This is a genomic window from Sphingobacterium sp. UBA6317 (assembly GCF_002440385.1).
In the GTDB taxonomy this organism is placed as follows: domain Bacteria; phylum Bacteroidota; class Bacteroidia; order Sphingobacteriales; family Sphingobacteriaceae; genus Sphingobacterium; species Sphingobacterium multivorum.
The window spans coordinates 1-40760 of the sequence record NZ_DJTD01000055.1; the positions used below are offsets into that span (position 1 = coordinate 1).

The window sequence follows — 40760 nt, forward strand, 5'->3', positions numbered from 1 at the left end:
ATAAATTTGAGACAGCTTCTTTCTTAAGTGCTATTGACTTATTGTTAATTTGTGCGTCCCGGATACACTTGGAGTGCTTTCTCTAAGCAAACTAAAGCGCTTTTAAGATCATCCTGATTCAGTACATAGGCCAGGCGGACTTCATTTACTCCAGCACCCTCTGTACTATAAAAGCCCGTAGCTGGAGCCATCATAACTGTTTCGTTATTGTAAGAGAACTCTTCCAACATCCATTGACAGAATTTATCTGCATTATCAATTGGTAATTTGGCTACGACGTAAAATGCGCCACCCGGGTTAGGAGAGTAAACTCCTTCAATGGCATTGAGCCCTTTTACGAGGGTATCTCTTCTTGCTGTATATTCTTTGGATACCGCCTCGAAGTAACTGTCTGGTGTATCAACAGCAGCTTCACCCGCTATTTGTCCTTCTAAGGATGGGCTTAAGCGCGCTTGTGCAAATTTCAGTGCTGTCTGATATAGTTCTTTATTTTTGGTAATGATACATCCAATACGCGCACCACAAGCGGAATAACGTTTTGATACTGTATCAAAAATAACGACATTATTTTCGAGACCTTCTAAATGCATTGGTGAGATAAACGCTCTGCCATCGTAACAAAATTCACGATAAGCCTCGTCTGAAAAAAGGTAAAGATCATATTTTAGACAAAGTTCACGAAGAGCTTCGAGTTCTTCTCTGGAATAAAGGTAACCCGTAGGGTTATTTGGATTACAGATGCAGATCGCTTTGGTTTTAGCGGTAATTACCTTTTCAAATTCGGCGATGGAAGGTAATGCAAATCCACTTTCAATATAGGACATGATTGGTTTGATTACCACATCGGAGGAACAAGCAAAACCATTGTAATTTGCATAAAATGGCTCTGGAATGATGATCTCTTCGCCTTCATTTAAACAGGCTTGCATAGCGATCATAATCGCTTCCGAACCACCATTTGTCACTAATATATCTGTCGGCTCGATATTATAATTTAGCTTATTATAATATTCTGCTAACTTGTTTCGGTAAGAGGCTGTACCTTCAGAAGGTGTGTAGGCCCACACTTTGAACTGTATATTTTTCAAAGCATTAAGCATCACTTCAGGTGTTTGGATATCAGGTTGTCCGATATTGAGGTGATATATCTTTTTACCTTCTTTTTTTGCTTGATCAGCATATGGCGTCAACTTTCTAATAGGCGACGCAGGCATATTCAGCCCTTTTTCTGATATTACTGGCATTATAGTTTTTTTAAAATTAGTAGTGCAAAGCTAACCAAAATAAAACGAAAAAAGCCACATGATGATGTGGCTTTTTTCGTTTTATCTATGGGAATTGTTATTCTACAATACCCTTAATGTATAGCGTTTTTACAGGAGTCTTGGTATTCGACTGCACCGTGAAGCTCTTTGTGAATGGCGCTTTTGCTGCAGCATTGTAAGTCACTTTAATCGTGCCACTTTCTCCTGGTTTGATTGGCGTTTTTGTAAATTCTGCTACAGAACATCCACAGGTAGGCACCACATTGGAAATGATAATTGGCTCGCTACCGGTGTTAGAAAATTTGAAATTATACGAAACGGGCGTGCCGGCCGGAATTTTACCAAAATCATGTGTTTCTTTTTCGAATTTAAATTCTCCTTGTCCTGTTTGCATCGAAGAAAAACCAATAAAGGAAATGATGACTGCTAAGATTGTTATATACTTTTTCATGCTTCTAAAATATTACTTTACGATTAAAATAGTACAACTGATATGCCAAATTTAATATTTATTGCCAATTTATTGTACATCTAACAACTTTATTACAGTTATATTATCCCTTCTTTCAATAGATCCTGTATGTGGATAACACCAGCGTAATTTCCTTTGTCGGAAACCAATAGTTGTGTGATGTTGTTTTCACGCATAATATGGAGCGCATTGGCGGCCAATTCATCTTTATCGATAATTTTAGGTGATTTTCCCATGATATCGGCGGCAGTAATTGTTGCTAAATCCGTGTGTTTCTCCAGCATACGACGGATATCACCATCTGTGATGATGCCAAGTATGTTTTCATCATCCAACACGGCGACAGCTCCCAGTCTAAACTGTGTTATGGTGATGATGATATCACTTACTGTGGCTTGTTGTGGGACGCTAGGTTTGCCATTCTGATCGGATAGATCGCCGACTCTCAAGTACAGCTTTTTGCCTAATGCTCCTCCTGGATGGTATTTTGCAAAATCTTTATCCGTGAAATCACGGCACTCTTGTAATACCACGGCAAGCGCATCACCCATTGCCAACTGAGCAGTTGTACTTGAAGTTGGTGCAAGGTTGTTGGGACAAGCTTCTTTCTCAACGGTGGTATTTAAAATATAGTCGGCATTTTTAGCGAGGTAGGAATCTGTATTTCCGACCAAAGCAACCAATACATTCTTTGTCTGTTTTAAAAAGGGAACAAGTACTTTAATCTCAGGTGTATTACCACTTTTAGAGATGGCAATAATCAAATCATTTTGTTGGATGATACCAAGATCTCCATGGATAGCATCAGCAGCATGCATAAAAATCGATGGTGTACCTGTCGAATTGAGCGTTGCAACTATCTTTTGAGCGATAATAGCGCTTTTACCAATTCCAGTTACAATAACTCGGCCGTGCAAATTAAGAATACGATCGACAACGGTAACAAAATCATCATCAATATATTGAGCTAAAGCAGCTACTGCCTTGGCTTCTTCTTGAATAGCTTGAATAGCTATATTTTTTATTTCGTAGTTGTTTTTCACAAAAAATACTCTTACTTTTATGTATTAGAATAGATTGCAAAAATAGATTATTTTTCAAGATTATTTCTTCATTTATCTATCTTATTTTTGCCCAAGGCGCAATGGAAATAGAAAAATCACTTTTCGACAATTTACAAGATTTTTTTGGTTTTGATACTTTTAAGGGGGATCAGGAGGCAATTATAACCAGTATTCTTCAACGGAGAGACACGTTTGTAATTATGCCAACCGGAGGAGGGAAATCAATTTGCTATCAACTTCCAGCACTGATGAGTGAGGGAACTGCAATTGTTATTTCTCCGTTGATTGCTTTAATGAAAAACCAAGTAGATCAGCTTCGTGCATTCGGTGGCGAAGATAGTATCGCTCATTTTTTGAATTCTTCATTGAATAAAAGTGAGATTACAAAGGTTAAGGATGATGTAATCGCTGGGAAGACCAAATTGCTGTATGTCGCTCCGGAATCTCTTGCTAAGCAAGACAATTTGGACTTCTTACACCAAATCACCGTGTCATTTGTAGCGGTTGACGAAGCGCATTGTATTTCCGAATGGGGACACGATTTTAGACCAGAATATCGTAAAATACGCCAGGTCATTAATGAAATAGGGGCCAATATTCCTATTATTGCGCTTACAGCGACAGCAACACCTAAAGTACAGTCTGATATTCGTAAAAATTTGCAGATGACTGATGCTGTTTTATTTAAGTCATCATTTAATCGTAGCAACTTATATTACGAGGTAAGACCTAAAAAAGATGTCGTAAAAGAAATTGTACGTTTTATTAAAACCAAATCGGGTAAGACGGGCATTGTCTATTGTTTGAGCCGTAAAAAGGTAGAAGAAATCAGTGAGGTTTTGAACCTAAATGGCATCAAAGCTTTACCTTACCACGCGGGTTTAGACGCCAAAACAAGAGCAGATACACAGGATAAATTTTTGATGGAGGATGTCGAAGTGATTGTGGCTACCATTGCTTTTGGTATGGGAATAGATAAACCTGATGTTCGTTATGTGATTCACCACGATATTCCTAAATCCATGGAGGGATATTATCAGGAAACTGGACGTGCTGGACGTGATGGGGGCGATGGTTATTGCTTGGCTTTTTATTCGGAAAAAGATGTTGAAAAACTGACCAAGTTTATGAAAGATAAACCTGTGGCTGAACGTGAGATTGGCACACAGATCTTAAAAGAGGTTATTGATTATTCGGAGTCTGCAGTATGTCGCCGTAAACAGATTCTTCATTATTTTGGAGAAAATTTTGACGAGCAGGGCTGTAATAATATGTGTGATAATTGTCGTTCGGAAAAAGAATATTTTGAGGCCGAAGACGCTTTAAAAGATGTATTGGGCTTTATTCAAGAACAGGGTGAAAAATTTGATGATCATCACGTGATTAACGTCATGATCGGCCAAAACAACCAACCCGTATCCGCCTATAAACATGATGAACATCGTCTTTTTGGAAAGGGCAAAGATAAAGGTGTTATTTATTGGAAATCCTTACTTAGGCAGGCAGTGCTTGATAACTTTATCGAAAAAGATATTGATCATTATGGCCTTTTAAAATTGACAGCTATTGGTCGTCATTATCTGGATAATCCTTATCAACTAAAATTTGTTTTGAATCGTCCAATTGAAGGGGGGGATAATACAAGTTCGGAAGATACAGGACAGGGTACAGGAGCCTTAGATACCGTCTTGTTGGGAATGCTTAAAGATTTACGTAAGAAAATTGCAAAGGGCAAGTCCCTGCCGCCGTTTGTTATCTTTCAAGATCCTTCGCTGGAAGAGATGTGTACACATTATCCAATTGCTATCGATGAGTTGAAACAGATTCAGGGGGTAGGGAATGGTAAAGCGATTAAATTTGGTGCTCCATTTATTGCCTTGATCAAAGACTATGTTGAGGAGAATGAAATTGATAGACCTGTGGATCTTGTCATTAAGAGTACAGCTAATAAATCGGCATTAAAAGTGTCTATTATTCAAAATATCGATCGTAAAATTGCATTAAATGATATTGCCTCAGCTAAGGGGATAACTTATGAAGAAATATTGAAAGAAATTGAGACGATCGTAAACGCAGGAACGAAAATCAATATCAATTACTTTATTGATGAGGTCATAGATGAGGATCGTCAAGATGAGGTATATGACTATTTTAAGACAGCAGAGACTGATTCAATTAATGATGCGCTTAAAGAATTAGGTGGAGACGATTATAGCTATGAGGATCTCCAATTGATGCGAATCAAATTTTTATCAGAACTCGGCAATTAATTTTTTATAATTATATGATTAACAAATACATTCCCGAAATCAAGAATGGGACATCGCAGAATTTCTTTTTAATGGCGGGGCCATGTGCAATTGAAGGAGAAGAAATCGCTTTGCGTATTGCTGAAAAGATTGTTACAATTACAGATAAACTAAATATTCCGTACATTTTCAAGGGATCCTACCGTAAGGCCAATAGATCGCGGCTAGATTCATTTATGGGAATAGGTGATGAGAAAGCGTTGAAGATTTTAGAGAAAGTTGGGAAAACTTTTGGTGTACCGACGGTGACGGATATCCATGAGAGCCATGAGGCGGAAATGGCAGCCGCATACGTTGACGTTCTTCAAATTCCAGCATTTTTGTGCAGACAGACTGATTTATTAGTTGCAGCAGCAAAAACGAACAAGGTCGTCAATGTAAAGAAAGGTCAGTTTTTGAGTGCTGGATCTATGAAATTTGCAGTGGATAAGATCGTGGAATCTGGAAATGAGAAGGTTTTTTTAACTGATCGCGGTAATACGTTCGGCTATCAGGATCTCATTGTAGATTATCGCGGGATTCCCGAAATGCGTTCTTTTAACGTGCCCACAATAATGGACTGTACACATTCCTTACAACAACCGAATCAAACTTCTGGCGTAACAGGAGGGAAACCAGCATTAATTGAAACAATAGCCAAAGCTGCAATAGCGGTGGGAGCCGACGGCCTGTTTATAGAAACACATCCTGATCCGGCAAATGCGAAGTCTGATGGCGCCAATATGTTACATTTGGATTTACTTGAAGGCTTGATGGAAAAACTGGTCCGAGTTAGACAAGCTATTTTATAGTATAATAAATAAATCGCAATAGAAAGGAGCCAATAGGCTCCTTTTTTATAATCAATTACACCAAACTTAAAGCTAAATTATTGTATGTTCTCAAAAGTTGCATTGACAGCGTTTTTGTTGTTGTCTTTTTCTGCCATCAAAGCGCAGGAGAGTTATAGTTGGTTTTCTCCACTAGAAGATAAGCATGTGGAAGGTAGGCTGGAGAATCAGAAGCTTTCGGCCTTCAATAGACTTCCGGATGAACTGGAAAGCCAGGTACGTAAACCCGTATGGGAATTGGGGAAGAATAGTGCGGGATTCTATATTGACTTTCAAACTACTTCACCTGAGATTACGGTTCAATACCAAGTGGCTGGCGGTTTAAATATGCCCCATATGCCAACAACAGGTGTCAGTGGGCTTGATCTTTATGCTTATGATACTGTAAACAAGGAATGGAAATGGGCTTATGGCAATTATGATTTTTCGGATACCATTTCTTATACATGGAAGAATATAGGGCGCAATGGAAAATTTAATTACCGCTTATATCTTCCGCTATACAATACGGTTAAGTGGTTAAAGATTGGTGTGCCAAATACCGCTAAATTAACGTATACCCATACCACAGCAGCCAAACCTATTGTTGTGTATGGGACCTCGATTGGACAGGGGGCCTGTACCAGTCGCCCAGGCTTAGCTTGGACCAACCAAGTGGGACGTGCGTTTGACCATGAAATGATCAACTTATGCTTTTCTGGTAACGGTCGATTGGAACAACCGATTTTGAATGTGATGAATAGTGTAGATGCTGCCTGTTATGTGTTGGATTGTATTCCTAATCTTGCTATTTCAAAGTCGCTAACAGAAGAGCAATTGGATTCACTGTTGGTCAATGCGGTGACATTTTTAAGAAAAGAACATCCGACGACACCCATTATTTTGACACAGCATAGTTCGGGGAGCATAGCCGAAGTCTTTAATGAAGATAAAAATGCGGAATACCAGCAAAGTAGCCGTGTGCTGAAGGCGACTTTTGAAAAATTACAATCAAAAGGAATCCGTCAGCTTTTCTTATTGTCGAGTCAAGACCTTAATCTGGATCTGAATTCGACCGTTGACTACGCTCATCCAAATGATCAAGGTATGGAAAGAATCGCAAATGCGTATATTAAATTGTTGAAGAAAATTCTCAAGTAAACTACAGTCAACGAGGACTTCACCATAGCAGTATTTCGAATTTACCTCATCGAAGGGAAATTGTGTATGAAAGGGATTTGTTGATAAAATGATAACAGTATGCTGTTATTTAAAAAAGGGAAGTTTAAAACTTCCCTTTTTTATTTCTTTTTCATTTTCATGGTCATTTTTGCCTTTTCGCCACCGCCATAATTAAAAGTCTTGGCATTGCTTTCTTTCTTTTGGTGGAATGCGCCACCTCGGGAAAGATCTTCTTTATCTTCCTCCTTGCTCGACTTTTTCTTTTTGTCGGTGATGGGATTATAGATTACAAGATCCTCAGGCAGTTCCAAAACATCCATTCTTTTACCGACAGCCTGTTCTATTTTTTTAACCATGGGTAATTCCAGATCTGTTGTGAAAGTCAACACGACTGATTCTTCATTTTCGTCATTTTTAACAAGATGATTTAAGAATTCCTCCTTTTCATTTGGTAACTCAAATTGAAAAATGAATGGAACAGCGGAAAGGTCTACATCGTTCGTATTTTCCCGTGCAATTATTAGGACACGAGATTGACTATTTTCCTTGAAATCTTCCATCGTCTCATAGCCAAAATCATCATAGAACAATGGATTGAGGATAGCAATTTCTTCTTTATTGCTACTGAACAAACTGCTGGCCAACTTTTGGGCAGTAAGCTTCGAATTTACAAAGACGACTACTTTTTGAAATACTTCTTTATCCTGCAACAGAAGATTTAATAAATTGATCTTTGTTGTGAAATTAGGAACATGATATAATAATAGATCTAGGGTGTCGACAGTGTCATTCTCAAGTTCATCTATTTCGACCGAGGCACAATTTTCATTCATGAAATTGTCGATCATGTCATAAAGTTTTTGGTGTTCAACAGTACTGAAAACTAAATGTTGTACTTTTCCGCAGCTTTCGGCTAATTCCCTTACCGTATTTTGCATTCCTTGTTTGATAATCTCTTCAGCATCATCGATAATCAGTGTCTGAATACGGTTGAGATTCAAAGCCAATTTAAGATAGATAGCTCTTGCACGATTTGGGGTAGCTACAACAATGTCTTTTCCATCAACCAGTTCTTCGATTTCTTCTTCCATGCTGCCTGAAGCCCGCAATCCAATGATGCGAAGATCTTTATTTTTGCTTAATTGATAGAATCTCTCAACAATTTCGTCGATACGTTCTTCATTAGGCGCCAAGATCAAAAACTTCGGAGCTTCATCTGTTGTGAATTTCAACTTCATCAAGGTAGATAAGACATAAGTTGTGGTTTTGCCTGCACCTTCCGGAGCGATGGCAATCACATCCTGTCCACCAAGAATTCTGGAAATGCATCTACTTTGAATTTCCTTTGGAGCAAGATAACCGAGTTCGGTCATCGTAGCAGTCAATCTTTTGCTAAGTTTTAGTTTCTCTAACGACACGTATCCTTTTATTTATGTAAGTTACAAAAATACAAATTTTGATCTTAGATCAACTAATGTGCGCCCATTTTTGAAAACAGATTGATAATAATGACGCCAACAACAATCAAGACCATACCGATAATGGCTGCTGTACCGGGAATCTGTTTAAATAAGAACATACCAATAAGCGTAATGGCTACAATACCAACGCCAGACCAAATTGCGTAGGATATTCCGACGGGCAGGTATTTAAGTGTGATACTTAAAAAATAGAAGGCAATAATATAGCCTACAATACAGAGAATGGTAGGCTTTATAAGGGTAAAACCCGCAGACTTCTTGAGGAAAGTGGTTGCAAATATCTCTGCGGCTATAGCAAGAAAAAGATAGATGTACTTCATTGTTACAAAGGTACAATTTTTTGCTCAGCAAGGTTCGGTTAATTAGGTCAATAACAGGGGGAAGTTAATTTATTTTCGAGACAACGAATTGCGTATAAGAGCAATTTTATCTATGTTTGGCCAATTCACATAGCTAGACGCTAGATTTGATTTTATGGGGCATGTTCGAACTTTTTGGAAATCTGTACTAATATTCTTTGTTTTATTGTGCTTTTGCGATGCTATTGTTGCGCAAGAACAGCTGCAAGATTTGCAGAAGTCGTATTACAGTCTTCCTTTAGGAAGTAAAGAACGGTTTGTGTTAACGGGTAAATATGCACAAGCCCTATATTTTAGTAATGAAAAAGCGCTGGCCAGTCAATTGCTTAATGATAATATTCAGTTGGCCAGAAATTATCCTGACAAGCAATATTATGCCTATTTGAATTGTATTGCTGCCATGAACAGTTTTAATGATCATGCATTTGAAAAATCACGCTATTATTTAGAACATGCTAAATCTGTACTCCCCATAGTTAACGATAATGGAATAAAGGGGTATGTTCATTATTGTGATGGATGGGTTATGACACGACAGAATAAAGAGGATGAGGCTGTTTCCCAATTCCATAAAGCAATTTCATTTTTAGAGAAGGCGCCACCGACTGAGGCAAATATCGCCCGAAAATTGGCAGTTTATAAGGAGCTTACAGCGATCTATGCAAATCAACGCAATTATGATTTTCAAGAAAAGTATACCACGCTTTTGCTGGAAACGGCTAAGGAAGGAAAGAATGTCAATAGCCTATTTGACGCTTACATGCAGGCTGGTTACCTATTTGAAGAGGAGTATAGATCCAATAATGCAGACCAAAATCTATTAAGGAAAGCTGAACAACACTATGTTGAGGCTTACAATTTGGTAGAAAAGAACGAGAAACATCTTGTTAATCCAACAGATTTAGCTTACGTTTCTGTTAATTTAGCGAATCTGTACCATGAGTTTTATCCAGAAAATGGTGGTAAAAAAGCAATATCATATGCGAAACAGGCCTTAGATATTGCTGCTGAAACGGGACAATATGCCATTACAATACCTGCTTACGGTATCCTCGCTGATGAATCTTTCAAAGCCGGGCATCGAGAGGAAGGAAAAAGATATCTGCAGCAGGCACTGCACAATCTTCAAAGAGAGCCCCATTATGATTACCAAGTCGGGTTAAGCCTGTTTAGCAGACTGGCTGAAGTAAGTGTTGAAGAAGATAAATATGAGGAAGCTTTCAATTATCAAAAAAGCTACATAGATGTATTTGAAAAAGCATTTAATTCGGATAAACTGGATAAGACGAAGCAACTTGAGCTAAAGTATGAACGTGAATTGCAAAACCAAAAGTTAATGCGGCTTCGATTGGAAGGCGAGAAAAAGGAACAGCAGATCAAGCTGATGAAAGTCTTGAACGATAGACAACGTCAACTGGTGGAGAATTTGAAATTAAATGAACTCAATCGAACACAACAGCTCAAGGTACTCCAACTTGAACGGGATAAAAAGGAACAGGATTTGCAATTAAGCCAACTGGAAAATGAACAGCGCTTGCAAGAACTTGACGTGTCAAAAAAGCAAATTGCCTTTAAATCACGAATGAATTCAATTTATATTTGGTTGTTCGTCAGTTGTTTGGTTGTGATTGTTTTGCTGTTTTATGCGTATTGGCAACGTTCAAAGGCCTTGAAGCAGAAGGTTCATTTGCATGAGCTGGAGATGGAAAAGAATAATCAACAACATGCCATTAAAAGCCTGACTGCAATGTTGGCGGGGGAAGAGAAAGAGCGTACCCGTCTTGCTCGCGACCTGCATGATGGATTAGGAGGTTTGCTGTCAAGTACCAAATTGGGATTATCAGCCATAAATAAAAATGTATTGGAGCAGGAGTCCATGAAAGAAGGAATCGATCGAAGTATTGATTTGCTGGACGGGGCTGTAGATGAACTTCGCCGGCTTGCACATAATCTTATGCCAGATTTAATTGTAAAATATGGTTTGAAAGAAACTTTAAGAGACTATGCAAACCGAATGAGTCAATCGACATGTCAAGTAGAATGTGAATTTTTACAATTTGAATCAACCTTAAGCACGGAACAGGAAATTTCTTTGTACAGAATTATTCAAGAATTGGTGAATAACGCGTTGAAACATGCTAATGCGGCCAACATTTTAATACAGCTTTCTTCACATAATAAACGTTTACATATTACTATTGAAGATGATGGCAAGGGTTTTGATATGGAAAGTGTCGATTTGCAGCACTCTGCGGGAATGCATAATGTGCGATCAAGACTTTCGTTTCTACACGGGGAAATGAAGGTTATGTCGGAGAATGGAGCGGGTACAACCATAGAATTGGAATTACCTATGATTTAACTTTTTGGAAAAATGATAAAAATAGCGATTACAGACGATCACCCTTTGCTACTTGAGGGATTGAAAAACATTATAAATGCGCATGAAGATTTTGAAGTTGTGGGCATGTATTCCAGCGCGACTGAACTGTTCCATCGTATTCCTGCTGATATGCCATTGGTATTGCTGCTCGATATCAATCTGCCGGATGCTAACGGTATCGATTTGGTTAAAGGTCTAAAGGAAAGCAATAAGGATTTGAAAATTATTGCGTTCAGTGTACATAATGAATTTGCAGTGATTAACAGCATTTTAAATGAGGGTGCCAATGCCTATCTACAGAAAAATGCAAATGGTGATGAAATAATTGCTGCCATTTCCGCTGTTCTTGTCGGCAAAAGGTATCTCTGTGAGAAAACGCAGGCGATCCTGAACAAGAAGGTGGAAATGGGGCTTAAGCAGGTGCCAAAATTGACACGTCGCGAGAAAGAGGTGCTTACTTTCGTGGCGCAAGGAATGACAACAAATCAAATTGCCGATTCATTGTTTATCAGTTCACATACGGTAGAGAGCCATCGCAAAAATCTAATGGAAAAATTTCAAACCAAAAGTGTTACTGCGGCAGTAAAATCGGCTATAGAATACGGATTAATTCGGGAAGCCTAATTAGACTCCCCAATTCCCTGATTTCAGGGATGAAAAGATCCCCAGGCATTTGATACTTTTGCTATTATTGATTTAAAATAGAAGGTATCAAGTGCATTGCTGAAACCTAGTTTTTACGCTATTTTCAGAGAAGGTATTGTTTCAGCCTTTGATTCATTGATCTATTTTAAATCGAATAGGTTTCAGAACAAAATTTCAAATCTAGGATTTTCTTAAGGAGCTCAATACTGCGGAATCTAATTTCTTAGTTGAGGGGTCTGTCAGATAGTTCTTTACGAGATAAACTACCAAAAATTACTGATTCAATTGTTATGATTAAAAAAATAATGCTTTGGACGATAGCTGTCCTCGTACTGTTGGCGATTGTCGCCTGGGGCGGATATATACTACGACAGCAAGAATCCTATAAATCATTGGTCCATAAAAAAAGTAAGGCTTTGTTGACCATATCATTGGATGATATCCTGCTGAATCAGTTTTTTAATAAATGGCAGTCAGCGCCGAAAGAGGGACAGGATTTTGGCAAAAAACTAAGTAAACTCAAAGATAATGGTATTGATATCAAAGCGAATGTATTTCTTTTTGCTTTGGAACCGCATCCAAAAAACTTTTATGCTTTTTTTCAGCTAAAAAATAAACAACAATTTTTGACCTTTCTAAAGGATGTGTTACAGGTTGGTGCGGTGGAAAGTAATCTCGCCCCTGATGTGAGCTATGCCTATCATCAACCGAGTAAAATCGCCTTTATCTGGAAAGGGGATGATCTGCTGCTAGGTCTAGGCTTTGATCTTGATACAAAGAAGGAAGAAATGCTTCAGCTAATTCAATCAAAAGAGGACCGGGTTACCATAGAACAATTTATCAACCGTCCAAGCACGTTGACCGGAAAATCACTGCGTTATAGCAATATTTCAACAGATAATTTTATCGAACTTGATTTGAAAGGAGACCATGTCGAAGTATCCGGCGAATTTTTCTCAACAGATTGGAATTTTCCAAAGGAATATCTTGTGAGAGAACTCGCTTCCGCAAAATACATTGGTAAAGCTTGGATCAATATACCCAATAGTCAATTTAAAAATCAGCTAAAACAACTACTTAGTGAACTCCCTTTAGCCGCCGATTCTATTATAACACATTTGGATGGAAATTACGTCGATATTGAAATTTTGAAAAATAAGGTCATTCAAACAGATACCATTATAAATTATGCGGTTGATGAAAATTTTGAAACGATCGAAGAGAAAACACCGTACGAAACGAAAGTTCCGGATGTAAGAATAGCCATGCGTGGAGATAGCGACATGAGTAGATTCCTCCCCAATAAATTATTTTATCACTGGTTTCAAAAACAAGATAAGGGATTTAGTTTGCTGTCCACATCAAAGGATATTGATAAACTTAACGTAGCTTACAATAAGACGGTTGAACTATCCCATGTGGCAGTTCATTTGGCGGATTGGCCAAATGAGGCTAAAATATCACCGATTCTATTATTGAAAACGATCGCGTCAGACATTACGCTGAGCCTTAAAGTTGCAGACCACAATCGCTTGGTTCTCCAGGGAACCATAGGAGACTACTCGCATTAAAACGCGTTAACGACAAACATTCTTAGCTTCTCAATGGTTTGTTTTGGAGTACAAAGTACAAGAACATGGATAAACGAACTAAAAGTAGAAGTAAGGTGAAAACCTATTGGCGAATTTTAAAGAGTACGGTGGCTGGATTTTTGAATGAGGATTCGATGAAATATAGTGCTTCATTATCTTATTATACTGTTTTCTCTATTGGTCCTATATTGGTTTTAATGATTGCCTTAGCTGGAATTTTTTATGGTGAGGATGCGATTGAAGGGAAAGTATTCCTGGAACTCCGCGGTTTGGTGGGAAGCAATGCTGCAAAACAGATTCAAGAAGTTATTCAGAATCTGCAGCTTTCGGGAAAGTCAAACCTGGCATTGCTTATCAGTAGCATTACATTGGTTTTAGGAGCAACGACGGTTTTTGGGGATATACAGAATTCGATTAACAAAATTTGGCACGTAAGGGCAAAGCCGAAAAAAGGCTGGTTAAAATTGATTCAGGATAGATTGTTATCTTCGTCTTTGGTGATTGGATTGGGCTTTTTATTAGTCGTTACACTCATCGTAAATGGTGTAATATTGGCGTTGACAGATCAGCTACAGCATTATTTCCCGGACGTGACCGTAATGTTAATGGATGGGATTAACTTTGCATTGTCTTTTGGAATTATATTCTTGTTATTTAGTGTCATATTTAAAGCACTTCCGGATGTAAATATTCACTGGCGGACCGTACGGGCGGGTGCCTTATTTACGTCAATTTTATTTGTATTGGGACGTTATTTAATTGGAGTCTATCTGGAGCATTCTGCAACCCAAGATACCTATGGTGCGGCAGGTTCATTTGTGTTGATCTTACTTTGGGTCTACTACACAGCAGCTATTTTATATTTTGGTGCGATCTATACAAGGGAGTACGCCACTGTCATGGGCATCCCTATTGAACCCTCGCAATATGCCGTGCATGTTGAAACGCAGGAAATTGAGCGTAATGTAACCGAAATACCTCCGGCCCCGTTAACACAAGAGGAGCAGACGATTACCGAAGAGGATACTACGATCCCCAAGAAAGCATAAACATTAGATTTACTGAATTCTTACCACCAAATTCTGTAAATTTGATGGTAAGATCGATCTATTGTTTATGAACAAATTACAATCATTACGTGAGAAACTCAATTTAACACAAGAGGAACTAGCGCAAAAATCAAATATTTCAGTAAGAACAATTCAGCGGATTGAAGCGGGGCAGTCGCCAAAGGGTTACACCCTTCGCGCACTTGCACAGGCATTGAATGTGGAGGAATCGGAGTTTTCTGCGTATGATATACCTCTTGAGTCAGAAAACTTGAGATGGATCAAGATTATCAACCTGTCTTCCTTACCCTTTTCTATATTGCCACCATTAAATATTTTGGTACCTGTCGCAATTATGCTCTTCAAAAAACAGCATTCATATAAGGTTCGCCAGTTAATCTCAATTCAAATCGTATCGACTTTAATTGCTGTTTTACTGATGCTTATTATTTTTATACTGAACGATTGGGTAGGTATTAAAAGCAATGTGAAATTGCTTATTCCGTTATGTTGGATACTTATGAATATAATCGTTATACTGCGAAATGCGATTGGATTAAATAAAGCTGGGCATGCACGTATTTTGCCCGATATAAGTATATTATAGGTGCTTTTATACAATTGTCGGCTAGCTGTCGGGACATTGTCGGGCTGTAAAAGGGTATTCTTCGTCTGGTATTTTTTTTCTTTGATCTTGAAAAAAAAATGCAAAATTATGAAAACAGACAATCAAAAGAAGAAACGCCATATTGCCTTGGCTACCTTTGCTATTATTCTTTCTTTTTTTACGATGACGAACGTCTTTCCGCAAGCTAAGATTCCTTTGATCAAAGCTTCATCTGAGAAAGCCGGTATTACAGATGGCGCCTATTGCCATGTTGACTGGAAATTAGATCCCAAGGCAGATCCCGACGTCTATTTCGTAAATATTCCAACAAAAGAAAGTACAGTTGTTTTTAAAACAGATCAGGAGGAATTGACTGTGATGACTAAACCCGGGTCGATGTATGATTTCATAGTACTATTGAATGGAACGGATTCTTGTCACGTTCGTATAAGCGTTCAATTACCGCCGGATCTACCCACAATGGATAATAGTAATTTATTTCCGATGCGGATACCGTTTCGTCTTATTGGCTCACGGATTTTCCTGAACGGTACAATTAACAAAAAAGACGTTACGATACAGTTTGATTTAGGAGCTGGAACTGGCGTTGTTAATAGAAATAACGCAAAGCAGCTGGATTTATCATTTTCATCGTTTACGACAGTTGCGAATACCGACGGGCTTAATAACGAGCGGACAAGTCTGGGCAATGAATTGCATATTGGGCCGATTGTTTGGAAAAACGTGTCAGTGACTGAGGTTGGTAATATGAAGCCTTTTGAAGATCTTATTATTGGCAACAGTTTCTTTCGAAATCACATTATTGAAATCGATTATGACAAAATGGAATTGGTAATTCATCGCGATCTCCCCACTAAAGCAAAGAAGTATACAAAGCTTCCAGTATACTATGAGCAAAACCGACCCAAGTTTAAATCTGCTTTTAGACATAACCAACAAGACTACGATTTTTGGTTCCTTTTTGATACAGGTCGTGATGGTACGATGCTGTTAGGGGAAGATTTTACCGGTATAGATCATAATTGGACCGATCTAACGCCGCTTACCATGATCAGTAACCGTAAGATTATCCGTTTGGATGCTTCAATAGCTGGTGTGGAGTTTAAAGATATTGTGACGAATGCCGCTGATCCGGCCAAGCCCAATGGCAGACCAAGCCTGTTCGGAAATCAGATTCTGAACCATTTTAATGTCATTTTGGATAATCAGGAAGGATTTCTTTATCTGAAACCAAACAGCAGGATCAAGGAACCTTATTCAAACTATGAGGGCTATTTGAAACAGATGTCTCAGTCAATGCAGAAAAATTAAAGTGAGCAGCCAATGCCGTTTGTTCAGGGAGCAAATGACATTGGCTACTTATGGTAAGTATGTATCTAACGAATAAAATCGGTCCATTTCTGTTCGGATTTTCCCGAGGCAATTACAGTTTCTAGAAACTTCATGCCACGCAGACCATCAGCTACAGTTGGAAAATCAGTATCTTCTTCTCGCGGCTCTATACCTTGCATTGATGCCAATAGTGTGGCTGCAAAATTTCTATAAATATTGGCAAATGCTTCGATATATCCTTCGGGGTGACCGGCCGGTAGACGAATGTTATGTTTGGCGATTGGTGAAAGGTACTGCTGACCTGCACGAAATAGCTGGATTGGCGCATCGAGCTGTTTAAAGATGAGTGTATTTGCGTCCTGCTGGTTCCATTCCAATCCCCCAAGTTCACCATATACTCTAATTTTTAACGCATTTTCTTCTCCTGCAGCAACTTGGGATGCCGATAGTACACCGGTGGCTCCATTCTCAAATCCAAGTAATATGTTGCCGTCATCTTCAAGTTTTCTTCCGGTCACAAATGTTTGAAGATCGGCACACATTTTAGTGATTTTTAAACCGGAGATATATTCCGCTAGGTGGGCAGCATGTGTCCCAATATCGCCCATACAACCACTTTTTCCGCTCTTTTCCGGATCTGTCCGCCAGAAGGCCAGAGAAGGACTATTTTCGATCATCTTACTTAGCCATCCCTGCGGATACTCGACCATAATTTTTCTAATCGAACCTAATTGGCCCTCTTTGACAAGATGACGGGCTTGTTTCACCATCGGATAGGCAGAGTAGGTGTATGTGACACAGAGTATTAGTCCAGTTTCCGCTACTTTTTGTTGGAGCAATTCGGCCTGTTCTGTTGTCAGAGTCATCGGCTTTTCAAGCACGATATGGAAGCCATGTTCCAGCGCCATCATTGCTGGGTCGAAATGAGCAAAATTGGGCGTGACGATACTCACAAAGTTCATGCGATCATCCGCCGGACGTTTACTTTCCTCGACAATCATTTCCCGATAACTTCCATAGCTCCTTTCCTCTGGAAGCCCTAAAAGCGCAGCGGATTCTTTTGCGACAAGTGGATCAGTACTCAGTGCTCCGCAACATAATTTAATCTGACCGTCAATTCCAGCAGCCATGCGATGTACAGCCCCTATAAATGCATTTTTTCCACCGCCGATCATGCCCATTTTTAGTTTTGTATTGCGCATAAAGTTGATTTTTTAATGAGGATATCTTTGGTATTTACAAACCCAATAGTTTGCGGTTAAGGCTATCATTGGTTTCGACGGCAGCAAAATTATCGAACGCCTTATCAGTAACACGGATAATATAGTCTTTAATATGTAGCGCGCCTTCCCGTGCACCATCTTCAGCATTTTTGAATGCACATTCCCATTCCAGTACTGCCCAGCCTTGATAATCATATTGTGTGAGTTTGGTAAATATGGATTTGAAATCCACTTGTCCATCACCAATTGATCTAAAACGACCTGCTCTTGACTGCCAGCTCTGGAAGCCACCATAGACGCCCTGACGACCAGAAGGATTGAATTCAGCATCTTTAACATGGAACATTTTAATTCGTTTATGGTAAATGTCGATGAATTGAAGATAGTCAAGACATTGAAGGACAAAATGGGAGGGATCATAGAGAATGTTTGCCCGATTGTGATAATTTACATTTTCGAGAAATAAGTCAAAAGTAGCACCGTCATGGAGATCTTCTCCAGGGTGTAATTCATAGCATAGGTCGACATCATACAAGTCACATTCATCAAGAATGGGTAACCATAATTTTGCAAGCTCAGCAAAACCTGTTTCGATCAACTTCGCGGGTCTTTGTGGCCAAGGGTATATAAATGGCCATAGAAAGGCTCCACTAAAGGTCGCCAGCGCTTTAAGCCCGAGATTGTGGGAAGCTCGTACGGCATATTTTAATTGCTGGATCGCCCACTGTTGTCGTGCTTGAGGATTACCATGTAAATGCTGTGGTGCAAAGGCATCAAATAGATCATCGAAACTTGGATTTACAGCCACTAATTGCCCTTGGAGATGGGTTGAAAGTTCGGTAATTTCCAATCCGAAAGACTGTACTTTCGCTTTTAGATCAAGTGCATAGCTTTTATCGAGCGCTGCTTTTTCTAGATCGATAAAACGGGCATCCAAGGTGGGCAGTTGTATACCCTTATAGCCAAGTGCTGCAGCCCACTGGCAGATAGAGTCCAAGGAGTTAAATGGCGCTTCATCACCGATAAACTGCGCGAGGAAGATGGCAGGGCCTTTAATTGTTGTCATATGTATTGCGTTTAGAAAAAGACTACGTTATGTACAAAACAGATCCATATTCCAATACGTTTAAAGAAATGGCTGCGTCTGTCGTTTATACTATTATAATTTGGTTATCTAAGCTACCTGCTTGTTTAATACAATATTACAAAAATTTGCAACCGGTTGCAATAAAATCAAAAAAAAACCTTAAACTTGTCTAGACGATCCATTCTTACGCTTTCCAAATGATATAAGAATGTCTCGTCTAAACAAGTAAAGCTGTCAGGCACCAGTGTGGCGCTTGATTGTGGAGAAGACTTGATTTGAGCGGGAAATTTCCCCTCGAGTAATAACCCAATAAACCAATTATAAATAAATGGCAAATAATGTTTATGATGCAATTGTCATCGGGTCTGGGATCACAGGTGGCTGGGCAGCCAAGGAGCTAACAGAGCGTGGACTTAAAACCATAATGTTAGAAAGAGGACGCAATATTGAGCATATCAAAGATTACCCATCACCCAATAAAGATCCATGGGATTTTCCGCATCGGGGCCGGGTGCCATTGGATCGCGCCCAGCACTACCTACCTTTTGGAATTAAAAATCAATGGATGAATGAAGGGAACATCGACTTTTGGACTAATGAGACAGAGAGTCCGTATAAGGAGATAAAACCCTTTAATTGGTTCCGGGGTTATCACGTTGGCGGGCGTTCGCTTATGTGGGGACGGCAGAGTTATCGTTGGTCGGATGTTGATTTTGAAGCAAATAGCAGAGACGGACATGGCATTGACTGGCCCGTACGTTATAAAGATATAGCACCTTGGTATAGTCACGTTGAAAAATTTGCCGGTATTTCGGGTAATAGAGACGGTATAGCGGTGTTGCCTGATGGTGAATTTATGCCACCCATGGACATGAATATCGTGGAAAAAGACCTTGCCGCACGCTTAAAATCGCATTATCAGGGAAAACGACATTTTATAATTGGCCGGGTAGCCAACATAACAGTGCCCCACCATGGCCGTGTTAATTGCCAATACCAAAATAAATGTTGGTTGGGTTGCAATTTCGGCGCTTACTTTAGCACACAATCTGCAACATTGCCCGCAGCAGTGAAGACAGGGAACCTTACCTTACGGCCATTTTCAATTGTAAAGAGTATTATTTACGATCGTGATACCCAGAAAGCTAAAGGAGTAGAAATTGTTGATGCGGAGACGAATCAAACCTATGAGTATTTTGCTAAAATCGTCTTTGTATGTGCTTCAACGTTAAATTCCACCTGGGTATTAATGAATTCCGCTACCAATGTATGGGAGGGTGGGCTTGGAAGCAGTAGTGGTGAACTGGGACATAACCTAATGGATCACATGTTAAATAGTGGGGCTGGGGGAAGAGTAGAGGGATTTGTGGATAAATATATTTTTGGACGACGGGCCAATGGATTATATGTGCCCCGATTTGCCAATATTGCCGGCGATACCAAGAGGAGAGATTACGTCCGTGGTTTTGGCTATCAGGGTGGGGCTTCGAGGGGACAATGGTCGGGTAAGGTCGATAATAAGAGCGTGGGCGGCGCTTGGAAAGATGCTATCGCCGAGCCGGGCAGCTGGGGAGTGGGTTTCAGCGCGTTTGGTGAAATACTCCCATATCACGAAAATAAAGTCCTATTGGATTCATCGGTAAAAGATAAATGGGGACTTCCCGTATTGGCAATAGACGCAGAGATTAAGGATAACGAGCGGAAAATAAGGGTTGATGCAAGCAATGAAATGAAGGAAATGTTAGAATCTATCGGTGTCAAAGACGTAACAACCTACGATAACGGGTTTAGTATGGGACAGGGAATTCATGAAATGGGAACAGCACGAATGGGAAATGATCCGAAAACCTCGGTATTAAACAAATTTAACCAAGTATGGGATGCTAAAAATGTTTTTGGGACAGATGGGGCCTTTATGACTTCTTCTTCCTGTGTGAATCCATCGCTTACCTATATGGCATTTACAGCTAGGGCAGTAGATTTTGCTGTAAATGAATTAAAAAAAGGGAATCTTTAATTATTTTATGATGTAATAGTTATGAATAGACGAGAAGCAATACAACGTGTAGCCATGCTCATGGGCGGAACAGTTATTGGTGCTTCATTATTTTTGGAAGGATGCCAAAGGTCTGCTTCGAAAGATATAGAAATGCTCTTTGATTCAAAATCAATCGATTTTTTGGGTGATCTCGCTGAGGCCATTCTTCCTAAAACCACTACACCGGGGGCGAAGGAAGCTGGTGTAGGTTCTGAGATTCCCGTTCTGGTGCGAGACTGCTATAAACCTGAAGAACAGCAGGTCTTTCTGGCTGGAACAGCCGGAATTGACGAACGTGCCAAGAAAGAATTTGGACGCAATTTTCAGCAACTCGAAAAGAAAGACCAAACGGCCTTTGTCGATATTTTGGACAAGGAAGCGCAGGATTATGACGAAAAGAAATCCGCTAACGATCTACCTCATTTTTTCACACTGTTTAAACAGCTTACTCTCCTTACATTTTTTAGCTCAAAATTGGGAGCCACGGAAGTATTCCGTTATGTGAAAATCCCAGGGAAATATGATGGCGATTTCCCTTATCAAAAGGGTGACCATGCCTGGGCAACCTAGCTAAAAATCGTATAAATTTAATATTGACCCCTTGTCCTTAATTGGCAGCGGGGTCAATTAAAGAGGTTGTCAAGCCTATGAACTTTAACAAATTTTTGCTATCGAAAAGTAGAGTGGTAAAATGTGTCCCTGTTTTCATCGTCAGTCTGGTACCGCCCGGAAACGAGCTTCCCGCATCAAGTTTTTGCTTTTTGACATGGTGTTGGCTGAATTTTGAAAGAGCCTCTTTGACTGTTGTTTTATTGATCGCCAGATCAAAAGGTAATCCTTCGACAATCAAAAACTTGTCTTCTGGTATATCAAAAAATAGTTCATTGACGGATTTATCAGCCCCATAATTGCTATAAAGTTCTAAACCGGATTTTGTGATCCATTTTGCATACTTTTCTTCGTTGGCATCTTCATAGAATTCTGTTTTCACATTCAATGTAGCAGCAATTTTATCCACTGTCTGTGGAAATACAAATTCACTGTTTTTATTTAACAATGATTTTAAGTCGGCTTTATTCTGCGCGAAAGTCGTTGCCGCAAAAAGGAAAAGACCTATATTTAATTTTAGTGCTTTTATCTTCATCGTATCTTTGTTATATCTTTGGCAATTGTTTTTATCCGTAAGATTAAAATTAATCAAATACATAAAAAAATACAATAGTACTTTATACTTGTTTTATTAATCAGTACTGGAATGATGGTAATGTTGTTGTAGTTGTTGGACCTATCTATCGCGCTGAAATTAGTTGATCAAATATCGTTATGCCGAAAACAATTTGAAGTATTGGACAGTTACAATTTAAATTGTACTTTCATAGCGTTTTTAATAAAGGAAGATATTTACTTTTTATGATCACAACCAAGTATTTCAACTATCGACAAATATTTAATTTAGCGGGCGCACATTTAATATGGCTGACGCTTTGGTGTTCTTTGGTGGCGGTCATTTATTATTTTTTCAATTGGCAGTGGATGATAATTCCGTGGGTGCCATTGGCATTAATCGGAACGGCCGAATCTTTTTACGTTGGTTTTAAAAATAATCAAGCCTATGACAGGCTTTGGGAAGCCCGAAAAATCTGGGGTGGAATTGTCAATTCAAGTCGTTCGTTCACGGCTATGTTATATGCTTTTGATACCCAAGACGGTGATCATACCGATTTGGAGGAACGGAGGAAAAGAATCGCTTATCGTCACATTGCCTGGCTCTATACTTTTCGTGAGCAGTTGTTGGTCCCGACAGAGTGGGAGCATATCAGCATGAAAAAACATTTTGGTTCAATGAATGTGAAACGGAACAGGTTGATAAAGGCTGGCTTTCCAGATTATAGTAGAACTTCGATTTTTTTGCGTAAATATCTTTCTGCGGAGGAGTTTAAGTTGCAGAGCGAATATAAAAATTTTGCGACTTATTTGATTTCTAAACAAGCAAAAGAAGTGAATGCGTTGAAAAATGATCAGATTATTTCGGATTTTAACCAAACGCAACTGCAGAATTGCCTGAATCAATTTTACGATTATCAAGGACAGGCAGAAAGGATCAAAAAATTTCCATCACCTAGGCAGTTTGCCAGTACAGCCTTTGTCTTCAATGTTATTTTAATCATTCTACTTCCTTTGGGCCTCGTGAATGAATTTGCGAAATTAGGGGACTGGGGTATCTGGACCAGTATTCCTTTTTGTGTGGTCATAGGATGGATTTATATTGTGATGGAATTGGTCGGCGATTATACCGAAAATCCTTTTGGAGGTCTGATGTTTGATGTACCGATGCTTTCCATTTGTAGGACCATTGAAATTGATTTATTGCAGATGGTGGGAGATGAGGATCTTCCGGAAGCTATTGCATCGAAAAACGGTGTGTTGGTTTAGAACTTCTTACAGATCTATTACCAATGTATTTTTTACCTCAGCGATCATAAAGGAACTGTGGGTGCTTGCAATGTGCTGTAAGCTAGTTAGTTTTGTTAACATGAAGCTGCGATAGTCTGCCATGTCCTTGACACAAATCTTGAGGATATAGTCGTAGTCGCCACTCACGTGAAAACACTCGGTTACCTCTTGAAGGTTCATGACCTCTTTTTCAAACTGTAAAATATACTCCTTTTTGTGCTGTGTTAATTTTACGTGGCATAATACGAGGAAATCTTTTGCTATCTTCTTTTTATCAAGTATGGCGACATAGCCTGCGATAATTCCCGTATTTTCGAGCTTGCGGACTCTCTCATAGACTGCTGTCACGGACAAGTTCAGCTTGTAGGACAGTTCTTTGGTCGTTTGTTTCGCATCTTCTTGGAGAAAACGCAATAACTCAAGGTCAATTTCGTCAAAGTGCATAGATTATTTTTTTGTGTTTGGTATCAGTTTTTAAAGTGTTCAGATGTTTTAACTAATTATTGTTGATATAATAGATTTATATTCTAATATAGATAAAAATACTTGTGATATAATCTAAAATATCTCAATTTTAAAGATAAAAATATGGATAATTTTAATGCAGCAAATGAAATTCAAGATTTGCAATACTTTGGAGAGTTTGGAGGTGTGAATCCGTCAATTTCAGACAGCTCTACCTATACCTTTCTTTCCGCTAAAAAAATGTTCGACACATTTGAAGGGAATGCAGAAGGCTGTTATCTCTATTCAAGACATTCCTCGCCAATGAATTTGTATTTGGCGCAAGCTTTAGCAAAAATGGAGAATACCGCTGCGGCCAATGTAACATCTTCGGGTATGGGAGCGATCACAACAGTTCTTTTACAGTTATGTAAAAGCGGCGACCATATTATTTCCAGTAGGACGATCTACGGTGGAACTTATGCCTTTCTCAAAAATTTTCTCCCACCTTTCCAGATTGAGACAACATTTTTGGATATTAATGATGCCCACGAAATCGAAAGATCGATAAGACCTAATACAAAGGTGCTGTATTGCGAAAGCGTGAGCAACCCTTTATTGCATGTGGCTGACTTAAGAAAACTTTCAGCCATCTGTAAAAAACACAAGCTAAAACTGATTGTCGACAATACGTTTTCTCCGTTGTCTATATCGCCAATACTTTTGGGAGCAGACATTGTCATCCATAGTCTAACGAAATTTATCAATGGCAGTAGTGATACAGTAGGTGGGGTTTATTGTGGAAGTCAGGAGTTTATTAATGAAACGAAAAATGTGAACACAGGGACCTGTATGTTATTGGGACCAACGATGGACAGCTTACGTTCGGCGAGTATATTGAAGAATTTAAGAACACTTCATATACGGATGAGACAACATAGCTATAATGCGATGTATCTTGCCGAACGGTTTGAGAAAGATGGACTAAAGGTATCTTATCCGGGCTTACATTCGCATCGAGATCATGAATTAATGAAAAGTATGATGCATGAGACCTATGGTTTTGGAGGCTTAATGACAGTTGATGTGGAAACCACTGAAAAAGCCAATGAATTAATGGAACTGATGCAGGCTGAAAATTTAGGGTATTTAGCCGTCAGCCTAGGATTCTATAAGACGCTATTCTCCTGTTCAGGTAGTTCTACGTCATCAGAAATTCCTGAAGAAGAGCGCTTAAAGATGGGTATTTCCGATGGATTGATCAGGTTTTCCATTGGCCTAGATCAAGACATTGAGCGCACTTATCAAAAAATGAGAGCATGCATGCAAAAGATTGGGATTTTGGAGTAATAAGCAGTATCTCGGTTGGGTTCATTTATGGGATAATCAGACATCTTGACATGTTTTGGAGGAAACTATGGATAGTTTTCTGATTGATTGGAGTGCAAAAAGTTTCAATTGTCACATAGACATCACTATTTACGATGATAGGGGCTGTAATAGCTCAAAAATCTCTTTTGGCATATCATTAGCAATTTAAAATCAATATTTTAGTTAATATGGCAAAGAGACTTTTACTGATATTATTCTTATTTGTTTTGGGTGATATCTATTTTTTTCAGGCTTTCAGTACGGTTATTCGTGGTTCGATTTGGCAGAACATGTATTGGGGGATTGATATCCTGTTGTTTTTTGGTGTTTTTACATTAATTTTTTTGCGGAGAGCGGGTTATGATGTCCAGGAGACAGCAACAAGTCTGATTACAGCATTTTTAATTGTTTTCATACCAAAATTGCTTGCTGTTCCCTTTTTATTTGTTGAAGATCTGATGCGTATTTTTCGTTCCTTTCCTCCACGTAGTATATTTTTGAGTGAGATTGTATTGTTTTTGGCGGGGGCCATGTTATTGGTTATTTTTTTCGGTTTAACGACAGGTCGTTATTTTTATAAAGTGAGAGAGGAAGTATTGAGTTTTCCTGATCTACCTACGGCGTTTGACGGTTTTAAAATTACGCAGCTATCGGATATTCATTCTGGTAGTTTATCTGATTTCAAAAGGGTACGTAAAGGTATCGAATTGGCAAATGCACAAAACAGTGATCTGGTATTGTTTACGGGCGATCTAGTCAATAATAAAGCTTCCGAAATGGAACCCTGGGTTTCGGACTTCAACCGATTAGAAGCTCCTTCGGGCAAGTTTTCAGTCCTTGGAAATCACGATTATGGGGACTATGTGCAATGGGAAAGTGTTGAATCAAAAGCCTTAAATTTGAATAGGCTTAAGGAAATTCATCATGAAATGGGATTTAAATTGCTGCTAAATGAATCGATAGCGATAGAAAAGCAAGGTGAGCGTATTTCGTTAATTGGAGTTGAGAATTGGGGGAAAGGAGGGTTTCATCAATATGGTGATCTTGCTAAAGCAACCCTTGGATTGGAAGCGGATACCTTCAAAATTTTGATGTCTCATGATCCTTCACATTGGGATCATGTTACTTTGGACTATGACCAACATGTCCATCTGACGCTGGCAGGACATACGCATGGTATGCAGTTTGGGATAGAACTATTTGGGTTAAAATGGAGTCCAATTCAATATTTTTATAAACAGTGGGCCGGACTCTATCAAAAACAAGGAAAATATCTTTATGTCAACCGCGGTTTTGGTTTTCACGGCCTAAAAGGTCGGATAGGTGTTTGGCCTGAAATTACGGTTATTACATTACGGAAAAGCGTTGTCTGATATTTTGGTATGAGAAACAACGCTCATCTGTTCTATCAATCGATAAGATTCATTTCCTTTAATCGGCTAAAGATAATCTGATCTACGGCAGAAGTCCTATGTTTGTCCTTATAGGTTAACCATTCAAATGTCTCGATTTCATTCGCTGGATGCAATACTCCTTCGAAATCAGAAAAGTAGCAGGTCATTCTTACGAGCGTATCTTGATTTCGTCCATCGGCGATTGCTTCAAAGGTGCCCAAAAGGCGCATTGATTCTTCGACGATGTGCACAGAAAGCTCCTCCAGTATTTCTCTTTTTAAACAGGTAATATCGGATTCATTATTCTCTCGTTTACCACCAGGAAAGTAAAATTTTGTTTTAGTCTTGGAACGTGTGCTCAGTATTTTCCTGTCTTTAATGTTAATTAAAGCAACTTTGTCTATTATTTTATGCTGCATATTGCAAAACTAGCCATTGAGAACGAAAAATCAGATAGCATGGTGGAATACTGCTTGAAATTTTATTCAAATTGGAGTATTTAAAGGAAGATGAACCTTTATATTTCTGATGTTAGTATCTTAACAATTTCATTGAAGCCTCTTTGTTTTGCGTGTTGCAAAGGGCTTGTGCCATTGAAATCTGGAATATCCAATTTTGCCCCAGCATCTTTTAGAATCTGAATAATTTCCTGATATTTTTTGCTTCCGTCACCGACTACAATGGCTTCCATCATAGCAGTCCATCCTAAACGATTGACATGATCCAAAGGGAAATTTTTGGTATTGGCCAATAATCTTACCGTTTCTACATATCCACGTTCGCATGCCGGGATTAAAGCTGTGCCGTTATATCGATTAAATAGATCGAAGCGAGGGCCGTGATCTAAGAAAAGTTTGACGAGTTCAACTTGCCCACTTGCACCTGCGTATAAAAATGGGCTATCCATATTGTCGGCCTGAAGGTTGACATCGGCACCATACTCTACCAATAATTTGGCCATTTCAATATTTCCATTGTTTGTCGCGATAAGTAGAATAGAACGTTTATTCGTATCTTCGCTATTTACGTTGGCATTATTCTCGAGCGCTTTTTTCACTCCCTCTAAGTCATTTTTGGTGACCAATTTAATAATTTCTTCCTGGGACGAATTTTCGGTATATGAGTTTTCTGTTAATGCCGATCGGCACGAATTTGTTATGCTCATCATTATCAGGAGTATTAAAGTTGTTTTCATCATTTTATTGTGCTATAATTTTTTCGATAAAGCCGAAGAAGCTTCGATGTTTAATACAAAAATAGTAGCTAAGGCTGTTTTTACAATGTGGTTTTCATTCCATCTGTTGGACAATTTATTACTACAGTGTATTTTAAGTGTCGTTCTCATTGGTCTCATGCTGGCTGAAAGTACATTCGTGGTAGTTTCACCTTATGTATACTGTTGAGCAAAAGTCGGCGCTGTGATAAATTGTTCAAATATCGAGATGTATTCTGCAAAAGATCAGGGAGAATCATTGCGACCTTTGTTCTGGTGATACTGAATAATAAATGTGGAAAAATAATACCGTTTCTATTGTCCAGTAAATTTTAGAGAACAAGAAAAAGAATATTATCAAAATAAATATGAAAGCTAAAACATATATTTTAAAAAACGTACGGCTTGAGACAGGATTCGAGTTTGATGGAAAGGAAGTTATAAGCACAAATACGGCTTTATTCTGTGTTGAAGTTGAAGAGGGTAATATCAAAGGAATCAAACCACATACTGCAAATGCTAATGCGATCGATGCAAAAGGACACTTGATGTTGCCGGCTTTTAAGGATATGCATGCCCATTTGGATAAAATGTTGTTTGGTCTGCCATGGGAAGCTGTATCGCCAACACGGCATACCGTAAAAGATATGATCGCGTATGAGCAGAAGATGATCCCAGAATGGTTAAGCACCTCAGTCGAAAGAACGGGCAAAATGCTGCGTTTTCTGCAGGCATACGGAACTGATTTTATTCGTTCACATTTCAATGTCGATCCAACATCTGGACTAAAATCGTTAACAAATTTGGAAAAGGCACTGGCATCTAAAAAAGACACGGTAGAAGCGGAGCTGGTTGCTTTTCCACAGCATGGCCTTTATTATACAGATACTTTACCCATTTTGAAGGATGTTGCAAAACTGGATGCTGTTAGTTTCATAGGTGGAGTAGATCCGTACTCTTTGGACGGAAGTATCGAAAAAAGTATGGACCAGATTACGCAGTTGGCGCTTGATAACAATAAGGGCATTGACATACACCTCCATGAAATGGGAGAAAGTGGTATGAAGACAATCGAGTTTTTGATCGACCGTACATTGGAAAACCCTCAATTAAAAGGGAAAGCTTTTGTTAGCCATGCTTTTGCACTTAGTCGTCTCACAAATGTAGAAGCCGAAAAAATTGCGGCACGTCTCGCAGAGGCGGGTGTAGGAATCGTGTCCTCTGTGCCCTTTGGCAATATGATTATGCCTATTCCGACACTTCGGAAATATGGTGTGAAGGTTTTGATTGGAAATGACAATATTCAGGATCACTGGAATACGTTTGGTTCGGGAAACATGCTCCTGAAAGCGAATCTAATTGCTGAGCTGTATGGCTATGGAACAGAATTCGGCTTATCCAGAACACTCGCTTTCGCCACACGTTACAAATTGCCTTTGGATAATAATGGAAATCAACAATGGCCGAAAGTGGGCGATGAAGCCAGCATGGTGTTTGTTGAGGCAAGTTGTTCTGCTGAAGCAGTTTCTCGGATTTCACCGGTGACTTCATTGATCCACAAAGGCAATATTGTGTTCTAAAGTACGCCACTATCGGATAATAATTGCGTTCCGAACGCTAACTGCCTTCGGGATTCCAGCAATGTGTCGTTTCCTAAATGCCCAACCAATTGTACGTTATTGCGTGGAGAAATATTGAATTTAAGAGAACAATTTTGTTGAAGAGCCGGTTATCCTCATAACTGGCTTTTCACGTCTAAGGCCTTGCTGTAGAACAGATGTTTTTAGGAGTGGTCATTTGTAATTGAGGCGAGAATAATGTATGTTGGATAAAAAATAATTTATACGATGGAATTTTCACCATTTAACGGGGTTGTCAAACTTTGCCTAAAAGGCATACAATTGAAAGAAAACGGTAAACACGATGAAGCCCTGTCCTTTTTTACAGAGGGTTATCGGGAGGCAAGCGATGACCATGAGAAGTTTATTGCAGCCTATTTTGTATCTCGACAGCAGAAAACGGTTTCGGATCGTTTAAAATGGCTGCACATAGCCTTAGATCACGCATTGGTAATCAGTGATGATCGGACTATCAGTGCATTGCCCGGAATGTATTTGAAGATTTGTGCCTGTTACACAAGTTTAGGAGAAGAAGCAATGGCAAGTGAATATGCAAGGTTGGCCTCTTCTTTTAAGAACATTCCCTTTGATAAGGGACCTTTTTATCACGGTACAAAAGCAGATGCACAAATCGGCGATTTATTGGTTCCAGGCTTCAATTCCAACTATCAAGCCGACTTCAAAATGAATCATATTTATTTTACAGGTATGATGAATGGGGCCGGACTTGCAGCGGTCCTGGCAAAAGGTGAGCGCAGCGAGCGGGTATTTATTGTTGAACCTACCGGTTATTATGAGCATGACCCTAATCTGACGGACCAGAAGTTTCCCGGAAATCCGACACGTTCTTATAGATCTGAGTTTCCATTAAAAATTATAGGTGAGGTTGCTGAGTGGGCAAAACCAGGTGTTCAGGAACTTGAAAAATTTCGTGATAAACTAGATCAGAATGGTGGCGAGATTATCAATTAAGAAACCAGGAGCGGTTGCTCCGGCAATCGGAATTATGTCTTACTGATAACAATCTGACTGATGACTTCAAAATCTGAAATTCGATAATCGTCGTCAAAAAATAACCCGTTGATATAACGTTGTATAGGATAGAACAGATCGGCCGGTGTATCACCGAAAAATGTTTTGAAATCGTTCGGAATAGAATACAGATAATTGTATTGCCCTTTACCCAAACTGATACCGCCGATCTTTTTGAGATAACCCGTTATCTTATGTTTAGTTTTGTTGGAGAATGCTTCTTTCGTCTCTATAAAATAATCTTCAATGTAAAAATTACGGATATCATGAAGATTAAGTATGCTGTTTGGAGCAGGTTTGATACGTCTTGAATAGGATACATCAACCAAAATACAACTGGCTTTATGCGCTTTCGAGAGATCTATAAAGTAGCCTTCATCGACCATAAGGTGTTTACTGTCTTTATATACACCGAGCAGCATTTCATTGATCTCCCGATCCGAATAATCGGATATATTAGAAGATCTTCCCAACTTTTCAAATGCGAGATCACTTTCACTCCAATTTTTTCTAATTCTATTAAGCTCGTGCTGTTGAAAAGTTTTTATTTTCTCCATATATAATTTGTCTAACCTTACTTTAGCGAGTTTAAAGATAATTTTAAAACTTTACTTTCATCAATCTTATGGCTTGCAAAGTGCAATTTGAATCAAATCTAATTTAATAGAGTCTTTGTTTGCTGCTGTAGAAATGCGCGGACGCGCTATGTTGAGGAGGGATAAATACCTGCACCTAAGGTTCTCTATATAGGCATGCGTACATTAAACCAACTAGATGTATTGATAATAGGCCGTGTTGGGATCACGTCATAATCAATCGGGATGACCGGCAATAGTTGCGAAAAGCAAAACGATGACCTAAGTCAACAGTCCCTGCAGGGGAGTTTCCTATTCAAACCATTTTGATTAGATCATATCGATTCTCGGTACAATGCAATGAAGGAAGAGCCATCTGTATTAACAAATGGCTCTAGTAGTTTTTATTTTACAGCCTTAAGTAGGATATCTAAGGTGAATTCATCATCGATAGCGCGATTGCCTAAGTCGGAGAAAAAGCTTGCTGAACGATACTGTATATCAAAGTCCAGTCGATTTACTTTGACTCCGATAGCTTCAGCGGAAAGCCCATCTGCAGTTGTGGTGACTTTTCCTGGAAAGGAGATCGATTTTGTTTTATTCTTGATCGTCAGATTGCCTGTTATGATTGGATTGCCTTTGCTATTATCAACCTTACTGATGACAAATTTACTGTTGGGATAGGTAGGTACATTGAAGAAATCTTCATTTTTTAGGTGCCCGGTCAATTTAGGTGCATCAGTACAAGCCATGGAATTCATATCTATGGTAAAACCACCGCCGGTAATTTTCCCTTTTTCTGTCTGTACCGTTCCTTCTTGTATATTGATTGTTCCCACATGTCCTCCGACAACTTTTTTAGCATTCCATTTGATTGTCGAATTTTGCGTGTTCACTTTGTAGCTTATCTTTTGGGCGAAGGCCATTGATGTTAAGCAAATAATTGCTAGCGTTAGACTGGTTCTTTTCATTGAAATGATTTATATGAACTCAAATATACATGGTCTTGTGCGGGTATTTCTATGTTTAAACTTGTTTTTTTGTCTGCGGAGTGTCAATATTGTGTTTGCCTTGCTCTATTCGTCATCAATACCCGCTAACTTAGTACAATATAAAAAGGGGATCGGAGATATCTTCGCATCCAAATTGTGGTCTATAAAAAAAGATAATATGATTAAGTCGAAAGGTTATGCGGCGAAAGACAGCAGTTCTCCACTTGAATACTGGGAGTTTGAAAGGAGGGAGCTTGGTGCAAACGATGTTTTAATAGATATCTTATACAGCGGGATCTGTCACTCCGATATTCATCAAGTACATGACGAGTGGGGTGGTACACAGTACCCAATTGTTCCCGGGCACGAAATTGTCGGTCGGATAAGTGCCGTTGGTAGTGGAGTGACTAAGTTTAAAAAAGGCGATCTGGCAGGTGTGGGTTGTATGGTGGCTTCCTGTGGTGAATGCGATAACTGTAAGTCAGACCAACAACAGTTCTGTTCAGAAAAGAAGACCGTCTGGACTTACAACAGCAAGGATGTGATGCATGATCACAGCTATACTTTTGGTGGTTATAGCAATAATATTGTTGCGGATGCGGACTTTGTGCTGCATGTGCCGGAATCGTTGGATATTAAAAAGGTGGCACCGCTACTCTGTGCTGGAATCACCACCTATTCGCCATTAAAAAGATGGAATATTAGCAAAGGACATAAAGTTGGTGTGTTGGGCTTAGGTGGATTGGGACATATGGCTGTTAAAATTGCAGTAGCAATGGGAGCAGAAGTCACAATGATAAGCCATTCTCCACGTAAGAAGGAGGATGCGGCTCTACTTGGCTCACACAAGTTCTTAAATACGCATGAGGCAGATGAAATAAGAGAATTCTCATCGTATTTTGATTTTATTATTGATACCGTATCGGCACCGCATGATTATAACCTCTATCTTGCATTATTGAAAACAAAGGGAGTTTATATTTGTGTGGGGATTCCAGCTGCGCCCATGGAAATCAATGGACGCTCAATTATGGGGGGAAATAAGATTCTAACGGCTTCCAGCATTGGGGGAATACAGGAAACTCAAGATATGCTTGATTTTTGTGCTGAACATAATATTCTACCCGAAACAGAAATGATTGATATCGACTATGTAAATGAAGCTTATCAAAGGGTATTGGATAGTGATGTAAAATATCGTTTCGTAATCGACATGTCGTCTATTGAAAAGTAATCCAAGAACAGGTCGGTTAAAGAGCCGACCTATTTTTTTAATCGCAATAAAATCTTTACGCGTTTTGACAATTGGATTTGAAGAATGCTGACATGATTCAAGATGGATACCGTAACTTTAGCTTGAGCTTTTCAGCTGGAAAGGCATAGCTATTTTTTTATTTAAAGGAACAATAAAATAGATAATTTCAATGAAGAAGGTAGAAATACAGCACACAGATTTGCAGATAGCTCCAATTAATTTTGGTGGGAATGTTTTTGGCTGGACATTAAATGAGCAGCAATCGTTTGAAATGCTAGATAAATTTGTAGGAGCGGGGTTTAATTTTATTGATACGGCAGACACCTATTCGTGGTGGGTAAATGGAACCGGAGGGCAGTCCGAAGAAATTATTGGAAAATGGTTAAAAAGCCGTGGTAACCGTCAAAATATAGTAATCGCAACAAAAGTCGGATCGGAAACGAAGGAACACGGATATGATATCTCAAGGAAACATATCTTGAAATCGGCTGATGAATCATTACGACGGTTGGGAGTAGATCATATAGATCTATACTATACCCACTTTGACGATAACATAACCCCCGTGGAAGAGACGTTGTCGGCTTATGCGGACTTAATAGAGGCAGGCAAGGTACGTTATATCGCCGCTTCCAATCTATCGCCAGCGCGTTTAACGGAAAGCTTTGATGTAGCAGAGAAAAACGGTCTTCCCAAATATGTTGCGTTGCAACCGCATTACAATTTGGTAGAGCGTGCAGGTTTTGAAACAGATTATGCGGGCTTGGTCGAGAAGTATGGGTTGAGTGTATTTCCATATTGGTCGCTTGCAGCAGGTTTCTTGACCGGTAAATACCGTACTGAAGCTGACTTTGATAAAACGGCAAGGGGCGGTGGAATCAAAAAATATTTTGATGCTAAGGGTAAAGCGGTCCTGAAAGCGCTCGATGCTATCTCCGAGAAGCATGAGACAAAACAGGCTACTGTAGCATTAGCATGGTTGTTGGCTAAACCGCTGATTACCGCTCCCATTGTGAGTGCCACAAGTGAGCGTCAATTGGATACGCTATGTGCGGCGCCGGCTCTTAAGTTGGATACAGAAGATATCGAATTATTAAACGAGGTCAGCAATTAAAATACCGGTAAAAGAGCAATCACAAAATCCCTACATTTCTGAGGGATTTTGTTTTTATTGAGAAGTCGTTCTTGATAGACGGTGGAGATAGCTTATGTATTTTAACAAGTTTATCGTAAATTGGACGCTAAATTGATCTTATGAAACGGTTCCTAATATTATTTTCTTTTATGCTTTTTGGCAGAAGTTATGCGCAAATGCCTACACCTTTTGAACGGGGCAATGGTAATCAATCCACAACATTTGAAGAAATGCGGGCCTACTATCAGGAATTGGCGGAGAAATATACAACAATTCACTATGAAACACGGGGAGAAGACGATAACAATAAACCAATAGATGTGGTCGTATTTAATCCGTTTGGAAAGACACTGGAAGTCGCTAGGAAAGGGAAGTGTATTTTATTGGTCAACAACGGTATTCATCCCGGAGAACCCGATGGTATTGATGCCACTATGATGCTCATGCGGGATTTGGCGACAGGAAAGGTAAAGGCACCTCAAAATGTTATCGTTGTTGCGCTCGCGAGTTACAATGTCAGTGGGATGTTAAATCGTGGGAGCTTTTCCCGAGCTAACCAAAATGGCCCTGAAGAGTATGGCTTTCGTGGAAATGCAAGGCATTATGACTTAAATAGGGATTTTATTAAGACAGACACTAAAAACTCGCGCAGTTTTCAGCAGATTTTCCACTGGGTCAAGCCGGATGTTTTTATCGATAATCATGTGAGCAATGGGGCCGATTATCAGTACACTTTTACTTATATCTCAACAAACAAAGAACGTCTGGGAAACCTTTTAGGTAATTATTTTAATAACAACATGCAAAAAACCTTACTGAAAGATCTCCAGGAGAAAGGGTTTATGTCTGTTCCCTATGTTAACATCCACAACGATGTACCTGATGGTGGTTTTCCAACTTTTATGGATTCGCCAAGATATGCAACAGGTTACACCAGTCTATTTAATGTCATCGGAACCGTGGTGGAAACACATATGTTGAAACCTTATCAAGAACGTGTCAAAGCGACTTATGATTATATGCGTTGTAATCTGGATTTTATGGAACAGCATTATAAGGAGATTAAACAAAAAAGAACTGAAAATCTCAAGCAATATCAAATAGGGGATAAATATGCCATAGCATGGAAGCTTGATTCATCGAAATATGAACCACTGGACTTTAAGGGCTTCGAGGCAAAAAATAAGCCGAGCGATGTCTCCTCGAAAGATAGATTGTGGTATGATAGAAACGCTAAGTTTTCAAAACAAGTTAAGTTATATAATACCTATGTTCCGACAAAAGAAGTAACTATTCCATCGTATTATGTCATTCCGCAGTCTGAATGGGAGATTGTTAACTTGCTAACACTCAATCAGATCAAAATGATTCCGCTAAAACAAGATATGGTAATAGCGGTGGAACAGTATCGAATTAAGGATTTCAAGACAACTTCAAGTCCTTATGAAGGGCATTATTTACATTTTGATACCAGCCTCCTCCGGGAATCCAATAAGGTAAACTTGCGTGCTGGTGATTATTTAGTCCCCTTGAATCAGGACGGTGTAAAGTTCTTGCTGGAAACTTTAGAACCTGAAGCAATAGACTCTTATTTTAATTGGAATTTCTTTGATGCGATCTTAGGACAGAAAGAATATTATTCAGCATATGTTTTTGAAGATACAGCAGCCAAACTTCTAAAAGAGAATAAAGATTTAAGAGCTGCCTTTGAACGCGAGAAGATGAACAACCCTAAACTTGCTGCGAGTAGTAGTGCGCAGCTGGATTGGATATACAAACATTCACCTTACTATGAAGAGTCACATCTTCTTTATCCTATTTATCGCATCAATTGATCACGGTGATTTTTGATACACAAGGCTGCGTTCGTTACAATATGGCTATCTTATAAGTATATCCAGGGTAATACCAATGAACATTATGACGATCAAATAGGAGATAAAGCCTATTATTAAAGCGGCAAATGCTTTGAAATAGCTGATCTTTTTAGTCTTATCAAAAAACTGTCCCATGGCCCAGGAGTAATATGCAAAGGTCACCAATGTTGCGTATAAGATAAAACGCTGGTGGGTTATACTATCAATTATTGCAAAAAAAGCATAAATTAACATCGCCATCCCCATAATAAAACATAATAAGATGATGATTTCAAAAAGATTATAGCCGTATTTTTTAAAGAATAATTTAGTCCAAAGGGCGATAAAGAATCCCATGATAATGTTAGCATAACCATAATGATCTTGTAGCCATCGGAAGATGTGGGTCGTGATGATGAGTTTACTTTCAATACCATGGCTGTCGATTGACTGCATATACTGTTCTTCAGTATGGAAAAAGTGGGCAATAATCGAGTACACTAAAGAGGTTACAATAACAAAAATAATAGGTTTGACCAGCCGGCTACGATTCTCAGAAATGTAGTTTTGCACATTCTTCCCCGGCGCTGTTACCAATCCGCTAATGGTATAGAGAATACCGCGTTCAAAGTGAAGCACATGTTCTATTTCATGGGTGATATAATGCGCATCTATTCTTTTCAGCGTTGCAGGTTGGCCACAATCGGGACAAAATTTTGACGTAATGTCTGTACCGCAGTTTTTGCAAGTTATCATGTTGAAGTTTTTCTTTAGGTAATTAAGGTTAGGTACTCTATATCATTTTTAAAGCCTATAAAGGCAAACTTTCTTTACGGACCATTTTATTGGAGGTATTCAGCAACTTCCACAAGCTTGTATTTGGGGCTCCGTTGCAAAAACTCACCAAGAAAAGCTGCGTGAGTAGCACCGGTGATCAGCAAAATACGATCTTGCGCCGTGACAGGGATCTGATTTAAATTGGAGAGTATCCGTAGATTTCTTCCGTAAATTTTAGTGGCTTCGTCTGCTCCTTCAAAATTACCTTTTGTACTACTGTAGGTTAAGATATCAGCGTTTACATTGATAAATTTTTGCAGGGTCTCTTTATGATTAAATACCTTTAATTTATCTAAAATGGAGAGTTGGTCAATATGGGTGAATTCCTTCATGATTTTTCCCATGTAGTTTTTATACGTTACAGTATCCACCTGGTTCTCCAGTTCATTGGCAATGTTGTAATTATATGCTGCAGTTTGTTGTTCATCAATTCCATAAATTGTTTTTACCCCTGCAAGTTTGCCAACTTCATAAGCGATTAACGCTATTTCACCACCAAACTTAGCTTTATGGCTTTTGTCGTCGATAAAAGATCTGTAGTCACTGTTCAATTCTTTGTTTTTTTCAGGAATGACTTCTACGCAAATGATGGTTGGTTTAAAATCAGCCAACAGTTTGGCTACATGATAAGTTTCTCTTCTGTTTTTTTGATCTTTTTCATCAAATTCTACTTTATGGGCATCAGGGGTATAGCTCATGTGAAATGTCCCAAAATTTAAAACTTCGATTTTCTGCTGTGCATAGCTGTTCCCAAAAAATAAGACCCCAAGGGCGATTCCAATATTTCGAATCTGTATAGTTTTAATAAGCATCTGTGTAAGAAATGGTTTTATGTTTTTTCCGGCTTTTCGTTCAGTTAGCTGTATTTTTCTAGCTGTTTTGTCCAAAAGTATTACAGTTTGTCCAAATAAAAGCTACACTTGAGTGTAGTTTTATTTAACTTCGAAACTTAGAATTTCGTTATGGATTTTAACGCGCTATTTTCACAAAAAAATACTGTTGATCGTCTTTCAGAAAAGGACATCCTGCAGACGCATGGCTATATTGAGCTTGTCAAAGCTTTCTCACGAATTACTTACCAAAGTATCTATCTAATCGATTATCAGGCCAAAAGCTTTGAGTTTGTTTCAGACAACCCGCTGTTTCTCGCTGGTTTAACAGCCACAGAGGTGATGGAAATGGGCTATGGTTTTTATCAAAAATATGTTCCGTCCGATGATTTCCGGATGCTCATTACGATTAACGAAGCGGGGTTCAGTTTTTACGAAAAAATACCCATCGAGGAACGGAAGCTTTACGTTATATCGTATGATTTTCAGATACAAAATGCGCATAACAAATTTATTTTGATTAATCATAAACTGACGCCGGTTTTTTTGACAGAAGAGGGGAAAATATGGAAGGCAATTTGTATCGTATCTTTATCCACCAATGTGTCTTCGGGCAACGTGACGATCGAAAAGTTGCACTCCAACTTAGTTTGGGAGTTGGATCTGTTGACTGGGAAATGGAACTCCCAAAAAAAGATTAACCTTACTGAACGTGAAATAGAAATTTTACGCTTTTATCATCGCGGTCTGACCATTCATGAAACTTCCGAAAAAATTTTCGTTTCCATTGACACGGTAAAATTTCATCGGCGAAAATTATTTGAAAAACTGGGGGTAAGTAACATGAATGAAGCATTGGTTTATGCATTGAATAATAGGTTATTGTAACGATGGCTTGACGGATGTTGAAATGTTCAGGGCAAGCGCCTCAACCGAGGCGCTGCAGATTATTTTTTTACCAATAAGGGTAAGTACTTCTCGTAGCCCTGTGCTTTCATCTTGTCTTTTGGAATAAATCGAAGTGAAGCACTGTTTATACAATAGCGTAGACCACCTTTATCTGCCGGTCCATCGTTAAAAACATGGCCGAGGTGTGCATCACCAGTTTTGCTACGTACTTCCGTTCTGCGCATCCCGTACGAATTGTCGGAGTGTTCTTGAATCAAGCTATCGCTAATTGGTTTGGAAAAACTTGGCCATCCACAGCCCGATTCAAATTTATCTGTTGAGACAAATAAGGGTTCTCCGGTTGTGATATCGACATAAATGCCTTCCCTAAATTCGTCATTATAGGCATTGTCAAATGCGCGCTCTGTTGCACTGTTTTGTGTAACATCGTATTGCAATGGAGTTAACTCCTTCTTCAAGGTCTCCTTGTCAGCTTTTTTATACCTGTTTTCAATGTTCACTTTGGCTTTTTCGGGGTTGGCATTTCGTGCAAGTTCAAATAAATCAGGGCTTATATGGCAATAACCACCGGGGTTTTTGTCCAGGTATTTTTGATGATAAGCTTCAGCATTATAGTAATTCTGTAAAGGTTCTATTTCCACCACTATTTTGCTCTTGTATTGACTTGCTAAAGCAGCTATTTGCTCTTTGATAACAGCAGCATCGTCGGCATTGGTATAATAGATGCCTGTACGGTATTGCGTACCGATATCGTTGCCTTGTTTATTCAGTGAAGTTGGGTCAATTGTTTTGAAGAAAAGGTCTACGAGCAGCTTTAGATCGACAAGCGCTGGGTCGAAGTTTACCTTTACGGTTTCGGCAAACCCGGACGTTCCTGTCGAAACTTGTGCATAAGAAGGGTGCTGAAGGTTTCCATTGGCATAGCCAACTTCCGTTGCGGTGACCCCGCGCACTTGTTTAAAGAAGTGCTCAGTTCCCCAGAAGCATCCTCCTGCAAAATAGACAACATGATCTTTTTGATTTGTAGTATTCATAGTATTTTGTGTTGACGGTTTTAAGTCTTTCCCTTTTTGTGAAAAGCAAACCTTGCTGATCAGAAATAAGCCGGTCGCTATAGCAAGGAGGACGAATAAGTGTTTCATGGTATGGATTGCTACATGAAAGAAACAACATTGTTTCTTTCATGTAGGCTACAAACACCGTACCTTTCTGGATGTTTAACTTAGAAGATATAAACAGTTTTGACTCTAATAGATTCTTTTTACAATTGGAAGACGAAATAAGTCTATGAAAGGTATGTCCTGACAAAAAGACCTTTTAGCTAAACTTCGCCAGCTGTATCTCTGACAGGAGAGTTCCTATATAGGTGATGTCCTACGAACTGCGCACGCGATCGTTTAATCCATATTGTTTTAAGTACTGTTCTTGTGACAAAGTTAACTGTCAGGGAAAGACTCGTTCGGCTTAAGGCTACAGCATGACTCTGTCGGTTTGATCAGGCCTATGTGTAGCTGTCTCACTGTGGCTATAATAGCCTGTTTGTCGTAGTAATAAAGTTGGTGAAGCTGTTGCTGTGTACCCTGTACTGCGAACGAGTCGGGCAAACCAAGACGTTTTAACGTAGCCGAGTAACCATGTTCCACCATAAATTCAAGCACTGCGGTGCCCACTCCACCTGCGATACATCCATCTTCGATGGTGATGATAGACGAATATGATTGGAATACCTCATGTAATAACGCTTTGTCGAGCGGTTTAAAAAACCGGAGATCATAGTGCCCGACGTGGATGTCCTCCTGGAGCAGCTCGCAGCAGGCGTCCTGTGCATATTTACCAACGGGTCCAAGAGAGAGTAGGGCAATGTCTTTACCTGAACAAAGTCTTCTTCCTTTTCCCATTTCAAGTCTGGAGTTGCTACCTTTGAGT

37 protein-coding genes and 1 pseudogene are annotated in these 40760 nt (G+C 39.1%); 20 read left to right on the plus strand and 18 right to left on the minus strand.

What is annotated here, in order from left to right; genetic code table 11:
• Window positions 1-44 precede the first annotated feature (44 nt).
• From B3E92_RS19070 to B3E92_RS19080, 3 genes are all read right to left on the minus strand, one after another.
• Window positions 45-1244: a pyridoxal phosphate-dependent aminotransferase gene (locus B3E92_RS19070; RefSeq protein WP_070561095.1), complete on the minus strand. Its 1200-nt coding sequence runs from the start codon at window positions 1242-1244 to the stop codon at window positions 45-47.
• Window positions 1245-1341: 97 nt separating this feature from the next.
• A complete protein-coding gene (locus B3E92_RS19075) occupies window positions 1342-1716 on the minus strand; it encodes a DUF1573 domain-containing protein (RefSeq protein ID WP_075992841.1) in 375 nt (124 codons plus the stop codon).
• A gap of 98 nt (window positions 1717-1814) precedes the next feature.
• Entirely contained in the window at window positions 1815-2780 is a 966-nt protein-coding gene (locus B3E92_RS19080) for a KpsF/GutQ family sugar-phosphate isomerase (protein WP_070561093.1), read from the minus strand.
• 101 nt (window positions 2781-2881) lie between these two features.
• Between B3E92_RS19080 and recQ the strand changes: the two genes are divergently transcribed.
• The 3 genes from recQ to B3E92_RS19095 all read left to right on the plus strand — a co-directional run bounded on the left by recQ (window position 2882) and on the right by B3E92_RS19095 (window position 7080).
• The gene (gene recQ / locus B3E92_RS19085; protein WP_286897928.1) at window positions 2882-5071 is read left to right on the plus strand and encodes a DNA helicase RecQ; all 2190 of its coding nucleotides are present in this window, start codon (window positions 2882-2884) and stop codon (window positions 5069-5071) included.
• A 14-nt stretch (window positions 5072-5085) separates the two neighbouring features.
• Window positions 5086-5901 carry a 3-deoxy-8-phosphooctulonate synthase gene (gene kdsA / locus B3E92_RS19090; RefSeq protein WP_070561091.1) on the plus strand — a complete coding sequence of 272 codons (816 nt, stop codon included), beginning with the start codon at window positions 5086-5088 and terminating at the stop codon, window positions 5899-5901.
• Window positions 5902-5985: 84 nt separating this feature from the next.
• Window positions 5986-7080, plus strand: coding sequence for an SGNH/GDSL hydrolase family protein (locus tag B3E92_RS19095; protein ID WP_286752058.1), 1095 nt, complete (start codon window positions 5986-5988; stop codon window positions 7078-7080).
• Between the two features lie 140 nt (window positions 7081-7220).
• On the opposite strand, the gene B3E92_RS19100 is transcribed toward B3E92_RS19095, so the two are convergent.
• Window positions 7221-8519: a DEAD/DEAH box helicase gene (locus B3E92_RS19100; RefSeq protein WP_112376383.1), complete on the minus strand. Its 1299-nt coding sequence runs from the start codon at window positions 8517-8519 to the stop codon at window positions 7221-7223.
• A 53-nt stretch (window positions 8520-8572) separates the two neighbouring features.
• Window positions 8573-8902 (minus strand): DMT family transporter, encoded by a 330-nt coding sequence (locus B3E92_RS19105; RefSeq protein ID WP_286897931.1) that lies wholly within the window; start codon window positions 8900-8902, stop codon window positions 8573-8575.
• A gap of 250 nt (window positions 8903-9152) precedes the next feature.
• Between B3E92_RS19105 and B3E92_RS19110 the strand changes: the two genes are divergently transcribed.
• From B3E92_RS19110 to B3E92_RS19135, 6 genes are all read left to right on the plus strand, one after another.
• Window positions 9153-11303, plus strand: a complete 2151-nt coding sequence (locus tag B3E92_RS19110; protein WP_286897932.1) for a sensor histidine kinase — start codon at window positions 9153-9155, stop codon at window positions 11301-11303.
• Window positions 11304-11315: 12 nt separating this feature from the next.
• On the plus strand, window positions 11316-11948 hold the full coding sequence (locus tag B3E92_RS19115; RefSeq protein ID WP_070561086.1) for a response regulator: 633 nt from the start codon (window positions 11316-11318) through the stop codon (window positions 11946-11948).
• A gap of 311 nt (window positions 11949-12259) precedes the next feature.
• Window positions 12260-13540, plus strand: a complete 1281-nt coding sequence (locus B3E92_RS19120; protein ID WP_115048823.1) for a hypothetical protein — start codon at window positions 12260-12262, stop codon at window positions 13538-13540.
• Window positions 13541-13605: 65 nt separating this feature from the next.
• Window positions 13606-14610: a YihY/virulence factor BrkB family protein gene (locus tag B3E92_RS19125; RefSeq protein WP_070561084.1), complete on the plus strand. Its 1005-nt coding sequence runs from the start codon at window positions 13606-13608 to the stop codon at window positions 14608-14610.
• Window positions 14611-14677: 67 nt separating this feature from the next.
• A complete protein-coding gene (locus B3E92_RS19130) occupies window positions 14678-15217 on the plus strand; it encodes a helix-turn-helix domain-containing protein (RefSeq protein WP_286897935.1) in 540 nt (179 codons plus the stop codon).
• Window positions 15218-15325: 108 nt separating this feature from the next.
• A complete protein-coding gene (locus B3E92_RS19135) occupies window positions 15326-16549 on the plus strand; it encodes a retropepsin-like aspartic protease (RefSeq protein WP_286897937.1) in 1224 nt (407 codons plus the stop codon).
• 65 nt (window positions 16550-16614) lie between these two features.
• Here the strand turns inward: B3E92_RS19135 and B3E92_RS19140 are convergent, their stop codons facing one another.
• Window positions 16615-17772, minus strand: coding sequence for a Gfo/Idh/MocA family protein (locus B3E92_RS19140; RefSeq protein ID WP_286897939.1), 1158 nt, complete (start codon window positions 17770-17772; stop codon window positions 16615-16617).
• Between the two features lie 34 nt (window positions 17773-17806).
• Window positions 17807-18859 carry a sugar phosphate isomerase/epimerase family protein gene (locus B3E92_RS19145; protein ID WP_286767292.1) on the minus strand — a complete coding sequence of 351 codons (1053 nt, stop codon included), beginning with the start codon at window positions 18857-18859 and terminating at the stop codon, window positions 17807-17809.
• Window positions 18860-19208: 349 nt separating this feature from the next.
• Here B3E92_RS19145 and B3E92_RS19150 point away from each other — a divergent pair, with 349 nt between their 5' ends.
• Together B3E92_RS19150 and B3E92_RS19155 are read left to right on the plus strand one after the other, a co-directional pair.
• Window positions 19209-20897 carry a GMC oxidoreductase gene (locus tag B3E92_RS19150; protein ID WP_286897941.1) on the plus strand — a complete coding sequence of 563 codons (1689 nt, stop codon included), beginning with the start codon at window positions 19209-19211 and terminating at the stop codon, window positions 20895-20897.
• A 21-nt stretch (window positions 20898-20918) separates the two neighbouring features.
• Window positions 20919-21488: a gluconate 2-dehydrogenase subunit 3 family protein gene (locus B3E92_RS19155; protein WP_070561079.1), complete on the plus strand. Its 570-nt coding sequence runs from the start codon at window positions 20919-20921 to the stop codon at window positions 21486-21488.
• Between the two features lie 37 nt (window positions 21489-21525).
• Here B3E92_RS19155 and B3E92_RS19160 read toward each other — a convergent pair whose 3' ends face one another.
• Window positions 21526-22062, minus strand: a complete 537-nt coding sequence (locus B3E92_RS19160) for a hypothetical protein (RefSeq protein WP_286897943.1) — start codon at window positions 22060-22062, stop codon at window positions 21526-21528.
• Window positions 22063-22328: 266 nt separating this feature from the next.
• Between B3E92_RS19160 and B3E92_RS19165 the strand changes: the two genes are divergently transcribed.
• Entirely contained in the window at window positions 22329-23351 is a 1023-nt protein-coding gene (locus tag B3E92_RS19165) for a bestrophin family protein (RefSeq protein ID WP_046672841.1), read from the plus strand.
• Between the two features lie 6 nt (window positions 23352-23357).
• Here the strand turns inward: B3E92_RS19165 and B3E92_RS19170 are convergent, their stop codons facing one another.
• Complete coding sequence (locus B3E92_RS19170) at window positions 23358-23816, minus strand: Lrp/AsnC family transcriptional regulator (RefSeq protein WP_286897945.1); 459 nt, start codon at window positions 23814-23816, stop codon at window positions 23358-23360.
• Window positions 23817-23960: 144 nt separating this feature from the next.
• On the opposite strand from B3E92_RS19170, the gene B3E92_RS19175 reads away from it, so the two are divergent.
• Entirely contained in the window at window positions 23961-25166 is a 1206-nt protein-coding gene (locus B3E92_RS19175) for an aminotransferase class I/II-fold pyridoxal phosphate-dependent enzyme (RefSeq protein WP_204991120.1), read from the plus strand.
• Between the two features lie 209 nt (window positions 25167-25375).
• The gene (locus B3E92_RS19180; RefSeq protein ID WP_286897946.1) at window positions 25376-26560 is read left to right on the plus strand and encodes a metallophosphoesterase; all 1185 of its coding nucleotides are present in this window, start codon (window positions 25376-25378) and stop codon (window positions 26558-26560) included.
• Between the two features lie 35 nt (window positions 26561-26595).
• Here B3E92_RS19180 and B3E92_RS19185 read toward each other — a convergent pair whose 3' ends face one another.
• Together B3E92_RS19185 and B3E92_RS19190 are read right to left on the minus strand one after the other, a co-directional pair.
• The gene (locus B3E92_RS19185; protein WP_112376394.1) at window positions 26596-27000 is read right to left on the minus strand and encodes an NUDIX hydrolase; all 405 of its coding nucleotides are present in this window, start codon (window positions 26998-27000) and stop codon (window positions 26596-26598) included.
• A 98-nt stretch (window positions 27001-27098) separates the two neighbouring features.
• Window positions 27099-27749 carry an ankyrin repeat domain-containing protein gene (locus tag B3E92_RS19190; RefSeq protein WP_286897947.1) on the minus strand — a complete coding sequence of 217 codons (651 nt, stop codon included), beginning with the start codon at window positions 27747-27749 and terminating at the stop codon, window positions 27099-27101.
• A gap of 413 nt (window positions 27750-28162) precedes the next feature.
• Between B3E92_RS19190 and B3E92_RS19195 the strand changes: the two genes are divergently transcribed.
• Window positions 28163-29374, plus strand: coding sequence for an amidohydrolase (locus B3E92_RS19195; RefSeq protein WP_286897949.1), 1212 nt, complete (start codon window positions 28163-28165; stop codon window positions 29372-29374).
• 267 nt (window positions 29375-29641) lie between these two features.
• Complete coding sequence (gene arr, locus B3E92_RS19200; RefSeq protein ID WP_286767298.1) at window positions 29642-30385, plus strand: NAD(+)--rifampin ADP-ribosyltransferase; 744 nt, start codon at window positions 29642-29644, stop codon at window positions 30383-30385.
• 32 nt (window positions 30386-30417) lie between these two features.
• On the opposite strand, the gene B3E92_RS19205 is transcribed toward arr, so the two are convergent.
• Together B3E92_RS19205 and B3E92_RS19210 are read right to left on the minus strand one after the other, a co-directional pair.
• Window positions 30418-31002, minus strand: a complete 585-nt coding sequence (locus tag B3E92_RS19205) for a hypothetical protein (RefSeq protein WP_204991123.1) — start codon at window positions 31000-31002, stop codon at window positions 30418-30420.
• 422 nt (window positions 31003-31424) lie between these two features.
• Window positions 31425-31991: a YceI family protein gene (locus B3E92_RS19210; protein WP_286897952.1), complete on the minus strand. Its 567-nt coding sequence runs from the start codon at window positions 31989-31991 to the stop codon at window positions 31425-31427.
• Between the two features lie 199 nt (window positions 31992-32190).
• Here B3E92_RS19210 and B3E92_RS19215 point away from each other — a divergent pair, with 199 nt between their 5' ends.
• From B3E92_RS19215 to B3E92_RS19225, 3 genes are all read left to right on the plus strand, one after another.
• Window positions 32191-33246 carry an NAD(P)-dependent alcohol dehydrogenase gene (locus tag B3E92_RS19215; RefSeq protein ID WP_286897954.1) on the plus strand — a complete coding sequence of 352 codons (1056 nt, stop codon included), beginning with the start codon at window positions 32191-32193 and terminating at the stop codon, window positions 33244-33246.
• Window positions 33247-33436: 190 nt separating this feature from the next.
• Window positions 33437-34381, plus strand: a complete 945-nt coding sequence (locus B3E92_RS19220) for an aldo/keto reductase (RefSeq protein WP_286897956.1) — start codon at window positions 33437-33439, stop codon at window positions 34379-34381.
• A 140-nt stretch (window positions 34382-34521) separates the two neighbouring features.
• Window positions 34522-36237, plus strand: coding sequence for a hypothetical protein (locus B3E92_RS19225; RefSeq protein WP_286897958.1), 1716 nt, complete (start codon window positions 34522-34524; stop codon window positions 36235-36237).
• Window positions 36238-36282: 45 nt separating this feature from the next.
• Here B3E92_RS19225 and B3E92_RS19230 read toward each other — a convergent pair whose 3' ends face one another.
• Both B3E92_RS19230 and B3E92_RS19235 read right to left on the minus strand, forming a co-directional pair.
• On the minus strand, window positions 36283-37014 hold the full coding sequence (locus tag B3E92_RS19230; RefSeq protein ID WP_286897959.1) for a DUF3667 domain-containing protein: 732 nt from the start codon (window positions 37012-37014) through the stop codon (window positions 36283-36285).
• 86 nt (window positions 37015-37100) lie between these two features.
• A complete protein-coding gene (locus tag B3E92_RS19235; RefSeq protein WP_286897961.1) occupies window positions 37101-37907 on the minus strand; it encodes a DUF5694 domain-containing protein in 807 nt (268 codons plus the stop codon).
• A 150-nt stretch (window positions 37908-38057) separates the two neighbouring features.
• Here B3E92_RS19235 and B3E92_RS19240 point away from each other — a divergent pair, with 150 nt between their 5' ends.
• Window positions 38058-38813, plus strand: coding sequence for a response regulator transcription factor (locus B3E92_RS19240; RefSeq protein ID WP_112376400.1), 756 nt, complete (start codon window positions 38058-38060; stop codon window positions 38811-38813).
• 59 nt (window positions 38814-38872) lie between these two features.
• Here the strand turns inward: B3E92_RS19240 and msrB are convergent, their stop codons facing one another.
• The 3 genes and pseudogenes from msrB to B3E92_RS19250 form a co-directional block, all read right to left on the minus strand.
• A complete protein-coding gene (gene msrB / locus B3E92_RS24280; RefSeq protein ID WP_349675893.1) occupies window positions 38873-39292 on the minus strand; it encodes a peptide-methionine (R)-S-oxide reductase MsrB in 420 nt (139 codons plus the stop codon).
• Window positions 39293-39400: 108 nt separating this feature from the next.
• Window positions 39401-39976: pseudogene (gene msrA, locus B3E92_RS24285) on the minus strand (peptide-methionine (S)-S-oxide reductase MsrA); the annotation flags it as partial.
• Between the two features lie 294 nt (window positions 39977-40270).
• Window positions 40271-40760 (minus strand): transketolase C-terminal domain-containing protein (locus B3E92_RS19250; protein ID WP_286897962.1); only part of this gene is annotated, 490 nt, incomplete at its 5' end.

What these genes read in the sequence shown, in the direction of transcription:
- B3E92_RS19070 (WP_070561095.1), bottom strand. Translation starts at nt 1,244, where the DNA reads ATGCCAGTAATATCAGAAAAAGGGCTGAATATGCCTGCGTCGCCTATT.
- B3E92_RS19075 (WP_075992841.1), bottom strand. Translation starts at nt 1,716, where the DNA reads ATGAAAAAGTATATAACAATCTTAGCAGTCATCATTTCCTTTATTGGT.
- recQ (WP_286897928.1), top strand. Translation starts at nt 2,882, where the DNA reads ATGGAAATAGAAAAATCACTTTTCGACAATTTACAAGATTTTTTTGGT.
- kdsA (WP_070561091.1), top strand. Translation starts at nt 5,086, where the DNA reads ATGATTAACAAATACATTCCCGAAATCAAGAATGGGACATCGCAGAAT.
- B3E92_RS19095 (WP_286752058.1), top strand. Translation starts at nt 5,986, where the DNA reads ATGTTCTCAAAAGTTGCATTGACAGCGTTTTTGTTGTTGTCTTTTTCT.
- B3E92_RS19105 (WP_286897931.1), bottom strand. Translation starts at nt 8,902, where the DNA reads ATGAAGTACATCTATCTTTTTCTTGCTATAGCCGCAGAGATATTTGCA.
- B3E92_RS19115 (WP_070561086.1), top strand. Translation starts at nt 11,316, where the DNA reads ATGATAAAAATAGCGATTACAGACGATCACCCTTTGCTACTTGAGGGA.
- B3E92_RS19120 (WP_115048823.1), top strand. Translation starts at nt 12,260, where the DNA reads ATGATTAAAAAAATAATGCTTTGGACGATAGCTGTCCTCGTACTGTTG.
- B3E92_RS19125 (WP_070561084.1), top strand. Translation starts at nt 13,606, where the DNA reads ATGGATAAACGAACTAAAAGTAGAAGTAAGGTGAAAACCTATTGGCGA.
- B3E92_RS19130 (WP_286897935.1), top strand. Translation starts at nt 14,678, where the DNA reads ATGAACAAATTACAATCATTACGTGAGAAACTCAATTTAACACAAGAG.
- B3E92_RS19135 (WP_286897937.1), top strand. Translation starts at nt 15,326, where the DNA reads ATGAAAACAGACAATCAAAAGAAGAAACGCCATATTGCCTTGGCTACC.
- B3E92_RS19140 (WP_286897939.1), bottom strand. Translation starts at nt 17,772, where the DNA reads ATGCGCAATACAAAACTAAAAATGGGCATGATCGGCGGTGGAAAAAAT.
- B3E92_RS19145 (WP_286767292.1), bottom strand. Translation starts at nt 18,859, where the DNA reads ATGACAACAATTAAAGGCCCTGCCATCTTCCTCGCGCAGTTTATCGGT.
- B3E92_RS19150 (WP_286897941.1), top strand. Translation starts at nt 19,209, where the DNA reads ATGGCAAATAATGTTTATGATGCAATTGTCATCGGGTCTGGGATCACA.
- B3E92_RS19155 (WP_070561079.1), top strand. Translation starts at nt 20,919, where the DNA reads ATGAATAGACGAGAAGCAATACAACGTGTAGCCATGCTCATGGGCGGA.
- B3E92_RS19160 (WP_286897943.1), bottom strand. Translation starts at nt 22,062, where the DNA reads ATGAAGATAAAAGCACTAAAATTAAATATAGGTCTTTTCCTTTTTGCG.
- B3E92_RS19165 (WP_046672841.1), top strand. Translation starts at nt 22,329, where the DNA reads ATGATCACAACCAAGTATTTCAACTATCGACAAATATTTAATTTAGCG.
- B3E92_RS19170 (WP_286897945.1), bottom strand. Translation starts at nt 23,816, where the DNA reads ATGCACTTTGACGAAATTGACCTTGAGTTATTGCGTTTTCTCCAAGAA.
- B3E92_RS19175 (WP_204991120.1), top strand. Translation starts at nt 23,961, where the DNA reads ATGGATAATTTTAATGCAGCAAATGAAATTCAAGATTTGCAATACTTT.
- B3E92_RS19180 (WP_286897946.1), top strand. Translation starts at nt 25,376, where the DNA reads ATGGCAAAGAGACTTTTACTGATATTATTCTTATTTGTTTTGGGTGAT.
- B3E92_RS19185 (WP_112376394.1), bottom strand. Translation starts at nt 27,000, where the DNA reads ATGCAGCATAAAATAATAGACAAAGTTGCTTTAATTAACATTAAAGAC.
- B3E92_RS19190 (WP_286897947.1), bottom strand. Translation starts at nt 27,749, where the DNA reads ATGATGAGCATAACAAATTCGTGCCGATCGGCATTAACAGAAAACTCA.
- B3E92_RS19195 (WP_286897949.1), top strand. Translation starts at nt 28,163, where the DNA reads ATGAAAGCTAAAACATATATTTTAAAAAACGTACGGCTTGAGACAGGA.
- arr (WP_286767298.1), top strand. Translation starts at nt 29,642, where the DNA reads ATGGAATTTTCACCATTTAACGGGGTTGTCAAACTTTGCCTAAAAGGC.
- B3E92_RS19205 (WP_204991123.1), bottom strand. Translation starts at nt 31,002, where the DNA reads ATGGAGAAAATAAAAACTTTTCAACAGCACGAGCTTAATAGAATTAGA.
- B3E92_RS19210 (WP_286897952.1), bottom strand. Translation starts at nt 31,991, where the DNA reads ATGAAAAGAACCAGTCTAACGCTAGCAATTATTTGCTTAACATCAATG.
- B3E92_RS19215 (WP_286897954.1), top strand. Translation starts at nt 32,191, where the DNA reads ATGATTAAGTCGAAAGGTTATGCGGCGAAAGACAGCAGTTCTCCACTT.
- B3E92_RS19220 (WP_286897956.1), top strand. Translation starts at nt 33,437, where the DNA reads ATGAAGAAGGTAGAAATACAGCACACAGATTTGCAGATAGCTCCAATT.
- B3E92_RS19225 (WP_286897958.1), top strand. Translation starts at nt 34,522, where the DNA reads ATGAAACGGTTCCTAATATTATTTTCTTTTATGCTTTTTGGCAGAAGT.
- B3E92_RS19230 (WP_286897959.1), bottom strand. Translation starts at nt 37,014, where the DNA reads ATGATAACTTGCAAAAACTGCGGTACAGACATTACGTCAAAATTTTGT.
- B3E92_RS19235 (WP_286897961.1), bottom strand. Translation starts at nt 37,907, where the DNA reads ATGCTTATTAAAACTATACAGATTCGAAATATTGGAATCGCCCTTGGG.
- B3E92_RS19240 (WP_112376400.1), top strand. Translation starts at nt 38,058, where the DNA reads ATGGATTTTAACGCGCTATTTTCACAAAAAAATACTGTTGATCGTCTT.